This is a genomic window from Bacteroidales bacterium, from assembly GCA_031275285.1.
GTDB lineage: Bacteria > Bacteroidota > Bacteroidia > Bacteroidales > UBA4181 > JAIRLS01.
The window spans coordinates 1-42,639 of sequence record JAISOY010000181.1 but is presented as its reverse complement, the minus strand read 5'-3'; the positions used below and the strand labels follow the sequence as shown (position 1 = coordinate 42,639).

The following is a 42,639-nucleotide window of genomic DNA, read 5'->3' as shown; positions in this document are numbered from 1 at the left end:
GAGTTCTTCCGGCGTCCCGTAGCGTGTAGTGGCTGGTCGCTGAGGAGGCAAGCCTTGATTTTTGCTTCTTTTTATCAAGAAAAAGAAGGTTAAAAAATGATTCCATATATGTATGATATAATTTTGAATAATTACTTAACTTTAATATTGATCACCAAAATGAATAGAAAATATGTATTAATGACGGTATGCCTGTTTGTGGCATTGTTCGATGTTCTTGCATCTTCATCGGAAACACTGGTTTCCCCTAAAAAGGAAATATATGAATGGCGCATCTACACACTCACCGGAGACGGAACGAGTTTGGACGGGTTTTTTGAAAGCACTCTGATCCCGGCATATAACCGTCTGGGTGTTTCTGTCGGCGCATTTACCCTGTATAAAAAGGAAGATCAGGAGTTGCGGTATTTATTGTTGGTGTATCCTGATATGAAGACTTTTCAGAAAGTAAAACAGGATATCTGGAAGGATCAGGTTTTCAGAAAAGCAGCACAGCCTTTTTTTGATGCTACGGCGCCTCACCCACTTTACTCTAATTTTGAAACTTTTTTATGTGAAGCTTTTGACAGGATCCCTAAAATAAAAATGCCCGATAAGGACCGGACCTTATTTGAAATTCGTATATACCACAGTCCCAATGAGGAAGCCAATCAACGAAAGGTAAAAATGTTCAATAAAGATGAGATCGCCGTTTTCGATCAGGTGGGGATCAATTCTGTTTGTTACGGCGAAGTATTGGCCGGACCGCGTATGCCCGCACTGGTTTACCTTACCTGGTATAAGGATAAACCTACCAGGGATAAAGCATGGTCTGCATTTGGCTCGCATCCCGATTGGATCCGGATCAAAGATTTGCCGGAATACGCCCATACAGCTACCAATAATAAAAACCGGTTGTTATTGCCGATGCCGTATTCTCAGTTTTGAGGATTATTTTTGTTAAAAGCAAGACAGGTTTTAATCTAAATCATGAAACCGAATATTTTCTGAAGGATAAGAGATGAAAGTGATATTTAGATAAGTTGAAAAATAAGATCAATTATCATATTTATCCGAATAGCACGATTTATATTTTAATTATTTTTTTCGCGAATAAATATGTGTTACATCTTATTGTTATCTAATGGTAAAGCTACAGTATTTCTGATCAGAAAATAAATGCTATGCTTCGTAAAATTATTATTACATCCGGTACTTTAAATGGTTGTTATAGGAGAAATATTTGAAATATCTAAGAATAAAAAACTTTATTTGAGAATAAGCTAAATAGTTTATACATTTATTGTCAATGGAGATAATAATTTAATATCAGATAGTTCACAATTTCAAAAATAATAAATTACATTTGTAAATTAGTCGGTATGACTGAAGTATATGTAAAATATATTTGTTCGGTTTCTTAAGTTGAAAAAAGAAAAATCTTAAAAACATATAATTCTTCATTACGATAAAGTTAACCTATTGATAATTTGATGAAAAAGTCAATATCAACGTCTCAAAGAGTAGTTTTTAACACAGGAATTTTATATGCTAAAATGCTGATCACAGCAGGCGTTACTTTATATTCGACCCGTGTAATATTAAATGCTCTTGGAGCCTCTGATTATGGTATTTTTAATTTGATCGCAAGTGCAGTTGTGATGTTGTCTTTCTTAAATGTTGCAATGTCAACTGCGACACAAAGGTATCTTTCTTATCAACAAGGGACTAAAAATTTTTCGATGCAAAAGAAGATATTTTCTAATAGTTGGATACTTCATATCATTATTGGATTTATCATCATAATAATACTGCAGATAGCGGCACTTTTTTTATTTAATGGGTTTTTAAATATTCCGGAAGAGAGAATTTCGGCTGCTAAAGCGGTTTACCATTTTATGACTGCAACTGTTTTTTTTACCGTCTTATCTGTTCCATTTACAGCTTCATTAAATGCTCATGAAAATATGTTATGGATAGCGATTGTCAGTATTGTCGAAGCTGTCTTAAGACTAGTGATAGCACTATCTTTAATATGTTTTGTACAATATGAAAGGTTAATTTTCTTCGGATTATTTATGGCATGTATAAGTTTGATTTCTTTCTTATTATATGCATTTTATTGTTTAAAAAAATATGATGAGTGTGATATAAAAATACATCATATTGATCGAACCTTGATGAGAGAATTAGGCTCTTTTGCCGGATGGAATTTGGTTGGAACATTCTCCGGATTAGGACGAAATCAAGGATTTGCAATAGTTTTAAATCTGTTTTTAGGGACTATTGGTAATGCGGCATATGGAATTGCGCAACAAGTATCCGGACAATTGAATTTTTTTTCGGCAACAATGCTTAGGGCATTGAATCCTCAAATTATGAAGAGTGAGGGAGCCAATGATAGACAGAGAATGCTCAGACTTTCTATGATGGCAAGTAAGTTTGGATTCTTTCTCCTGGCAATATTAGCCATTCCGTGTATTTTTGAAATGTCGTCTGTTCTAGAATTATGGCTGGGAAATATCCCGGAATATACGGTTATTTTTTGTTCTTTTATGTTAATTTCGGTTATGACAGATCAATTGACCATAGGATTGACATCTGCTATACAGGCAACAGGTAAAATAAAATCGTATATGATTATTGTCGGTTCTATTAAACTGCTAATATTGCCGAGTGCTTATGTTTTGTTGCGATTGAATTATTCTATTATGACTGTATTGATCGTTTATGTTTCATTAGAGATACTTGCTGGAAGTTTTCGCTTACTCTCATTAAAAATGATAGCAGGATTATCATTAAAAGAGTATTTTAACAGAGTTTTTAAAAAAGAATTTCTCCCTGTTTGTTTATCTATCAGTTCTTGCTTATTAATTATATATTTATTTCAATTTAATCTTCGGTTTTTATTAACTTTTTCTGTCTCAATTATTGTTTTTATTGTAACTGCATATTTTACAGGCTTATGCGATGATGAGAAAATTATTGTAGAAAAATTGTTATTACCTATCCGGAAAAAAATTAGTTTTTTTAACAGATAAGTGGAAAAGAAAAATATAACAGATGTAATTGAAAATAATTTGTGTTTCGGTTGTGGAGCATGTGATACATCATGCCCTAGTAATGCTATAAAATTTACATACACCTCAATCGGACGACTACTTCCTGAAATTGATAATAAGGCGTGTAATTTATGCGGAATATGTTTTTCTGTATGTCCCGGCATAGATATTCAGAACATCATTGTTAAGAAAGAAATAAATCCGTTTTATGGTGAATATCTTGAAGCATATGTAGGAAAAACATTCAACGAAGAAATATACAACAATGCACAAAGTGGTGGAATGGCCACAGAGGTATTATCATATTTGTTTGATAACGAAAACATTGACGCGGCCATTGTATGTAAAATGGATTATGCTTTCGAACCTGCGGCTTTATATTTTATTGCCAGGTCAAAAGAAGAAATCCGGATGTGTCAGAAATCAATTTACACTCCTGTAAATTTAGTAAGTGCATTAAAGTTTACACAAAACTATAAAAGTATTGCTGTTATTGGAATTCCATGCCATATTCAAGGGATTATTTCATTACAAGGGAGGAATCCTAGGAAATATTCAAATATCTCATTTTTGCTTGGACTTATTTGTGATCAAAACTTATCAGAAAGTTTGAATGGATTCCTTCTGGGAATGGCCCCGATAAAAGATAAATGCAAGATAATATATAAAGATAAATTTTCTCCAGATTATAAAAACGCCAATGTAACGATCAGAACCATCAATGACATTAAATATGAAATAATTACTGCATCTGAAAGGCATTTTTTAAAATCTTACCTTGCTCCACCGCGTTGTCTTCTTTGTTTTGATAAAATGAATATTCATGCAGATATTGTATTTGGCGACCCTTGGGGTATTAAAGGTATTGACAAAGAAAAAGGAGAGTCTCTTGTAATTACCCGCACGAAAAAAGGTCAGGGACTTATTGACGATGTTATGTTGTCGGAAAGAGCGTTACTTAGAAAGGTATCCTATCAGGATGCAACAACCGGACAGGGAATAGAAAAAAGGGCACAAAGAACGAAAGGCGCAATAGAAGCTTATGAAACATTAGGATTTCTTACTCCTTCCTATACCGGGACATTGAATTTTTTTATTTCAGATAAACCTGCAATATATAATCAAAAAGAAATATGTGATTATTTATCTCTTGAAAAAAAACCACGTGAAGCAATTATTCGATATCTGAAAAAGAAGGTAAAGAAAAAAAAGTATAAATCAAGAGTAAAACAAATAATAAAAACAGTTTTATTGGTCAAATTGTGGCGGAAATAAAATAGTCATATGAAAATACAAATCGATGGAACAGGTACTGTAAATAAAGGAGCAGAGTTAATGCTTTACGCCATTTTGCAGGAAATAGAAAGAAAATATCCTGATGCAGAAGTATTGTATAATAGTATAGGAGAAAAAAGGTCTTATATTCAAACATCGTTAAATTTCAAGATACGTCCTTTTGTGGAAAAAGTGCTTCCTGTTTTGAATCGAATAAAGATACCTGGGATACTTTACCGGTTATCCATTCCTTGTAGTTTGGTTACTAACAAGTATCCGGTAAAAGGACTTGATGTCGTTCTTGATGCGGGAGGATTTCAATTCTCCGATCAATGGAAAAGATCTGATTTTGACTTACTTTTATGGGAAAGGTATTATCGTAAATTAAAAGAACAGGGGACAAAAATCATTTTGCTACCTCAGGCTTTCGGCCCTTTTGAAACCATCTACGGAAAAAAAATGGCAAAAATGATTTCCACATATGCGGATATTATATTCGCACGTGAAAAAATATCCTATAAGTATTTAATTAATACAGGAGTTGATAAAAATAAAACTAAATCATATCCTGATTTTACAGCATTGGTTGAAGGGATTTTTCCAAAACAATATGAATCTTTAAAAGGAGGTGTTTGTATTATTCCGAATAAAAGAATGATCGATAAAGGAATTATTTCTCAAAAAGATTACCTTTCTATAATCTGCTTAATGATAGGAATAATAAGAAACAACGGGAAAACGCCGTTTCTTTTGAATCATGAAGGTCAACAAGATACCCGATTATGTGAAGCTATAAACACACAATTGAAAATACCTTTAGCTATTGTTGATCAACTCACGGCATTAGAAGTGAAAGGAGTCATTTCTCAATCTTATTTGGTAATTTCTTCCCGGTTTCATGGGGTAGCAAGCGCATTAAACTCGGGAGTACCTTGTCTGGCTACAAGTTGGAGTCATAAATATGAAGAATTGTTTAAAGATTATCATCAATCCGACTGTATATTAGATTTAATTCATCCCGAAACTATGTTAAAAAAAGTAGAGAACTTTCTTTCGGAAAAAACACATAATGATGTTTCGGAAAAGTTAAAGGCAATAAAACCGATTATTTTAGAAAAAAATGAAAAGATGTGGAATGTTGTATGGGATTTTTGCTCTTTAAAATAAATCAAGATTTAGCGTAGGAAAAACCTATCAGTCATAATAAAAATGGAAAAATCGGTTTTAGCCATATTGTCGTCTGTCGCATTTTACGGAAAAGAAAGGTCAAACATAGAGGTTTACAACTTATTGAATGATGAGGATATTTCTTTATCAATTATCATCAATAAAAAAGCTGATGAGCAGTTAAAAAAATATACTTCTTCCTTTCGCACGTATCAATCGAATTTTCCAAAAAGAAATAGGTCTCGTTTCCGATTACTTGGATTCGCTCTGGATATGCTCATTTCTAATATATCCTTGTTAAGAATCCTTTTTAAAGTGAAACCTCATGTTTTACTGATGAATTCAGAAATAGATTTTTATAATTTATATCCGGTATTACTGTTTTTCAGGAGGAAGATACTATATCGTGTTGGTGACGTCCCAGCGGTTAATGGATTATCTTTTCGTAGATATAATGCTTTTGTATGGAAATATTACATTTGTAAACGTGTAAGCGTTTGTGTATGTATTTCAAATTATATCAAAAATCTAATGATAGAAAATGGAAGAATTAACCAACATGATGTTGTAATTTACAATTATCCGCCAGTCCGGTTAGAGAGTGGTCCGGATGAAACCTGGAAATATACAAATGAAAAAGCAACGATGAAATTTGCTTATTTAGGTCAGATTACACAATCGAAAGGGGTTGGTTTTTTAATTGAAGCAGCTTTGGAAATTTTTAAAATCAATGATGATTTATTGTTTTACATAGCCGGCAGTTTGGAATACGATAAAGAATTTTCACAAAAACTACAGGAAAGAATACCAGATCATTATGAAAACAGAATTATTTTTCTAAGAGAGATTACCAATATTTCATTGTTTTTTGAAAATATTGATGTATTGATTGTTCCGTCTCTTTATGAAGAGGCTCTTGGGAATGTTATAGTCGAGGCAAAACAATATGCCAAACCTTGTATTATATTTCCAACCGGCGGTATGCCGGAATTAATTACACACCAAAGGGATGGTTTTATTTGTGATTCTCGGACGATTGAATCTCTAATATCCGGGATGAAATACTATCTGGATAATCCGGGGATTCATATCCAGCATGGCTGTAATGCATTTAAGTCTATATCTTTATTAGGAATAGATTATAACCATTTTAAAAAAAAATGGAAAGAGGTATTCATGTAAATAATTATAATGGATAGCTTAACCCTTCTCATATTAATTGCAGGCGTCCCGGTGATTTATCCGGTAATAAAATTGCTGAAAAAGCGTGATTTGAATTGCTTCGATCTCATCCTTTTTTTTCATACCTTGTATTTTGTTTTAATCCCATTGATATCCGATGAAAGCGATTATGCCTACGACATTGTAGTTAATGACTCTGTTATTCAAACTGGAGCTTATCTTTTTTATATTTTATTTGCATTCGGCTTATTATTCGTAAATATTATATGGACAAACTCCAAAGTATCCAATCGCTTAAATTTGTTCAATATATCTTTATTTATTCGAGAGTGGAATAAACAATTGTTTTTCAATAAGAAGATATCCTATTTTTTCTTGATTATTTGTTTATTGTGCTGGGTAAATCTTTCCTATCGATTCATGGCTTCAGCAGATAATTATGCGATGACCAGAGAAAGTTTACGGGAAGAATTGATGGCAAATGCTTCAATTTTGACCATGTTTACAAATAGTTTTTTTAAAACAATATTATCTCCGGTTATTTTATTATTTATATCCTATTTATTCTTTAAAAAAAGGAAAAAAATTCCTATCTCTGCTATTGATGTGATAACATTATGCGGATTTATCATTTTGCTTTTTGTCGGTTCCCGTACTGTTATGTTAAACGCTTTCATTCTATCTGCTTTTTTCTACTATAGTTGTTACCGAGATAAAATAACAATAAAAAGATTATTGTCGTTCGGGACGGTTATTTTATTGATTATCATCCTGGTATTTCCGGCTGTAAATTTATATCGGTCATCCAGGATGAAGGTTCATGCCCAATATCAGGGAAATTTGTCTTTTCTTAATAGCATGAAAGAGGTATTTGGCCTGACAGCCAGTTCTTATTCCTTGGATATGGACGATAATAACATTAATGCTCGTTCAGTTAATGTTTTACAGGTATTCATCCTGTCTTTTGATAACGACTATATTGGTGACGGAGAACTTTCAAAAGCAGCTATTTCATTTTCTTTACCCAAAATTTTATTTCCAAATAAATCATATAAAGGTTCTCAAATTCTTATTGAAGAAGAATTAGGCGTATATACGGATATTGCGGATTCTTATTTATTGTTTGCTAAAATGGATTACGGATTTATCGGTTTTTTTGTATGTATATTGCTGTTTTTAATGCTGTTGAGTATATGGGATATATATATGAAAGGAACATTATTAATATTTAACGATATTTATTTAAAATCATACTTTATCGTAATGGCGATTAATTTATGCTATTATGTGGAAAAATCTGTAGATGAAATATTACCCCAATTGCTATATTCTATCTTATATTTATTATTATATTATGGGGCGATAAAATTATATAAAGCAATTATGTAGTATGTTTTCTGTTATATATCAAATAATATTCTTACTGAAGAAGAAATATGAGTGCATAGATTGCTGGTAATGCTGTTTGAATACATTGATTTTTAGGAAGAATGTTGGTATTTACTATGTCATTCTTTATGTAATGACAGATTAAAAAAGCAAAATGCATCACAATATTAAGATTTATGAAAGTTTGTTATATTTTTCGTCCGAAATTTAAAGGCGGTCATAGCATGGAAAATGTTTTTCACACTGTTGCTGAAGAAATAGAGAACCTTTCCCATACTACCGTATTATATACCTGCTCTGGGTCATGGATAAGTGATATTTTTAATATAAGAAATATAAATGCAGATATATACCATATAACGGGAGATATATACTACATATCCTTATTTCTTCCGCGAAAGAAAACAACCCTTACGTTTCATGATATCGGTTATTTTAAAAATAAAAAAAGATCTTTCAAAAACCTTATGCTTGCTCTTATTCTTTTTATTTTTCCTGCCTGGAAGATGAAGAAGATGACATGTGTGAGCCAATTAACTAAAATGGATTTGATAAATTATTTTAGAATAAATCCACGAAAAATTATAATAATCAATGATCCGTTAAGCTTAAAATTAACATATATACCCAAAGTATTTAACGAAATGAAACCGGTTATACTTCAAATCGGAACAGGTATTCATAAGAACCTGATCGGTTTGATTGAAGCTGCAAAGGATATTCATTGTCAGCTTATGATCGTCGGCGATCCCTCAAGAGAGTTGATCGAAAAAATGGATCGGTACGGAATGGAATATTCTATAGAAAATAATCTGACAAACGATCAGGTAATAGAAAAATACATCTTATGTGATATTTTATATTTTGCATCATGGTCAGAAGGATTCGGTATGCCTATTATAGAGGCACAGGCCGTAGGGCGCCCGGTTATTACCAGTAACATGGCACCGATGCCGGATGTCGCTGGAAAAGGAGCTTCCTTTGTGGATCCCAGGTCCCCGGAAGAGATTAAGATGGCGTTAATTCAGATAATAGAACAACCCGAATATCGGGAACAACTGATTAGCGAAGGGCTAAATAATGTTCACAAGTATAATCCATCTGAAATAGCCCGGGAGTATTTGGATTTTTATTGTAGTTTTTTATCTTAGCGAAATATATCCTTACTTTATGCTTGATAAGCAGATAATTTACGAAAAGTGCATGAGTTTGTATTGGAAGAAGTCACTAATGATGAATTACTCCTTCGTTGTTTTATTTGTAAGTATTTTTGAAATATGAAATTTGTTTTCTGGCAAAATATATTAAGTATTCATCAGTCGGCTTTTCTTCGTAATTTAGCGGAAAAATATCCGGTAACATTAGTTGTTGAGGAATCAATCGGTAAAGAACGAACACAAGAAGGATGGATAGATCCTAATTTTGGAAAAACAGATATTGTTGTTTCTCCTGATGAAGTCCACTTTCATCAAATGATAGAAAACCCTGAAGCTATTCATGTCTTTTCTGGAATAGATTCATTCGATTTGGCTTCCAGGGCTTTTAAAATAGCTGTAAGGCAGAAGAAACGATTAGGAGTAATTTTAGAACCATATGATTGGCTAGGTTGGAAGGGAAAACTGAGAGGGATAAAATATAGAATCCTTAAGATGCTTTATAACAACTCAATAGAGTTTCTATTGGCAATAGGTGAAAAAGGAAGGTGGTGTTATGAGCATACGGGATTCAGTCGACAAAAAATTTTCGACTGGGCTTATTTTACTGAAAAATTATCTTTTCCGATTCCTACTAGCCATAAAGTCCTACCTACAGTTATTTTTGTAGGTAGATTAGATGATAACAAAAACGTATTATCGCTTATATCGATATGTAGAAAATATGAAGAAAAGCTGAACAAGCTAGAAATTATTGGGAATGGACCATTGAAGGAACAAGTTATCGAAATGATACAAAATACAAAATTTGATTATTTGGGAACCTTAAGCAATGATAAAGTGCAACAAAAGATAAACGAAGCTGATTTATTAGTGTTACCCAGCAGATATAAAGATGGCTGGGGAGCTGTTGTCAATGAGGCACTAATGGCTGGAGTCCCAGCCATTGCAAGTGATTATTGCGGGTCTTCTATTTTATTAAATGGCTTTCGGGGGAAATGTTTTTCAGTAAGAAAAAATAATTTGGAAGAAATATTTGTAGGATTTCTGAAAAGTTTGCCTTATTGCATAGAGGAAAAATTAAAAATAAGAGAATGGGCTGAAAATAATATTTCAGGAGTATCAGCTGCAAATTATTTTGAATCTATCATGAGGCATATCTACTCCAGCGAAGAGAAGCCTATAGCTCCATGGCTAAAAAATTATACTGATTAATGAAAATTCTTCATACTATACCAGGATTAAGTGTAAACAGTGGCGGACCGACTACTTGTACCTATAATTTGGTAAATGGGTTAAGACAGATGAATGTTGATGTGGATGTTTTGACTTTTTTCTCAAAAAATCCGGGAAATAAAATAATTGCCGAAGATGCTTTTATTAAGGCATTACCTGATGATACATCTACATCATTCCTCTTTAGCCACAATTTTAAGGAATATCTTATAAACCATAATGAGTATGATTTGTATCATGCCAATGCACTATGGACTTATCCCAGTCATATTACATTACGGATGGCTGTAAAGAAGCATAAGGCATGCTTAATTGCGCCTCATGGAATGTTATTCCCTCAGGCATTACAAGTTTCAAAATGGAAGAAAAAAATAGCATCTATTTTGTTTCAACGAAAAGATTTGGAAATGGCAACATGCTTGCAGGCAACTTCAAGTAAAGAATTGGAACATTTCCGGACTTTCGGGTTAAAAAATCCGGTAGCAATCATACCTAATTCGATCAGGAATGTATCAGGAAGAGAAAAGTTTAATCAAAAAGAGACAAGTGTAACTCTTGGTTTTATGGGTCGATTCCATCCTATAAAAAATATAGAAGCATTGATAGAAGCATTTAAAAAAATAAACCCTAAAGATTGTAATTTAGTATTAATTGGTTCGGGAGATATTGATTATGAAAATAGTTTAAAAAAAATAGCAGGTGATGATTCAAGGATCCGATTTACAGGTTTTTTACAGGGTGATGATATGAAGAAGATACTGGGTTCATTATCATATTTAGTGTTACCCAGCCATTCGGAAAATTTTGGGATGGTGGTTCCGGAAGCTCTTTCATTAGGAATACCGGTTATTGCATCAAAAGGTACACCTTGGGAGGAATTGGATACATATCATTGTGGCTGGTGGGTGAGTAATGATATGAATACATTAGCTCAAACAATTGAGGTAGCCATAAATACTCCGGAAACGGAAAGGGTAAAAATGGGTGAAAACGGAAGAAAATTAGTAATAGAAAATTATTCCACAGAGGTGGTTGCAAAGAAGATGAAACAATTATATGAGTGGATTTTATATGGTGGCGAAAAACCTGATTTTGTATATTTGTAACAATGAAAGAGACAAAAGTTGATCTGTCACAGTATAAAAATGCGTTAAGCAGAAGGAATCAGATTACCCGGTTCTTTTGGACCATTATCTGGACCATTTTTGCGCGTCCTATACCACGTAGTTTATTAAGCGGATGGAAACGTTTTCTGCTTCGTTTATTTGGGGCTAAAATACATAAAACAGCAATAGTTTATTCTAATGTCAAAGTATATATGCCCTGGAACCTGGTAATGGAAGAATATAGTTGTTTGGCTCCTGAAGTGGATTGTTACAATCCGGCCAGGATAAAAATCGGAGCACATTCTACAGTATCCCAGAAAACATATTTATGTGCTGCATCCCATAATATTTCGAAATGTGATCATCCCCTGGTAACAGATGAAATTATTATTGAAGATCAGGTATGGATAGGAACAGCTGCTTATATCGGAATGGGTGTGATAATAAAACAGGGTGCAGTGGTTGGGGCGACAGCGTCGGTTTATAAGGATGTTGACCCGTGGACCATAGTCGGTGGAAATCCTGCAAAATTTATTAAAAAGCGAGAAATAAAGAGTTAATATGAGCTTGGATATTTCAGTCATCATTCTTACCTACAATGAAGAGATCCACATCCGTCGTTGTATTGAAAATGTGAAGCCCATTGTAAAACAGATTTTTGTGGTAGACTCATTTTCTACAGATCATACGGTTTCCATGGCTGAAGAACTGGGCGCAGGGGTTTTTCAAAATAAATGGCAAAATAACCACGCCAAACAGTTTAACTGGGCGTTGGATCATATACCTATACAAACAAAGTGGGTGATGCGTCTGGATGCAGATGAATACCTTACAGAGGAATTAAAAGAGGAATTAAAACGAAAATTACCAGGTTTGGATAGTGATGTTTCCGGAATCGTATTCCCTTTACGCCGCGTATTTATGGGACGACATCTAAGAAGAGCTGCTGGAAAAGTGTTGTTACTTAGAGTATTCAAACATCATATCGGCAGGTGTGAATCCCGTTGGATGGATGAACATATTCAGCTGAATTCAGGGAAGACCATAGTTTTTGAAAATGAATTTGCAGATGATAATTTAAATAACCTCACCTGGTGGACAGCTAAGCACAATCAGTATTCGATCCGTGAGGCAATAGATTTGTTGGATACAGAATTGGAATTGTTTGATCGGGATAATATAAATGAGGCTATTATGGGGGAACAGGCTTTAGCCAAACGAAAGAAAAAATTAAAATATGCCAAAGCTCCTTTATTTTGGCGTTCTTTTTCATATTTTTTATACCGATATTTCCTGAAATTAGGTTTTATTGAAGGCAAAGAAGGTTTTTTGTGGCATTTTTTGCAGGGATGGTGGTATAGAACCCTGGTAGATGCCAAAATTTTTGAGATAAAAAAAAATTGTGGTAAGGATAAAGAGAAGATCATAGATTATATAAAAACGAATTATGGAATCGACTGCCGGAATTTTTAGTGTGTTTTTTGAAAAAAATATTTTACCTTTGTTTCTGATAATCAATTATCCCCTGTCTTTACAGGCTATTAGGCTTTAATGAAAGTATCTATTATTACCGCTTCATACAATAATGTTGACACCATCCGGTCTACCATAGAATCGGTGTTGTCACAAACCTATCCGGATATCGAGTATATTGTGGTAGATGGAGGATCAGCAGACGGAACTGTAGATATTATTAAAGAATACCAGCATTTTATTGCGAAATGGATCAGTGAACCGGACGAAGGGATTTATTATGCCTTAAATAGAGGTCTGGATATGGCAACCGGTGACGTTATCGGGTTCCTGCATGCGGATGATGTATTATGTGATTACTCTACGGTCAGTAAAATTATAGACATTTTTGAAAAGAAGCAGGTGGATGCTGTCTATGGAGATCTGGTGTACGTAGCGCGTAATGATGTACATAATATTGTGCGGTTTTGGAAAAGTAATGATTTTACTCCTCAGTTATTGAAACAAGGGTGGATGCCTCCTCATCCTACACTTTTTGTTTTAAAAAAGATGTATGAAAAATATGGGAATTTCAATACGAATCTTCGCATAGCTGCAGATTATGATCTTATTTTGCGTTTTTTCAGTCAACCGGATTTTAAAAGTGAATATTTACCCCATATTATTGTACGAATGAGAATGGGTGGGATGAGTAACAAGAATATCGGAAATTTATTCCGTAAGAGTCAGGAAGATTATAAGTCTATGAAATTCAACAATATTGGTGGACTGCGGGCGTTGATCTGGAAAAATTTTTCAAAATTATCACAATTAAAACTTTTCCGGAAGATGAAATGGACCCACTAATCTGTACGGACAATGTTTTATTTTTTAAAGAACAATGACCGTTTACCGGAAAGATTCCCATAGGACGTTGCGGCCGATGATGTCCAATCCTGTTCGTAGGATGTTTAGGTCAACCCTTAAAACGATATTCCGGCTAATCAGCATCATGATCCCGGTTTCCTATTGTGTCGTATTATTGCAGCATTGGGGGATCCTCAATGATATAGCATATATGGCAGAACCTGTATGCCGGATATTCGGATTACGCGGAGAAACGGTTCTGGTTCTGATTACTTCGGCTTTAGGAAATATATATGCCGGAATTGCCGTTATACAATCCATTCCTTTTACAGCCAAGGAAATAACCATTATGGCATTAATGGTACTTCTGGCACATGACCTGATCATTGAGACGACAATACAGGTAAAAGCCGGATTATCCGCTTTCCGGATAATCTGCCTGAGGGTCGGAGGCGCTATTATTGGCGGTTTGCTTCTTAACCAGGTGCTTCCTGAAAGTGATACTATCATTATTCATGGAATAGAAGCTAATCATTTACCTTTTATAGACGTAATGCAGCATTGGCTGACAGGGACCCTGATGCTGACATTTAAGCTAATTTGTATCACTTTGGCATTAAATATATTACGGTATATCCTTGATGAGTATGGGATCATGAAGACTTTTTCCCGCTGGATCACTCCTCTGTTTTTTCCCATGGGATTGTCCCGTAATATGGCTTTTCCATGGACAATTGCCAATATTTCGGGTTTGACTGCAGGCATTTCAGCATTGCTTGAATACCGGAAAGATGATAAAATATCGGAAAGGGATGTTGGTTTATTCAATTACCATATCAGCTTTTCCCATTCATTGCTTGAAGATACTATTCTTTTTTTGGCTATTGGGGTTGGTATTGGTTGGATAACCTTACCCCGGATTATGATGGCAGTCGCTGTTGTCTGGATCGTAAAATTATTGGGGAATAAAGACAAACGATACCTTTCAGGCGATTCATTGATAATGATGTGAGTATAGCTACCGGTGTGGTCAGCATATAAATATGTAAGCGTTTTATTTCCTGTGGAATTATTTTCCATTGGAAAACTTGGCATGTTTATTGTACAAATACTCTTGTATCAAAATATGTTTAGATGGTGAAATATTTAAAAACAGCAAAGAATCTTTTTAAAAGCAAATGGTTGATTTTTTTAGGGATAATTTGCGGAGCAGTGGGTGGTTATATCTACTGGATGCAAATAGGGTGTTTTTCGGGTACCTGCCCTATTACAGCTTCTCCCTTGTACAGTACGATAGCGGGGGCTATAATAGGCGGGTTATTTTTTGATATGTTCACAAAAAAAGAAAGCAAATCAAAACAGTAAAGTATGAAGAAAGTATTGTTAATATTAATCATGACAGGGATGACATATTCAATGTGTACCAGCCAGACAAATAAACAGAATAATAAAAACTCAAAAACAAACAATAAAGTGAAAACAATAGAATTGACAAAAGCGGATTTTTTAAGCAAGGTGATGAATTATGAAGCCAATCCGACTGAGTGGAAATATTTAGGAGATAAGCCGGCGATCATTGATTTTTATGCATCGTGGTGTGGTCCATGTAAAACAATTGCGCCTGTATTGGAAGAACTGGCCGCTGAATATGACGGGCAGATCTATATCTATAAGATAGATACGGAAAAAGAGCGGGAATTGGCTGCGGCATTTGATGTCCGTAGTATTCCGACATTATTGTTCATTCCGATGGATGAACAACCACAGTTGGCACAGGGTGCTATGCCCAAATCCTCATTTAAGAATGTAATCGATGAAGTATTGTTAAAGAAGAAAAAGTAAGCACTCAGTGCTATTTATTGTTTTCTTAAATCTCATTGATCAAATTGATTACGATTATAAAATATGTTATTATTTTATAAGTATTACTTAATAACTTAATTGATAAATTGGAGATGTTGGATTTTTTGAAAGTCCAACATCTCCAATTTATTAACCTATGTCCTCAATAAAAACGATGGAAACTTTATGTAAAATCAGGGATATTTACCGTGCGATAGCAGAGTTTGAAAGACGGTTTGAAAAAAAATACCGTTTATGCCTCAATGAAGGAATGTTATTATGCAGTATATCAAAAGAAGTGATGTTGTCTTCGGGACAAATAGCCATGCTTTTGGAACTTACGGCATCAAATGCTTCCAAAGTCATTAAGTCGGTTGAAGAAAAAGGGTTGGTTGAACGTGTGATCGGGAAGGAGGACAAACGACAGATGTATTTTTCCCTTACACCCAAAGGAAAAGAATTACTTTCTTCCATAACATGTAACACTGTTAAGGTTCCTGACCTTCTACAGCCATTAATCAGGTAACTTTTAGCTTTTAAATAATAACATTTTTAATGAATGTAATTGACTTGATCAATGCAACTTATATGGATTATAAAAATATAATTACACAAATCGTTATTTTAGTCTGCCTATATTCAAAGTTTTGCGAATATTGAACCCCGCAGGGCTCAACGAAGTTAATTTTAAATTCAAATTCTATAATAAATATAAATAGTACTGAGTGCTTACTTATCAACAGTCATTTTTTCGCTCCCCGAAATGTACTAAATTAGCATCCTGAAAGAGTTTCTTCCAGGTTTTTTATTTATTCTAGTTATCAGTATCATGACTAATTTCACACACCTGCATGTACATACCCAGTACTCCACACTTGACGGAGCTTCACAAATCCCTGCTTTGGTAGATAAAGCCATAGCAAACGGGATGAAAGCCGTGGCCATTACCGATCACGGGAATATGTACGGTGTCAAGGAATTTTTTAATTACATCGGTAAAAAAAATAGTGGAGTTAATGGAGAAATAAAGAGCCTGAAAGCTGAAATCAGGAAATTATCGGAAGAAAATACACCGGATATTGAAGAAAAAATAACCGGTCTGAATGAACAGTTAAAAGAAGCTGAGAAAAAACTTTTCAAACCGATCATTGGTTGTGAGGTATATATGGCTCCAGGGAGCCGTTTTGAAAAAACAAAAACAGAGAAGCCGAGCAGATATCATCTGATATTGTTAGCCAAAAACAAGACCGGATACCATAATCTGGTAAAACTTGTTTCCCTGGGATTTATAGAGGGATTTTATGGAAAACCGCGAATCGACAGGGAAATCCTGGATAAGTACAGGGAAGGGCTGATAGTTACTTCTGCGTGTATTGCAGGTGAGATACCACGTCATATTGCCAACAGCGACATGGCTGCAGCGGAAGAATCTTTATTGTGGTTTAAAGAACGTTTTGGAAGTGATTTTTATCTGGAATTACAACGTCATAAAACCAACAAACCGGGGACAGCCCAGGATGTATATCCACGTCAGGAACAAATCAATCCGGTACTGGTAGAACTGGCTAATAAACACGGGTTAAAATACATTGCGACTAACGATGTTCATTTTGTCAATGAGGATGAAGCCGAAGCACATGACCGGTTATTATGTATCAGCACGGCAGCGGACGTAAACGAAGTGAACCGGCTCCGGTATACCCAACAGGAATGGTTCAAGACCCGGGAAGAAATGAGCGCAGTTTTTCCCGATTTTCCGGAAGCATTGGAAAATACCATTGAAATCACGGACAAAGTAGAGTTCTATGATATCAATAATGCGCCCATCATGCCTGATTTTCCTTTGCCGGAAGGATTTTCCGATGCCGATGAATATCTGAAACATCTGACATATGAGGGTGCAAAAAAACGATATGCAACCATCGATGATAAAGTAAAGGAACGGATCGATTTTGAGCTGGAAACCATTAAAAATATGGGTTATCCGGGATACTTCCTGATTGTTCAGGATTTTATTGCTGCGGCAAGGGAAATGGGCGTTTCAGTGGGTCCTGGCCGTGGTTCGGCAGCAGGTTCGGCAGTTGCATACTGTTTGCGGATAACTGATATCGATCCGATCAAATATGATCTGCTGTTCGAGCGTTTCCTGAATCCCGACCGTATTTCTATGCCTGATATTGATATTGATTTTGATGATGATGGCCGTGGTCAAGTGCTTCAATGGGTGACTGAAAAATATGGCAGGGAAAGAGTCGCACATATTGTTACTTTTGGGACGATGGCAGCTAAATCAGCCATTAAGGATGTAGCCCGGGTACAAAATGTTCCTTTAAGTGAAGCAGAGCGGTTGAGTAAATTGATTGATGAAATTCCCAGGGACCAGAAAGTAAATATCAAGAATGCAGTGAATTATGTGCCTGCAATGAAGGAAGCGCTTAACTCTGATGATCCGCTTATCGCCGATACCATCAAGTATGCGCGAATGCTGGAAGGAACAGTGCGTCAGACAGGTGTACATGCTTGTGGAGTGGTTATCGGGCGGGACGACCTGACTAATTATGTACCCATCAGTACGACATTTGACAAGGAAACCAATTCCGAGATCCTGGTCACCCAGTATGAAGGTTCCCTGATAGAAGATGTAGGAATGATGAAGATGGATTTTCTCGGATTGAAAACCTTGTCCATCATTAAGGAAGCATTATCCAATATCAAGCAGACGCGAGGAGAAGACCTGGATATTGACGCGATATCACTGGAGGATAAAGCTACTTATGAGTTATACTGCAACGGTGATACAACCGGAACATTCCAATTCGAATCTGACGGAATGAAAAAATACCTCCGGGAATTAAAGCCTTCAAAATTTGAAGACCTGATCGCTATGAATGCTTTATACCGACCGGGTCCGATGGATTATATACCTGATTTTATTGCCCGGAAACACGGGAAAAAGAAAATAGAGTACGATATTCCTATCATGGAAGAACGCCTGAGGGATACCTATGGTATTACCGTGTACCAGGAACAGGTGATGCTTTTAAGCCGGGATCTTGCAGACTTTACCCGTGGACAAAGTGATGAACTACGTAAAGCCATGGGCAAAAAGATCATTGCTAAAATGAATGAGCTGAAAGATAAGTTCATAGAAGGATGCAGGAAAAACGGACATGATGAGAAAGTGGTAGAAAAAATCTGGACCGACTGGGAAAGCTTTGCTTCTTATGCATTTAATAAATCCCATGCAACCTGTTATTCTTGGGTAGCTTACCAGACAGCCTATCTAAAAGCGAATTATCCTTCGGAATATATGGCTGCCGTTTTGAGCCGGAATATTTCTAACATTACGGAAATCACCAAATTCATGGATGAATGCCGGTACATGGATATTGAAGTACTTGGACCGGATGTTAATGAAAGTAACCTGACTTTTACGGTGAACAAACAAGGAAACATCCGTTTTGGTTTAGGCGCTATAAAAGGGGTGGGGACAAATGCCGTGGCCAGTATCATGGAAGAACGGGTGAAAAATGGTCCGTTTAAAGATATTTTTGACTTTGTAGAACGTGTGAACTTAAGTGCTTGTAATAAGAAAAACATCGAAGCGTTATCCCAGGCAGGAGCTTTTGATAATTTTCCGGGAATTAAGCGGGAACATTTTTTTACTGAAAATATAAACGGGGAAACTTTCACGGAAATATTGCTGCGTTTCGGAAACAAAATGCAGGCAGACAAAATGATGACACAAAATTCCCTTTTTGGCGGAAATGAGGCGATTGCTATTACTCGTCCCGAAATGCCACAGGCAGAAGAATGGAGTATTCTTGAAAAGCTGAACCGGGAAAAAGACCTGATAGGTATGTACCTTTCGGCACATCCGTTGGATACTTTCCGATTGGAAATGGAACACCTGACCAATACACGGCTGGAAGATTTCCAGAATATTGGCAGAATGGACGGAAAAGAATTTTCTATTGCGGGTTTGGTCACTTCAGCACGCAATGCCATCAGTAAGAATGGCAGGCCATGGGGATCTTTTGTTTTGGAAGATTTTACAGGATCCTATGAATTCCGGTTTTTTGGAAAAGATTATGAAAATTTCAGGAATTACATCTGTGAAGGATTTCCTTTGTTTATCAGGGGAAGCGTCCAGATGAATTTCCGTAATGAGTTGGAACCGAAGATAAAAACCATTACCATGCTCAACAATGTCAAAGAAGACATGTTGAAAAGCATATCACTCACTCTTCCCTTACAATTGATTACAGAAGAATGGATGGATGAATTGAATAACCAGATGGATGCACATAAAGGGAATACCCTGGTTAAATTTAAGATTATTGATGCCGAAGAAAATCAAATTGTAGATATGTTTTCCCGCAAGCAAAAGATCAGTTTGGATAATGATTTTATAGAATATTTAAGGAGCCGGGATCTGGGATTCAGATTGAATTGAGGATTTTTTTTACTTTCCCGTTACCTCTTCTTCTAAGGGTAGCCCGATAATGACGGAAAAATCCTCCGGTGAAGTTTCTTCAATCCTGATGTTTCCTTTGTTATTCCTGATCAAAGAATGACAGAACAGCCATCCGAAACTAATGAATTTGCCTACTTCGGAAAGATCGGAAGTATAATCTTTTTCATAAAACAGTTGCAGGTATATATTTCGTAGAGGCATATGTCCGTGAAAAAATATCCGTATTTGTCCTTCAGATTCATTTTTATATCCGGAAATTTGTACTGTTGAATATTTGTCAGATAATTTTATAGTGTTTTGTAAAATGGTTTTCAATAAAGATTTGATCATTTCTTCATCTGCATACACATACAGATTATGTTTCAGCACATTGGTCAGTTGTATACTTTTTTCCCCGGCACTGAATTTTTGCTGATGAATACTATCATTCACCAATGCCATAAGGTCAATATATTGCGGTTTTGCCTGCCGTTTTTGTGATTGATGCTTTGACCATTGCAACAGATTTTCAAGTAACAGAGAAACATCGCCAACCCTATCGGTTAATTCCAATGTTGCTTTTTTGAATATTTCTTCATCGACATCTAAATCGATTAAGTTCCCCAGTTTTTCTTTTAATTGATTTATTGGATTTTGCAAATCATTCGATATGGTTTCGAATAATTGGGTTTTAGCATGATCCGATTGTTTTAACCGTTCAAATTCTTTTTCTAATTTCAGGATTTCTCCGGTTATATTTTGGCAATTTTCATTCATCTTTTCTTTACGCTGTAAAACTGATTGGCGTTCTGTCAATAATCCTTCGTTTTTAAGCTTATTTCTTTTCAGGTTTCGTTTTATCCAGATCAGGTAAATACCTCCAGATAGAATGAACAGTACCAATAACACTATAACTAAGTTGATTTTTGCTAATTGGGACTGCTGGGATTTTTGGATTTTTTCAGAGCTGGAAATTTGCAGGTCCATCCTGCCGGATTCATAATTAAAAACATGATGTAGATTTTTTTGATACCTTTCCAAAGATACTTTTGAAGTCTCCAGTTGATTAATTACTTTTTGTGTCTGGAAAGCCCGTTCAAAATTGTTGGATAAAGTATCAACGGCGATGGATAATTTCAGTGTATGCTGATAAAATTTTTCGGTATATATTTCCGATTTTGCCTCGGAAAGAATTTGTCTGATCTGTTCGCGGGCTTTGGTATATTCCTTTTTCTGGATATAGTATCTGACAAGGTTATTTTGTGCATGTATGGTTATTTTTTTCTGTCCATGTTCAAATCCCCATTTAAGCATTTCTTTACTTGATTCTAAAAAGCCGTCATAGTTCCCTTTCTCGAATTCTGCATCTGCTTTTGCAGATAAAGCCATTCCTAATCCGTAATTACCGTTGCTACGTGATTCCTTGACAGCAATTAACGCATATTCTTCAGCCAGATCATATTTTTTTTGTGCAAAGTAAGAGATCGATAAATTATAAAGGGAGGTGATTTCTTTTTGTTTGTTATTGGTCTCAATGGCACCCTGTAATGTCTTTTTCGAATAATATAATTGCATTTCTGTGTTGCCCATGTAAAAATATGCTCCGGCCAATTGATTACATACGGAAACAATACCATCTGTTATCTTTAATTTTTGATATAAACGATGTGCTTCATCAAGATATATCAATGCATTGTCAGGAAATATTTCTATCCAGAATGTTCCCATAGCCAGGTTTCCCATGGCTAATTGGAGCGAATCCCGGCTTTGTTGGGCTTCGTTATACAACATCGTTGTGTAATAAAACATACTATCCGTGTCAACCCACCTATAAGCTTCTGCCAGACGGAATATTACCTGTGCCCGGGCAGTATCATTTTCCGGATGTTGTATCAGCTTTTTTTGTAATTCCTCTATAGAATTATTACGTGCGTGACAATTCACTGCAGAAATAACACATAGGAGAAATATGCTGTATATATATATTATTATTATTTTTTTGTTTTCCATCGAAAGGATCTACAAATTAGGTGATCTATTATTCTAAATTATAGATACGATAAGTTTAAAAAATGTTTACAAGAAATCAATAAATATTTGATAAATATATAAAATTTATTGATCAACAATAAAAATTCATATGTCTTTCATAATTGCTCCAGATGAGAAATAACTCTTTGAGATGACCGGTTGATTTTTTATCATCCGGGACAAAACCTGTAAAAATTGCTATAGCGACTTTGTCTCGACCTAACATGAGAAAACGGTCATTTATCCTGCTTTCTGGTTAGATATTTATATTGGCTTCTGAATCTTGAAATCAACAATATAGCAGCAATGGATAATCCGAAAATGAATCCGATCCATAATCCGCTGGCACCCCATCCGAAAACAAAGGCACAAAGGTATCCTACGGGAAGATTGATCACAATATAGGAGAAAAAGGCAATCACCATTATCTTCTTTACATCCTGAATACCGCGTAATATACCGATAGATATCGACTGTAATCCGTCGGAAAACTGAAAGGCAGCTACAAAGATCAGGAGATGTGCAGCTCCCCGGATTACTTCCGGATCATCGGTAAAAATGCCTGCGATCTGTTCCCGGAAAGTAATAAACATAAATGCGGTAAAGGTATTCCAAAGCAGGGCCATATGATAGGAAGCATTTGCAGCTTTTTTAAGTTCCCGGTAATCACCACGTCCATATTCATGGCTGATACGGATGGTCGCTGCTGCTCCGAGGCCGATGACGATCATGAAAGCGAAATTGGATATGGTCAATGCTATTTGATTAGATGCTATTTCAATGGTTCCTATCCATCCCATCATAATAGTAGTAAGCGCAAATGCAGCACCTTCCATAAACATCTGCAGGGAAATAGGAAACCCGACAGAAAGAAGGGTCCTGATACGATCCCAGCTAAAGTACTCCCGTTTAAAATTCCGGAAATACTCATTCAGTTTCGGTTTACAGATGAAATATACCAGCGCAAAGACAGGCATGCATATACGGGAGATCAATGTGGCCAATCCGGCGCCTGCTGCTTCCATCCGTGGAAATCCCCAGTTACCGTAGATCAATAACCAGTTAAAAAGAATATTGATCAGGTTGGATGCGATAATAATGACCATATTGATGGTGGTATTTCCTACACCTTCAAGAAATTGTTTGAAGGCTCCGAAAATCATATACGGGATAATTGACCAGACAAGGTAAGTATAATAAGGAATAGCCATTTCGACCACCTCAAGTGGTTGTCCGAGGTAAAACATCGACGGGATAAGCCCGTATTGAAGAATAAATGCAAGAATACCGATTACCGTAAAAAGCAATAACGAATTCTGGAAATAAGAGGTTACTACCGTATATCTTCCCTGTGCGTGTTGCTGTCCGGCCAGGGGAGTAAGGGCCATCGTGATTCCTGTTACAAAAATAAAAACCATGAAAAATACTGTTCCCCCAAATGCTACAGCAGCTAAAGGTAATGCACCTAGTTTACCTACCATGGCGTTGTCAAAAAGCTGTACCGACACGACACCCACCTGTGACAACATTACCGGAGCGGCTAGTCGCAGGGTTTTAATGTACTGGGATTTATAGTTTTGTATCTGGATCATTCCGGTTACTTTATGAAAGGGCGCAAAGGTAGAAAAATTACACTCATAAAAAATATAAAATAATGTACTTGAAAAATAATGTGAATTTTTACACAAAAGTAATTATTGTAGGGTCTATACTTCTCCAAAAATACTCTGTCGGTTTCTTAAATTATAAAATCCATTTGAAATAATAGCTACTCCAGTTTTGATTAGTAAACGTTCATAGTTTTATGAACGTTTTTTGAAAATTCGTAATTATACGAATTACTTTTTTCTTAAAAAGATGGTGTCAATCTGTAAGATTGTTAACTTTGTGCATCGGATATTCCAACCCTTGCATCATGAAACAATCAATAGCACATTTACCCAAGCGTAAACAGGATGATCTTCTTTTCCTGGTAAAATCCGTATTGGAATTGATTCCTGAGACCCAGATGATCATTTTATACGGGAGCTATGCGACAGGCAAATATGTAGAACGTGATGAACGTATAGAATCCGGCAGGCGTATTTCCTATATGAGTGATTATGATATTCTGATTGTTACACATGGGATCAAAGATAAGATTGCCGGGCAAAAACTGGACGTTGTGGAGCAGAATTATTATACTGATCCTGATTTACAGACGCCGGTACAATTTATCAATGATGATATCAAGAAGTTGAATAAAGACTTGTCTGAAGGAAGGTATTTCTACACACAGATCAAAAAGGAAGGGATACTATTATATAACAACGGTAGATTTAAACTCGCCCGCAGGCGGAAACTTCGTTATGATGAAATAAAAAAACAGGCGGAAGAATATTTTGTCGATAAATACCGGAGCGCGGAAGAGTTTTTGGAAATAGCAGATTTTACTTACTCCAAAGGTTGGTATAAAAAAACGGCTTTTAACTTACATCAGACTTGTGAAAACTTGTTTTATGCCGTTCGTCTGGTTTTTACTTTGGAGAACAGTAAGCAGCATAATTTATCCAAATTACTGGCTTCAGTAAAAAGCTACTCCAATGAGTTTGTCCAAGTATTTCCGCGCCAGACAGCTGAAGAAAAACGACTTTTTGATTTGATCAAATCGGCATATGTCGAGGCACGATATATTCCTGAATTTCAAGCAACAAAAAAAGACATCGAGGCTTTGATACCGACGATAGACCGTTTTTTTGAACTGGTAAAACGGCTATGTGAAGAACGGATCAGGGAGTATGCAGAAAAGGCCTGAATATTTTTCCATATTTATTTTTTGAGGAGGGTAGGGTATTTTTATTGATTGGTGTCTCATGGATACAATAACCCTTATTATTCACCAAAAAAGAATGGAATCATGAAAAAATGTAATTTATTCGTAATTATGGTCATCTTTCTGATGGCGTGTTCCGAAAAACAGGAATTGATGAACACCCCGGAAGAACTTTATCCGGTTACATTTTCAACGAACTTGGACTTTACTGCTGAAGATCAACCTTTGATCAAAAGCAATGCTTTGTCCGATACTGTATATCCTTCCAGGGATTCAGTCCATTACCAGTACTTTGTGTATACTTCTTCCGGAATACCTGTAAAGCAAAAGAAAGGATACGGAAAAGAGATCAAAGATATGCTTCCTTCCGGATTGTACCAGATTGCTATAATCGGTTCGCCCGATTCAGATCTGAACAATGGAAGGTATGATGTCGTAGCCAGGAATTTCTCTACAGATACGGTTATTTATCCCAAAGCATTTTATCAAGCTTTTAATTTATCTGTCCGGCCCTCAAATGATACAGATACGGTTAAAAATGTCTTGTTGGAAAGAATGTGGGGAGAGATCGATGTAGAGATATTGGACAGGGCGACCTGTTATATCCCTTCTTCGGTTCAATCTATCGGCATAAAGACAGATGGTGTTTCTCCAACATTTTTTATGGGAAGCAAGGAAGGGCATTTCTTCAGTTTTGTCAATACCCTCACTTCCAAAACAGTTTCGGATTTCCGTCGGGAAACTGCATTCAATAGCCTTACTTCGTATCCTACCCAGGATAACCGGGTAAAGGTACATCTGGTCATAACCTATAATGACGGAACACCAACGAAATCAATTCTGTTGACATCCGTTCCTGTAAAAAAAGACGTAAGGACAACAATAAAGGGGAATCTGGGGAATGCATTGCAGGAAGATCAGGATATAAACCTTTTTCTGCAGGAAAAATGGGTCAATGAAGTAGTCACATTCTAAAAAAAGTGTTCATGAGGCTGTCCCAAAAGTTATTTTTAGATCGGAACGGCGAAGCCCTCACACAAGTAATTACAAATTCTGCTTATTTTACAAGGACTAGCGTTCGGCTTAATTTGTAATTAACTTCGTTGAGAATGCTGCGCTAAGTTGACTTCTTCGAGCTAAAGGTTAAGCCGTTGTTTTGGACTTTTTGGACAGCCTCATAGAAAAACATCCGGATGAAGAGATGAATATTTGCTGGATCGGAAAAAATAGATATATTGTGTTGAAATAAAAAGAATAGATACATCATGGAGACGCCTTATGAGTTATTGATCAGTTATTGCCGGAAACAAACATCGCAGGAGGAGAATCAGTATATTGAACAATGGCTTTCGGAAGATGATAACCTCGCATTGTTTCTGGATTTGAGGAAGGAATGGCGCTATATTGATGATCCTTCCATGGTCGTTCCCGACAAATCGCTTGTTTGGTGGGGGATTCAAGCAAAAACGGGTCTCCGGAAAAAAAGGAAAGTCAGAAAATTGAAATATTCGGGGATCATTGCCACAGCATCCATTGCAGTCATTTTGGCCATATCCACTGTTTTATATTATATGGGGACATCCCGCGAAATCGTCGAACCGGAACAATATACAACCTTTAGTACCAGGTCAAAAGAAAAATCTGAAATAAAACTGGCTGACGGAACGCAGGTATGGCTCAATGTGAATTCCCATTTAACTTTCAGTAATCAGTATAATACGAAAAACAGGGAAGTTACGGTAAGTGGTGAGTTATTTTTTGATGTGATGAAGTCTGACAAGAAATTTATTATCCATGCGGGAAAAGTAAAGATAGAAGTGATGGGAACTTCTTTTAATTTGAAAACATCCGGAATCAACGACCAGGTCGAAATTTCATTAAAAACGGGTAAAATAGCTGTTTTTGGTATTGATACCGGTCGTCAGCTTTTTGTGATGGATTCATCCCAATATGCTTCTGTCAATAAAACAGATCTGGCCTATTCTCTACACGAACAGGACACTTCTATTTCCAATATCTGGACCGAGGAAAATCTAGCCATGTATAATGAACCGTTAGTCCATATCATAGAGAAGTTGGAAAAGTGGTATGGAATTGAGATCACTTGTACCGGATTAGAAATGGATAAGCGATATACATTTTATATACAAGGTGAATCATTACTTGATTTTCTGGATCTTTTCTCAACCATCACTCCCATAGATTACTCCATTGATGGAAAGAAAGTGAATATTGAAGCAAAGAAATAGCAGTCAATATGAAGAGAATCCTGATTTTATTATTAAGCCTCTTTATAATGTTATCCTTAGAAGCGCAGATACACATAAAATATAGCGGTTCCTTAAAAGGCTTGCTGGTATTGTTGCAGGATAAATACGGTTATCGGTTTATGTACAGCAATGATGATGTCGATGACCGGCAGGAATTATCTATTGACGTAAAGGATTCGGATATCGGATCCGTCATGGAAAATATTTCCGGATCAGTACATGTTTCCTTTGAAATCAAAAATAAACAAGTGGTATTAAAACATACTGAGCGCAAGACCCAGGAAAATGATGATGATCAGGAAAAAAAGACATCCGAAAAACCGATATCCAAACCAATCCGTCCGGAATTCACACCTATCCAGAAGGTGGTGGAAGCGGATACCGGAAAAAAACAGAGACCTGTGGACGACTCGATCAAACAGGAGGTAGTCTCGGATACTATTCCTGCGAAATTTGAATTAACTAGAGAGCCGGTTCAGGAACCAGCTGAGATAACGGATCTCTCAGCTGATCCTGTTCCGGAAAAACCCCCGAAAAAGCCCCCGGTAAAACCACAACCGGCAAAAAAAAATAAGGAATATGGATTTGCATTACATACCAATCTCCTTTACGATCTGGCCCTTACTCCTAATATAGGGGTTGAATATTATCCGAATAAACGGATAGGTTTTGTTGTTAATGCATTATGGTCTCATATTGATTGGGATGATGGAAAAAAAACATACCGTTCCTGGGCAGTGCTTCCTGAAGTCAGGTTTCATTGGTTGAAAAATAAACGCTTGTATACAGGAGCTGTTTTTCAGCTGGGAAAGTTAAATCTGAAATTGGGAAAAACAGGGCGTCAGGGTAATATGGCAGGCGGTGGGATCATATTCGGATACCTTATAGGTTTGGGTAAACGTATCAGCCTTGACACGGGATTGGCTTTCGGGTATACCCGGTTTGAACATGATACTTATCAATACATTGAAGGAACAAACGTGAAAGAAGATACTAAAACAAAACATTTTTTTGGACCTGTCAAAGTAAATGCTGCTCTTGTCTGGAAAATAAGATAACTATTGGTTTAACACTTTAATGATGGACAATTATATAGGCGAAAATAATTTTCAGGATATATATGAAGCATACTTCCGGCCAATATGCCGGTTTCTGAATTTATATACCAAAAATGAGAGTGTCATTGAGGATGTTGTCCAGGATGTTTTTTGTAACCTTTGGACAAACAGGGATTTTTTGCAGATAAAACATGTGAGATCATATTTGTACACTTCTGCACGGAATAAGATGCTTAATTATATACGCGATGAAAAATTACATTCCTCCATTTTGGCCACTTATATGCTGGAAGAGAAACAGCTTCAGGAGGCGTATGAATGTGTGGATAAAGAAATATTTACCCAAAAGTTGGAAAAAGCCATTGATGAACTACCAGTGAAGTGTAAGAATGTATTCCTATTAAGCAGGTATGACAAGCTAACATATAAAGAAATTGCTCAAAAAGAAAGAATCTCTGAGAAAATGGTAGAAAAGCATATATCCGTCGCCTTAAAGAAAATCAAAGGTATGATCAAAGGCAAACAATTTATCTTATTATGAAAAGGTCCGGATAAATAGGAATGAATAGCTTAACGACCTATTCGAGATAAGTATAACCATATAATCCTGAACGGTAGTTGGATAAAAATTCTTTTCCTTCTTCGGCGGAAATTAATCCTGCTTTTACGGATCCGGACACCCAGCCTTCGACAGTCCGAACTAGTTTTTTCGGGTTATACTGCGCATATTCCAATACTTCGGCTACGGTTTCTCCGTCAATCAGTTTATCAATTTCATATCCCTCCGCTGTCATAGAGATGTGCACAGCATTGGTGTCACCGAATAAATTATGCAGGTCTCCCAGGATTTCCTGGTAAGCGCCTACCAGGAATACGCCGATATAATAAGAATCCTTATTTTTTAATGTATGTACAGGCAAGTGATACGAAAAATTACGGGTAGATATAAAGTTATCAATTTTTCCATCCGAATCACAGGTGATGTCTTGCAATGTGGCATATCTGTCCGGCTTTTCATCCAGCCGATGTACAGGCATGATGGGGAATATCTGGTCAATAGCCCAGGAGTCGGGTAATGATTGGAACAATGAAAAATTGCAAAAATATTTGTCAGACAGGGATTTGGATAATTGCCTGAGTTCTTCCGGCGCATGCTTGGCTGAACTGGCAATATTATATGCTTCGCGGGCTATAGACCAATACAAACGTTCTATCTGTGCACGTGTTTTCAGGTCGATCAGCCCCAGGCTGAACAAATCAAGTGCTTCCTCCCTGATCTGTTGTGCATCATGCCAGGATTCCAATATACGGGGTTGATTCAAGGTATCCCAGATGGAATAAATATCCCTGACCAGTTCATGATCTTCTTCCGTCACGGTATCATCATCATCCCATGAAGGCAATGTTGTGGTTTCCAACACCTCAAATATAAGGATAGAATGATGGGCGGTGAGTGATCTTCCTGACTCAGTAATAATGTTAGGATGTGGGATCTCATTTTTATTGCTCACATCCACAATCGTCGAAATAGAGTCATTTACATATTCCTGTATGCTGTAATTGATACTACTTCCGCTAATTGCAGACCGGGTCCCGTCATAATCTACTCCCAACCCTCCGCCGATATCCACAAAATCGACGTTGAATCCCATGAAACGGAGTTGCACATAAAATTGTGCGGCTTCGCGTAAGGCATTCTTGATCCGTCGGATTTTGGTCACCTGGCTTCCAATATGAAAATGAACCAGGCGAAGACAATCTTTTAAGTCTTTCTTTTCAAGTATATCCAGTGCTTCAAGTAGCTCACTGGAATTTAATCCGAATTTACTGACATCTCCTCCTGATTCCTCCCATTTGCCGCTTCCGATACTTGCCAGTTTAATACGGATCCCAATATTGGGCTTTACCTTAAGGCGCCTGGCAATAGAAACAACCAATTTTAGTTCATTCAGTTTTTCAACGACAATGAAAATTCGTTTGCCCATCTTTTGGGCCAATAAAGCCAATTCTATATAATCTTCATCCTTATAACCATTACAGATGATCATGGAATCAGTATCGGTATTGATCGCTAAAACAGCATGAAGTTCCGGTTTTGAACCGGCTTCCAGCCCGATATTAAATTTCTTCCCATGACTGACGATCTCTTCAACTACCGGACGCATCTGATTAACTTTGATCGGATATATGATGAAATTCTGTGCCTGATAGCCGTACTCTTCCGAAGCCTGTTTAAAACTTTTGAATATTTTTTCAATGCGGTTGTCCAGGATATCCGGGAATCTTATTAATACTGGTGTTGAAACATCCCGGAGCTGTAGCTCATCGATCACTTCTTTCAAATCAACACTTGCCCCTCCTGCTTTGGGAGTTACTACCACATTTCCTTTTTCGTTGACAGAGAAATAGCTTAATCCCCATCCTCCGATATTATAAAGCTCCACCGAATCATCGGTCCTCCATTTTCTCATTTCCGGCTTTAATGATTTTGAAATTGATACTAAAAAACAGACCTATAAAGGTTGCGAAAATACAGAATGTTATGTATAAAACATCAAATAAGGGATAATTTTTTGTTTATCAGTGATAAAATATACATTGCCCCCTTGAGGTATATGACGGAAAAAGTGATGCAGCAGATACAATTAAACAATTACTTTCTGTGACTTTATTTCTTTTTCAAAGAAAATAGAAGCATAACGATCGAAAATCTCAGATGAATCCGTGGTCTGAAAAATCCGGTTCCCGTTTTTTCCAAGTTGGCTATCCATTTCAGGATGACGGTACAAATAGTCAGCAAGGCTTTTTGCGACTATATCTCCTTGTGGTAATACCTGAATATGGGATGGAGTATATTGCCTTATTTTATCGATCAACAATGGATAGTGTGTACAGGCGAGCATAATGACATCAATTTCCTGGCTTTGCTGCAATAACCGGTCAATATATTGTTTCACGAAATAATCAGCTCCGGGACTCTGGTGTTCATTACTTTCCACCAAAGGTACCCACATAGGGCAGGCTTCCTGGAAAACACGAATAAGTGGGTCTAATTTATTGATTTCTATAGGATAAGAAAGAGATTGCACTGTGCCGACAGTTCCAAGTATGCCTACATGACCGGTCCGGGTATACTTATTGATGGCTTCGGCGCTTGGCCTGATAACTCCCAATACCCGTTTTTCCGCACCCATCAGTGGCAGGTCACGTTGTTGTATGCTACGCAAGGCTTTAGCTGATGCTGTGTTACACGCCAGGATGATCAACTGACAGCCCTGATCGAACAAATGTTTTACACATTCAAGCGTATAACGGTAAACTGTCTCAAATGAACGTGTCCCGTATGGCGTCTTGGCGTTATCTCCTAAATAGCAATAATCATACTGTGGCAGTTGCCGTACAAATTCTTTAAGTACGGTAAGTCCTCCATATCCTGAATCAAAAACTCCAATCATTTTACATCAGTTATGACATCTAAAAATAAAGCGGTACAATTATCTTGCACCGCTTTATTTTAAAGTATTTAGAAAACTACTTGTTTTCTTCGTTTTTTGCTTCGATGCTCAATGTTGCATGCGGAACAGCCCGGAGCCTTTCTTTTGGTATCAATAGTCCGGTTTCCCGGCAGATACCATAAGTTTTGTTTTCTATACGGGCCAATGCTGCCTGCAAATGTTGGATAAATTTCAACTGACGTTGTGCCAAACGGCCTGCTTCTTCTTTTGATAAAGTCGCGGCGCCTTCTTCTAATACTTTGAAAGTTGGAGATGTATCTTCGGTGTCGTTACCATTACTGTTGGTAATGGTACCTTTCAACAAATCATAATCTTTCTTAGCCTTGTCTAGCTTTTCCAAAATAAGCTCCCTGAATTCTTCCAATTCAGCATCCGAATATCTTGTCTTTTCACTCATGGCTTTAAATTTTTCGCCGAAATTAGGCTTTATTATTAAATTTACAAAACAAATACTACTTTATAATAGTACGATACCTTCATACAAAAACAATGCCGTTGATTCTTCTTCGCATAAACAATATAAAAAACAAATGGTTCATTTTATTTTTATTCTTAAAGCTGATAACTTTGCAGGCATAACTTTTTATACTAAATAAAATGAACCGGTCTCTGAAAAACATACCTAACCCATTATTGAATGATTTACTGAATGAAGCGATTAATTTTACGGAGATTCAGGAAGAGCATATTTCTGAAGCTGTAACAGTCAAAATTTCCGAAGTCCGGGGATTACTCGAACAAATATATCAGGTTGAATCGGTTCGTCGGAATTTCAACAATACCATCGTTGTTTTTGACCGTATACAGAATGCGTTGCAGCAAGTTGCTTCCATGATCTATCTCTTGGCATATGTACATCCCGACGGACAAATCCGGAAGAGTTGTCATCTTGCAGTGGATACACTGAATCAATTTAGCAACCAGATCAATTTGGATGAGCAATTGTATCAGTCTTTTAAAGAATACTCTGAAAGCAAGGAAGCGGAGCAACTCTCCGGAGCTGCAAAAAAGTATCTGGATGACAGGATGGATTTTTACCGGCGCAACGGATTTGCTCTGTCTGGCGATGAACGTAAAAATATAAAAGAATTACTGGACAAAATAGCAAAACTTAGCCTGGAGTTTTCTACCAATGTCAATGAATATGAAGATGCTTTGATTGTCACAGAAGAACAGGTAAAAGGGTTGCCTGATGATTACAAAGAAGCGCGCCGGCAAGACGACGGAACTTATAAAATTACATTGGATACACCTTCGTATGTTCCGTTTATGCGTTACTCGGAATCTGAGACGGCACGTAAGCAGTTGATGGTGAAGTACCTTAACCGGGCACCACAAAATGAGCCTGTTTTAAAATCTATTCTCTCAAAACGCAGGCAAATGGCAGGTTTATTGGGCTATACCAATTATGCCGAATGGCAGATAGAAGAAAATATGGCACATAGCACATCTGTTGTTTTTAATTTTGAAAATGACCTTAGGGATAAGGTAAGGATAAAAGCGCAGAAAGACCTTGATGAATTGCTGGAAGTAAAATACAAGCAGCAACCAGATGTTGCATTAATAAATTATTGGGAAAGTAGTTTTTATACCAACCAATTGATGAATACCAGATACGGGATTGACCATGAAGAATTGAAACAATATTTTTCCGTTGATCATGTATTAGACGGATTATTTGAAATTGCATCAAAATTATATGGAGTAGATTTTGAAAAGGTACCTGAGGCTCCGGTTTGGGATCCTTCAGTAAACATGTACCGTATGCTGGTAGACGGAAAACATGCCGGATACGTTTATTTTGATTTATTTCCGCGAACAGGGAAATATACCCATGCTGCATGTTTTACCATACAATCCGGCCATCAGGCAGATCAAGGATATCAATATACTTCATCAGCCCTGGTATGTAATTTTCCACCGCCGGCTGCGGATAAACCGTCGCTGTTGCTCCATCATGATGTGGTAACATTATTCCATGAGTTCGGACACTTGATGCATGCGATGTTGGCACATGCCGACCTGGCCGGTCAGTCGGGGATCTCTAATGTACGGGACTTTGTGGAGGTGCCTTCGCAAATGTTTGAAAACTGGGCATGGAACTATACGGCGTTACAATTATTTGCCCGCCACTACCAAACCGGTGAAATATTACCCCGGAGATTATTTGATCGTATGATAGCTGCCCGTAATGTCGGGTCGGGAATACAAACACAGCAACAAATTTTTTACGGCATGCTGGATATGACTTATCATACATTTTTTGATCCTGATAAACATGATTTGACAGGAATATTCAGGCAATTACAAGAAGATATTACCCTTTTTAAGTATGTGGAAGGAACACATATGTACAATAGTTTTGATCATTTGACAGGATATGCAGCAGGCTATTATGGATACTTATGGGCAAAAGTATATGCAGAAGATATTTTTGCCGAATTTGAAAAAAACGGCGTTTTTGATGAAGCAACCGGCCGTCGTTTCCGGGATTGTATTTTGATAAAAGGTGCGACAGAAAACGAACTGGAAATGGTAAAAGAATTTTTACAGAGGGAGCCCGATCAAAAAGCATTTTTAAAGTCGTTAGGCGTCTGATGTTTAATTAAATCTTGACGGATTTTAAGTAGAAATAGCCTTTCAATGATTCAGGGAAGGTTGTTATTAGGACAAAAAAAAGGGAGCTTATAGCTCCCAGACTTTAATAACTTTAAGTCTTATTGTACTTTAGCTTTCAATTCAGCACCAGGAGAAAATTTAACTACTTTTTTAGCAGCAATTTTGATTTCTTTCCCGGTTTGAGGATTACGGCCTGTTCTTGCGCTTCTTTTAGCTACAGAAAAAGAACCAAATCCAACTAAGGCTACTCTATCTCCTTTTTTAAGAGCGTTACCTGTTACTTTCATAAAAGCATCTAATGCTTTCTTTGAATCAGCTTTTGTAAGTTTAGCCTCGCTTGCAATTGCGTCGATCAATTCGGCTTTGTTCATGATAATAAAAATTAGGGTTAGAAAATAATATATATTAAAAATTTATCAAAAATAACATATTCTATACAATGCAACAAACTTTTTATCAAAAAAATAATACTTCTTGTCAGGATTTTACTACTTTTTTACGCTATTGAAACAATCATTTATTATAAACAGATAAAATAAACTTTATGTTCAAAACAAATTTTGCCTGCCGCTTATTTACCCTATGTATACGGCATCATAGGTATAAGGTTTCATTTTTATTTTAAAAATTTTCAATTTTTCCCCCTTAAAATGGGTTATCCGGAAAATTTTCATGAATTCAGCGATCATTTAGAATCGAATATTATTGCATAAATAGTTGAAATTCAGAAGTATGAATAAGAATCAATTATTGGTTATTTATTCAAATAAACTCTCATCCCTGATAAGCAATAAAATAGAAGATTGGGAAACAATGATGTACTTTTCATTATTGAATTCTATTTCATAAGCGCTATTTTGTAAATAAACCGCAAGATCTCCTTCATGTGGCTGAAGGGGAACATATTTGACTTCTTCGGTTTTATTTTTCCACGGTTCGTCGATTTCGGCAATAGCCGGAATCGGATAACCTGGACCCACTTTTACAACATATCCGCTTTGTATACGTTCATTTTCCTGAACACCAGGTGGGAGCAATAATCCGCCTTTTGTCTTTTCCAATGGTGATTTGGGTTTGATCAATACGCGGTCTCCTACGACGATAAATTTTGTTAAATCGGTATTGTCTAACTGTAACGACATCTTTCCTATAATTTATGGGTTATGATATTAACTCTCCTAATAATGTAGCAGGGGTACAACCTGTGATCCGGACTTGGACATAGTCTCCGGGGTGGTAATTTCCTTTAGGAAATACGACTACCATATTTTGGGTATTTCGTCCGGATAACTGATCCGGGGATTTTTTAGAAATACTTTCAGACAGTACTTCATAAGTTTTTCCTATACAACATTGTTTACTTTCTGCAGATAGTTCCCCTTGCAGATTGATGATTTCCTGTAATCTTCTTGATTTAATATCTTCAGGAACATCATCATCCATCTTTTTTGCTGCCAGGGTATTGGGACGGACAGAATACTTAAACATAAAGGCATAATCGAAATGAACCTGTTTCATTAATGATAATGTATCCTGATGGTCTGCTTCAGTTTCGGTGCAAAAACCGGCGATAATATCTGTGGAGATGCTGCATTCAGGCATGATACGTTTAATGGCTTCAATGCGGTCCAGGTACCATTCCCTAGTATATCTCCTGCGCATTAACTCAAGTATCCTTGTGCTTCCCGACTGGGCAGGCAGATGGATACTTTTACATATATTATGATGTGATGCCATTACATGTAAAACTTCATCAGTCATGTCTTTAGGATGGGAAGTAGAAAACCGGACACGTAAATCCGGCGAAACAGCTGCAACCGAAGTTAAAAGCTGTGCAAAAGAGATGTTTTTACCTGTTTCTCCCCAACGGTATGAATCCACATTTTGTCCCAGCAATGTAACTTCTTTATATCCCAGTTCGACTAATTCCCGCACTTCCCGTAGAATGGTATCCTGACTCCTGCTTCGCTCAATCCCGCGAGTATATGGGACAATACAGAATGCGCACCGGTTATTACACCCCCGCATGATTGATACAAAGGATGAGACACGATTTTTATCCATTCGTACCGGGCTGATATCGGAATATGTTTCTTCACGTGAAAGCAAAACATTAATGGCCTTCAGGCCTGTACCTGCGCTACGGACCAGATTGGGCAGATCACGGTATGCATCCGGACCTACAACGAGGTCTACTGATTTTTCTTCTTCCAGTAGCTGGTGTTTTAAACGTTCGGCCATGCATCCAATTACTCCGATCAATAGTTCCGGACGTTTTTTCTTTTCTAAACGAAAAACATCCAAACGACCACGGACACGTTGTTCTGCATTTTCACGAACAGAACAGGTATTGATTAAAATTAAATCGGCATCCGCGATATCCTGTGTAACCCGGTATCCTTCACCGGCAAGAATAGATGCTACTACTTCGCTGTCATTAACATTCATCTGACAACCATATGTTTCGATATATACCTTCAAAAGATGACTCGATGAATCTCTTATATGAAGATTGTTCACATCCACCTGAAGATCTTCTTTCTTTTTCATCCCTTAACTATCTGATAAGTCGCTGTTTTTGACACTTGAAGGCCTGATATCTTTGATATGCAGTTGAATAGTGGTTTTCCCTTTGAACGTATTTTCTTCAACAGTATAACAAATATCAAAAGGTATACCCGACCGGACAGTATTATAATGTTCGGCCATTTGAAAGCCAATAGCAGGAAAGCAAATATCAGACATATCTTTTTGTAACACATCAAGTCTTAGATGTTCTCCACATTTCCCGACAATTTTTCCATTCCCAAGATCTGATATATTGCGCGTAAGAAAAACCGGGGTCATATTTTTGGGACCAAACGGTTTGAATTGTTTAAGGATACGGATAAATTTCGGGGTAATATCCGTAAGGTTAATTTCCGCATCTATATCTACATTCGGGACTAATTGGTTGTCTGTAATGGTTGAGGCTACTATTTCCTCAAAGCGGCGGCTGAACTCCGGGACATTTTCAATTTTAAGGGTTATTCCTGCTGCATACATGTGTCCGCCAAAGTTTTCCAGTAGATCGCTACAGGCATCAATGGCCGAATACAGGTCAAAACCATCTACCGAACGTGCCGATCCGGTGGCAAAATCATTGGATTTTGTGAGAATAACCGTTGGCCGGTAATAGGTTTCTATCAGACGGGAAGCGACTATGCCCACCACTCCTTTATGCCAGGAAGGATTATACAATACGGTTGATTTCCGGTACTCCTGCTCAGGGTCAATAGATAACATCCTGAGTGCCTGACGGGTAATATCTGAATCGACATTTCTTCTGTCATCGTTGAATTTGTCTATTTCATTTCCGAATTCCCGCGCTGCTTTCTCATCATCCGATATCAGCAACTGTACCGCACTATTTCCCGATTCCATTCTTCCGGCAGCATTGATCCGCGGTCCGATTTTGAAAACAATATCGTCCACCTGTCTTGGAGAACCGTCCAATCCGGAGATTTTAACGATTGATTTCAGCCCCAATGTCGGATTTTCATTCAGTTTCTGGATACCTAAGGCAGCTAAAACACGATTCTCCCCGTCCATAGGAACAATATCGGATGCAATGCTGACAGCCACCAGGTCAATGTATTCGTAAACTTCCTCTACAGGTATTTTATTTACCTGGGCGTAAGCCTGCAACATTTTAAATCCGACTCCACATCCGGACAATTCTTTGTATGGATATTCACATCCGGCACGTTTAGGATTGAGAATAGCAAAAGCTGATGGTAAGACCGAATCAGGATAGTGGTGGTCGCATATGATAAAATCAATCCCCTTATTGCTGGCATAGTTAATTTTATCTACAGCTTTAATCCCACAATCCAGGCTAATGATTAATTTACACCTGTTAGTATCTGCAGTGTCGATACCCTGATAAGATATTCCATACCCTTCGTTATAACGATCTGGGATGTAATAGTCAACATAGGGATATTGTTTTTTGAGGAATGAGTATACCATGGCTACCGAAGTGGTTCCATCCACATCATAATCCCCGTATACCATGATTCGTTCCCTATTGCGTATAGCATGATTGATCCGGTCCACTGCACGTTGCATATCCTTCATCAGGAAAGGCGAATGCAACTGATCATAGGATGGCCTGAAAAAAGCTTTGGCATTTTCATAATCTGTAATGCCTCTTTGTGCCAAAAGAATCGCCAATGTGTGATCAATGCCCAAAACATCTACAAGATGTTGTACAACAGATTCATCAGGTATTGTCTTTATAATCCAGTTCTTGCTATACATGCTACAAAAGTACAAAAACTATCTGTTTATTCCTTAATGCAGATGGGTAATCCTAAATATACTGTTTTGCCGGACATTGTTTCACAACATTTGTTTTGGTTTTCCGGCAATAAAATCCTTCAGGTAAAATGGTTCGAAGTAGGCAACATCCTCAAAATCCTTTGTCAGATATGCATTTAATGCGTCAGGGATTAAATATTCGGAAGAATGATGGAAGTTATCAACAAATTGTGCATGATGGTGTTCTATGATATCGGAACATTTGGCAGCACCATTCCCGAAAAAATAAATCTTTTGTCCATTGAGCCAATTTTCAAATGATTGACCGGTAATTATTTCAGCTGAGATTTCTTTCACCATGTTTCCTTTTATATCAAATAATGCCGTATAAACTTCCATCCGGCGAGCATCGATCATGGGACAGAGCAAAGCATTTTCTTCAATTTCGGGACATTGGTGTAATAATCCATGACACATAGCATGTAAGGTAGAAACAGCTATAAGCGGAATGTCACCACCATAACATAATCCTTTGGCAACAGATAAACCTATCCGTAGTCCCGTATAAGATCCCGGTCCTGAACTAAAAGAAACAGCAGCAAGCTGATGCGCATGCATTGCTTGCTGTGCTAGTAACTCTTCAATAAAAGATGTCAATACAGTAGCATGGTTGCGACCCTCGGAATTTTCCTTTACAGCAACACATTGCTTCCCACGTGACAATGCTACAGAACATAGTTCTGTTGATGTTTCAATGTGGAGAATAAAAGGATGCATACAATATATATAATGTGCAAAGATAACATGGAATGTTTAATCCGGATTCTTTTCACATTATATTTATCAATCTCAGATTATTTTGAGATTATTTCTTTAAGCATCTCATTTAAATCCTTAGTCAATGAATCGATTTTCTGGTAAGTGATTTTTGGAGTCACATTCCTTCCTATTTCAGCGACCTTATTTACTACATTATTTGTACTTGTGAATTCATTACTGGGCTCATCGCTGAACCAATATGAAACAGGTTTTCCCAGTACAGCGGATATTCGCTCCAATATTTCTACTTTCATGGATTTATTCCGGATCATTTGATGTAATCCCTGTTCCGTAATATCAATTTTATAACACAAATCCCTGATAGACATTTTTTTCCGTTCTAATTCGGTTTTTATTCGACTATAGTCCATAATTGTTAATGTTTATTTATTACAAGCATAAATCATTGTTTCGTGTGTGAACAAACGTTTAATTTCAATACTAAAGTTAATTATTTTTTTTGAACCACAGGTACCTCAGTAATTTTTTTTTGAGTACAATTTTTAAAATCCTCGATTATTCTTGTATGAGAAAAAATATACATTGAAAAAAAATTATTTCGCGCCTTGTTTTTTTGTAAATAATCAAAGCAAACAGGGGTAAACGATTAAATAAATATTTAGGTTTTACTGGGCTGAAAAAAAACAGGAATGTTTTTGGGTATTTATTTGATTTTTGAGAATTACAATACTACTTTTGTGCTTTCTTAAAAAAACAACAATTCTGTGGTTTATGTCAAAAGTCATTAAAATCCGGAAAGGTCTGAATATTAGACTAAAAGGAAAAGCAGAAAAGATACTCGTAAAGGCTGACGCTTCCGAAAAATATGCAGTAAAACCCGTTGACTTTCCGGGATTGATCCCCAAAATGATCGTTAAAGAAGGCGAAACAGTAAAAGCAGGGACGCCTTTATTTATGGATAAAAATTGCCCTGAGGTTTTATTTGTTTCTCCTGTCAGTGGAACGGTTGAAGCGGTGGTACGTGGTGAGAAGAGGCGTATTCTTGAGGTAATCGTAAAAAGTGATGGAAAAGGAGAGTCCGAAGATTTTTCAAAAACCAAGCCTTCAGAGCTGAAAAAGGAGTCCATTACGGAGTATTTGCTACAGAGTGGTGTCTGGCCTTTCATCAGGCAGCGTCCTTATGCTATTGTCGCCAATCCACAGGATACCCCTAAAGCGATATTTATTTCTTGCTTTGATACAGCCCCGCTTGGTCCTGATTATGACTACATTTTTCAGAATATGGAACCCGACTTCCAGGCCGGGATAGATGCATTAGCCAGGTTGACTTCCGGAAAGGTACATCTCAGCGTTCACTCGGACTTCCCTCCGGCAGCTACATTTACCAAGGCTAAAAATGTGGAACTACATGAATTTTCAGGGCCGCATCCATCAAGTAATGTAGGGGTCCAGATACATCATATAGATCCTGTCAATAAAGGCGAAGCGGTTTGGTACGTGAATCCGCAGGATGTATTAGTCATTGGCAGGTTGATGAACAAAGCAGTATATGATATATCCAAAACCATTGTGTTGAGCGGATCGGAAGTAAAGACACCACGTTACTACAAGGTGATCGGCGGATGCAGCATGACCACTTTTGCCGACAATATTAAAGATGGAAATGTCCGTTATATCAGTGGAAATGTGTTGACAGGAACCAAAGTGACATCCGAAGGATATCTCGGGTTTTATGATAGCCAGGTGACCGTGATTCCTGAAGGTGACCATTATGAACTGCTCGGGTGGGCCATGCCCGGATTTAAAAAATATAGTGCCGGACGCACTTATTTCTCATGGTTGACCCCCAATAAAGAATATGATTTGGATACGAACCTTAATGGCGGTCATCGTTCATTGGTAGTAACCGGACAATATGAAAAAGTATTTCCTATGGATATCTATCCGGAGCATCTGGTGAAGGCGATCCTTGCAGAAGATGTCGAAAAAATGGAACAGTTGGGGATATATGAAGTGGCAGAAGAGGATTTTGCCTTGTGCGAATTCGTGTGTACTTCCAAAACAGATGTTCAATCGATCATTCGCAACGGAATAGAACTGATGATTCAGGAGATGAGCTGATCATCTTGACGGACGATATTTTTTTGATAAGGAAACAATACATAGTTATATATATAATAAACCAATATGAATCCGTTAAGGAAATTTTTAGACAAAATAAAACCGAATTTCGAAAAGGGTGGAAAGTTTGAGAAACTTCATTCTACTTTTGACGCATTCGAAACATTTTTGTTTGTACCCAATACTACCACTAAAAAGGGGACCCATATCCGTGACGCCGTGGATCTAAAACGTACCATGTCAATGGTGATTATTGCATTGGTTCCGGTTATATTGTTTGGAATGTGGAATGTCGGATACCAGAACTCGGAAGCATTCGGTATTTCCAGGACATTGATGCAAAACTTCTGGTTTGGGTTTCTTAAAGTGTTCCCCATTATTGTCGTTTCTTATGTTGTTGGTTTGGGAATTGAATTTGGGGTTGCCCAGGCCCGCGGGCATGAAGTAAATGAAGGGTTTCTGGTATCAGGTATCCTGATACCTTTGGTAATGCCGGTAGGTATCCCATTATGGATGGTAGCATTAGCCACAGCATTTTCCGTAATTTTTGCCAAAGAAATATTCGGAGGAACAGGGATGAATATCTGGAATCCTGCGTTAGTAGCGCGTGCTTTCCTATTTTTCGCCTATCCTTCCGAAATGTCGGGCGATAAGGTCTGGGTGTCAGGAATCAAGGATGCGGGGGCAAAACTGGCGGACTCTTTCAGTGGAGCGACTCCTTTGGCTGAAGCAGCACTGGCTACCGGCGAGGAAGCAAAAAATATGACTGTCGGTTCCTTGGTAGATAAAATGCCTTCGATCTCTGACATGTTTATCGGTTATATTCCCGGTTCTGTGGGTGAAACATCTACTTTAGCCATTTTGATTGGAGCTGCGATCCTCTTATTAGCGGGTATAGCCAGTTTTCGCATTATGATCTCCGTATTTGCCGGAGGTGCCGTAATGGGTTTGTTGTTCAACCTTT

General features: G+C 37.1%; 36 protein-coding genes. 25 read left to right on the top strand and 11 right to left on the bottom strand.

Annotation, left to right across the window (positions count from 1 at the left end):
* Window positions 1-159 precede the first annotated feature (159 nt).
* The 17 genes from LBQ60_18010 to dnaE all read left to right on the top strand — a co-directional run bounded on the left by LBQ60_18010 (window position 160) and on the right by dnaE (window position 20,167).
* Complete coding sequence (locus LBQ60_18010; GenBank protein ID MDR2039821.1) at window positions 160-927, top strand: NIPSNAP family protein; 768 nt, start codon at window positions 160-162, stop codon at window positions 925-927.
* A gap of 545 nt (window positions 928-1,472) precedes the next feature.
* On the top strand, window positions 1,473-3,020 hold the full coding sequence (locus LBQ60_18005; GenBank protein MDR2039820.1) for a hypothetical protein: 1,548 nt from the start codon (window positions 1,473-1,475) through the stop codon (window positions 3,018-3,020).
* Entirely contained in the window at window positions 3,021-4,316 is a 1,296-nt protein-coding gene (locus LBQ60_18000; protein MDR2039819.1) for a Coenzyme F420 hydrogenase/dehydrogenase, beta subunit C-terminal domain, read from the top strand.
* A gap of 9 nt (window positions 4,317-4,325) precedes the next feature.
* The gene (locus LBQ60_17995; GenBank protein MDR2039818.1) at window positions 4,326-5,483 is read left to right on the top strand and encodes a polysaccharide pyruvyl transferase family protein; all 1,158 of its coding nucleotides are present in this window, start codon (window positions 4,326-4,328) and stop codon (window positions 5,481-5,483) included.
* 42 nt (window positions 5,484-5,525) lie between these two features.
* On the top strand, window positions 5,526-6,665 hold the full coding sequence (locus LBQ60_17990) for a glycosyltransferase (GenBank protein MDR2039817.1): 1,140 nt from the start codon (window positions 5,526-5,528) through the stop codon (window positions 6,663-6,665).
* A 147-nt stretch (window positions 6,666-6,812) separates the two neighbouring features.
* Window positions 6,813-8,054, top strand: a complete 1,242-nt coding sequence (locus LBQ60_17985; protein ID MDR2039816.1) for an oligosaccharide repeat unit polymerase — start codon at window positions 6,813-6,815, stop codon at window positions 8,052-8,054.
* Between the two features lie 542 nt (window positions 8,055-8,596).
* Window positions 8,597-9,205 carry a glycosyltransferase gene (locus LBQ60_17980; protein MDR2039815.1) on the top strand — a complete coding sequence of 203 codons (609 nt, stop codon included), beginning with the start codon at window positions 8,597-8,599 and terminating at the stop codon, window positions 9,203-9,205.
* A gap of 126 nt (window positions 9,206-9,331) precedes the next feature.
* Window positions 9,332-10,423, top strand: coding sequence for a glycosyltransferase family 4 protein (locus LBQ60_17975; GenBank protein MDR2039814.1), 1,092 nt, complete (start codon window positions 9,332-9,334; stop codon window positions 10,421-10,423).
* Window positions 10,423-11,550, top strand: a complete 1,128-nt coding sequence (locus tag LBQ60_17970; protein ID MDR2039813.1) for a glycosyltransferase — start codon at window positions 10,423-10,425, stop codon at window positions 11,548-11,550. The genes LBQ60_17975 and LBQ60_17970 overlap by 1 nt, the downstream gene beginning before the upstream one ends.
* 2 nt (window positions 11,551-11,552) lie before the next feature.
* The gene (locus tag LBQ60_17965) at window positions 11,553-12,110 is read left to right on the top strand and encodes a putative colanic acid biosynthesis acetyltransferase (GenBank protein ID MDR2039812.1); all 558 of its coding nucleotides are present in this window, start codon (window positions 11,553-11,555) and stop codon (window positions 12,108-12,110) included.
* 1 nt (window position 12,111) lies between these two features.
* Entirely contained in the window at window positions 12,112-13,023 is a 912-nt protein-coding gene (locus LBQ60_17960) for a glycosyltransferase family 2 protein (GenBank protein ID MDR2039811.1), read from the top strand.
* 78 nt (window positions 13,024-13,101) lie between these two features.
* On the top strand, window positions 13,102-13,869 hold the full coding sequence (locus tag LBQ60_17955) for a glycosyltransferase (protein MDR2039810.1): 768 nt from the start codon (window positions 13,102-13,104) through the stop codon (window positions 13,867-13,869).
* A 100-nt stretch (window positions 13,870-13,969) separates the two neighbouring features.
* The gene (locus LBQ60_17950; GenBank protein MDR2039809.1) at window positions 13,970-14,881 is read left to right on the top strand and encodes a hypothetical protein; all 912 of its coding nucleotides are present in this window, start codon (window positions 13,970-13,972) and stop codon (window positions 14,879-14,881) included.
* Window positions 14,882-15,003: 122 nt separating this feature from the next.
* A complete protein-coding gene (locus LBQ60_17945) occupies window positions 15,004-15,234 on the top strand; it encodes a hypothetical protein (GenBank protein MDR2039808.1) in 231 nt (76 codons plus the stop codon).
* Window positions 15,235-15,237: 3 nt separating this feature from the next.
* Window positions 15,238-15,711: a thioredoxin gene (trxA, locus tag LBQ60_17940; protein ID MDR2039807.1), complete on the top strand. Its 474-nt coding sequence runs from the start codon at window positions 15,238-15,240 to the stop codon at window positions 15,709-15,711.
* Window positions 15,712-15,886: 175 nt separating this feature from the next.
* Window positions 15,887-16,237 carry a winged helix DNA-binding protein gene (locus tag LBQ60_17935; protein MDR2039806.1) on the top strand — a complete coding sequence of 117 codons (351 nt, stop codon included), beginning with the start codon at window positions 15,887-15,889 and terminating at the stop codon, window positions 16,235-16,237.
* Between the two features lie 303 nt (window positions 16,238-16,540).
* Window positions 16,541-20,167: a DNA polymerase III subunit alpha gene (gene dnaE, locus LBQ60_17930; protein MDR2039805.1), complete on the top strand. Its 3,627-nt coding sequence runs from the start codon at window positions 16,541-16,543 to the stop codon at window positions 20,165-20,167.
* Window positions 20,168-20,176: 9 nt separating this feature from the next.
* On the opposite strand, the gene LBQ60_17925 is transcribed toward dnaE, so the two are convergent.
* Entirely contained in the window at window positions 20,177-22,111 is a 1,935-nt protein-coding gene (locus LBQ60_17925) for a hypothetical protein (protein MDR2039804.1), read from the bottom strand.
* Between the two features lie 323 nt (window positions 22,112-22,434).
* A complete protein-coding gene (locus LBQ60_17920; protein ID MDR2039803.1) occupies window positions 22,435-23,790 on the bottom strand; it encodes an MATE family efflux transporter in 1,356 nt (451 codons plus the stop codon).
* Between the two features lie 323 nt (window positions 23,791-24,113).
* Here LBQ60_17920 and LBQ60_17915 point away from each other — a divergent pair, with 323 nt between their 5' ends.
* The 5 genes from LBQ60_17915 (at window position 24,114) to LBQ60_17895 (ending at window position 28,879) form a co-directional block, all read left to right on the top strand.
* The gene (locus tag LBQ60_17915) at window positions 24,114-24,992 is read left to right on the top strand and encodes a HEPN domain-containing protein (protein ID MDR2039802.1); all 879 of its coding nucleotides are present in this window, start codon (window positions 24,114-24,116) and stop codon (window positions 24,990-24,992) included.
* A gap of 102 nt (window positions 24,993-25,094) precedes the next feature.
* Window positions 25,095-25,985, top strand: a complete 891-nt coding sequence (locus LBQ60_17910; protein ID MDR2039801.1) for a hypothetical protein — start codon at window positions 25,095-25,097, stop codon at window positions 25,983-25,985.
* Between the two features lie 290 nt (window positions 25,986-26,275).
* Window positions 26,276-27,259 (top strand): FecR family protein, encoded by a 984-nt coding sequence (locus LBQ60_17905; GenBank protein MDR2039800.1) that lies wholly within the window; start codon window positions 26,276-26,278, stop codon window positions 27,257-27,259.
* A 47-nt stretch (window positions 27,260-27,306) separates the two neighbouring features.
* Window positions 27,307-28,338, top strand: coding sequence for a DUF3575 domain-containing protein (locus LBQ60_17900; protein MDR2039799.1), 1,032 nt, complete (start codon window positions 27,307-27,309; stop codon window positions 28,336-28,338).
* A gap of 22 nt (window positions 28,339-28,360) precedes the next feature.
* Complete coding sequence (locus LBQ60_17895; GenBank protein MDR2039798.1) at window positions 28,361-28,879, top strand: RNA polymerase sigma-70 factor; 519 nt, start codon at window positions 28,361-28,363, stop codon at window positions 28,877-28,879.
* 37 nt (window positions 28,880-28,916) lie between these two features.
* Here LBQ60_17895 and speA read toward each other — a convergent pair whose 3' ends face one another.
* The 3 genes from speA to LBQ60_17880 all read right to left on the bottom strand — a co-directional run bounded on the left by speA (window position 28,917) and on the right by LBQ60_17880 (window position 32,250).
* Window positions 28,917-30,809: a biosynthetic arginine decarboxylase gene (gene speA, locus LBQ60_17890; protein ID MDR2039797.1), complete on the bottom strand. Its 1,893-nt coding sequence runs from the start codon at window positions 30,807-30,809 to the stop codon at window positions 28,917-28,919.
* A gap of 174 nt (window positions 30,810-30,983) precedes the next feature.
* On the bottom strand, window positions 30,984-31,793 hold the full coding sequence (gene murI, locus LBQ60_17885) for a glutamate racemase (protein ID MDR2039796.1): 810 nt from the start codon (window positions 31,791-31,793) through the stop codon (window positions 30,984-30,986).
* Between the two features lie 76 nt (window positions 31,794-31,869).
* The gene (locus tag LBQ60_17880; GenBank protein ID MDR2039795.1) at window positions 31,870-32,250 is read right to left on the bottom strand and encodes a TraR/DksA C4-type zinc finger protein; all 381 of its coding nucleotides are present in this window, start codon (window positions 32,248-32,250) and stop codon (window positions 31,870-31,872) included.
* A 200-nt stretch (window positions 32,251-32,450) separates the two neighbouring features.
* Between LBQ60_17880 and LBQ60_17875 the strand changes: the two genes are divergently transcribed.
* Window positions 32,451-34,451, top strand: a complete 2,001-nt coding sequence (locus tag LBQ60_17875; GenBank protein ID MDR2039794.1) for a Zn-dependent oligopeptidase — start codon at window positions 32,451-32,453, stop codon at window positions 34,449-34,451.
* 119 nt (window positions 34,452-34,570) lie between these two features.
* Here LBQ60_17875 and LBQ60_17870 read toward each other — a convergent pair whose 3' ends face one another.
* From LBQ60_17870 to LBQ60_17845, 6 genes are all read right to left on the bottom strand, one after another.
* On the bottom strand, window positions 34,571-34,843 hold the full coding sequence (locus tag LBQ60_17870) for an HU family DNA-binding protein (protein MDR2039793.1): 273 nt from the start codon (window positions 34,841-34,843) through the stop codon (window positions 34,571-34,573).
* 387 nt (window positions 34,844-35,230) lie between these two features.
* Complete coding sequence (locus LBQ60_17865) at window positions 35,231-35,614, bottom strand: co-chaperone GroES family protein (GenBank protein ID MDR2039792.1); 384 nt, start codon at window positions 35,612-35,614, stop codon at window positions 35,231-35,233.
* A 19-nt stretch (window positions 35,615-35,633) separates the two neighbouring features.
* The gene (gene miaB / locus LBQ60_17860; GenBank protein ID MDR2039791.1) at window positions 35,634-37,022 is read right to left on the bottom strand and encodes a tRNA (N6-isopentenyl adenosine(37)-C2)-methylthiotransferase MiaB; all 1,389 of its coding nucleotides are present in this window, start codon (window positions 37,020-37,022) and stop codon (window positions 35,634-35,636) included.
* A gap of 3 nt (window positions 37,023-37,025) precedes the next feature.
* Window positions 37,026-38,774, bottom strand: coding sequence for a single-stranded-DNA-specific exonuclease RecJ (recJ, locus tag LBQ60_17855; protein ID MDR2039790.1), 1,749 nt, complete (start codon window positions 38,772-38,774; stop codon window positions 37,026-37,028).
* An 81-nt stretch (window positions 38,775-38,855) separates the two neighbouring features.
* Window positions 38,856-39,551, bottom strand: coding sequence for a tRNA (adenosine(37)-N6)-threonylcarbamoyltransferase complex dimerization subunit type 1 TsaB (gene tsaB / locus LBQ60_17850; GenBank protein ID MDR2039789.1), 696 nt, complete (start codon window positions 39,549-39,551; stop codon window positions 38,856-38,858).
* Between the two features lie 77 nt (window positions 39,552-39,628).
* Window positions 39,629-39,964, bottom strand: a complete 336-nt coding sequence (locus LBQ60_17845) for a helix-turn-helix transcriptional regulator (protein MDR2039788.1) — start codon at window positions 39,962-39,964, stop codon at window positions 39,629-39,631.
* A gap of 361 nt (window positions 39,965-40,325) precedes the next feature.
* Between LBQ60_17845 and LBQ60_17840 the strand changes: the two genes are divergently transcribed.
* Window positions 40,326-41,675: a Na(+)-translocating NADH-quinone reductase subunit A gene (locus LBQ60_17840; GenBank protein ID MDR2039787.1), complete on the top strand. Its 1,350-nt coding sequence runs from the start codon at window positions 40,326-40,328 to the stop codon at window positions 41,673-41,675.
* 66 nt (window positions 41,676-41,741) lie between these two features.
* The coding region (locus LBQ60_17835) for an RnfABCDGE type electron transport complex subunit D (protein ID MDR2039786.1) at window positions 41,742-42,639 on the top strand (898 nt) is incomplete at its 3' end.

Excerpts from the sequence above, each read along its gene's own strand:
- LBQ60_17960 (MDR2039811.1), top strand. The coding sequence starts at position 12,112 with ATGAGCTTGGATATTTCAGTCATCATTCTTACCTACAATGAAGAGATC.
- LBQ60_17995 (MDR2039818.1), top strand. The coding sequence starts at position 4,326 with ATGAAAATACAAATCGATGGAACAGGTACTGTAAATAAAGGAGCAGAG.
- LBQ60_17950 (MDR2039809.1), top strand. The coding sequence starts at position 13,970 with ATGTTTAGGTCAACCCTTAAAACGATATTCCGGCTAATCAGCATCATG.
- LBQ60_17920 (MDR2039803.1), bottom strand. The coding sequence starts at position 23,790 with ATGATCCAGATACAAAACTATAAATCCCAGTACATTAAAACCCTGCGA.
- LBQ60_17970 (MDR2039813.1), top strand. The coding sequence starts at position 10,423 with ATGAAAATTCTTCATACTATACCAGGATTAAGTGTAAACAGTGGCGGA.
- LBQ60_17840 (MDR2039787.1), top strand. The coding sequence starts at position 40,326 with ATGTCAAAAGTCATTAAAATCCGGAAAGGTCTGAATATTAGACTAAAA.
- miaB (MDR2039791.1), bottom strand. The coding sequence starts at position 37,022 with ATGAAAAAGAAAGAAGATCTTCAGGTGGATGTGAACAATCTTCATATA.
- LBQ60_17915 (MDR2039802.1), top strand. The coding sequence starts at position 24,114 with ATGAAACAATCAATAGCACATTTACCCAAGCGTAAACAGGATGATCTT.
- LBQ60_17895 (MDR2039798.1), top strand. The coding sequence starts at position 28,361 with ATGGACAATTATATAGGCGAAAATAATTTTCAGGATATATATGAAGCA.
- LBQ60_17870 (MDR2039793.1), bottom strand. The coding sequence starts at position 34,843 with ATGAACAAAGCCGAATTGATCGACGCAATTGCAAGCGAGGCTAAACTT.
- trxA (MDR2039807.1), top strand. The coding sequence starts at position 15,238 with ATGAAGAAAGTATTGTTAATATTAATCATGACAGGGATGACATATTCA.
- LBQ60_17910 (MDR2039801.1), top strand. The coding sequence starts at position 25,095 with ATGAAAAAATGTAATTTATTCGTAATTATGGTCATCTTTCTGATGGCG.
- dnaE (MDR2039805.1), top strand. The coding sequence starts at position 16,541 with ATGACTAATTTCACACACCTGCATGTACATACCCAGTACTCCACACTT.
- LBQ60_17845 (MDR2039788.1), bottom strand. The coding sequence starts at position 39,964 with ATGGACTATAGTCGAATAAAAACCGAATTAGAACGGAAAAAAATGTCT.
- LBQ60_18010 (MDR2039821.1), top strand. The coding sequence starts at position 160 with ATGAATAGAAAATATGTATTAATGACGGTATGCCTGTTTGTGGCATTG.
- LBQ60_17900 (MDR2039799.1), top strand. The coding sequence starts at position 27,307 with ATGTTATCCTTAGAAGCGCAGATACACATAAAATATAGCGGTTCCTTA.
- recJ (MDR2039790.1), bottom strand. The coding sequence starts at position 38,774 with ATGTATAGCAAGAACTGGATTATAAAGACAATACCTGATGAATCTGTT.
- speA (MDR2039797.1), bottom strand. The coding sequence starts at position 30,809 with ATGAGAAAATGGAGGACCGATGATTCGGTGGAGCTTTATAATATCGGA.
- LBQ60_17880 (MDR2039795.1), bottom strand. The coding sequence starts at position 32,250 with ATGAGTGAAAAGACAAGATATTCGGATGCTGAATTGGAAGAATTCAGG.
- LBQ60_17935 (MDR2039806.1), top strand. The coding sequence starts at position 15,887 with ATGGAAACTTTATGTAAAATCAGGGATATTTACCGTGCGATAGCAGAG.
- LBQ60_17980 (MDR2039815.1), top strand. The coding sequence starts at position 8,597 with ATGGATTTGATAAATTATTTTAGAATAAATCCACGAAAAATTATAATA.
- LBQ60_18005 (MDR2039820.1), top strand. The coding sequence starts at position 1,473 with ATGAAAAAGTCAATATCAACGTCTCAAAGAGTAGTTTTTAACACAGGA.
- LBQ60_17905 (MDR2039800.1), top strand. The coding sequence starts at position 26,276 with ATGGAGACGCCTTATGAGTTATTGATCAGTTATTGCCGGAAACAAACA.
- LBQ60_17965 (MDR2039812.1), top strand. The coding sequence starts at position 11,553 with ATGAAAGAGACAAAAGTTGATCTGTCACAGTATAAAAATGCGTTAAGC.
- LBQ60_17955 (MDR2039810.1), top strand. The coding sequence starts at position 13,102 with ATGAAAGTATCTATTATTACCGCTTCATACAATAATGTTGACACCATC.
- LBQ60_17865 (MDR2039792.1), bottom strand. The coding sequence starts at position 35,614 with ATGTCGTTACAGTTAGACAATACCGATTTAACAAAATTTATCGTCGTA.
- LBQ60_17975 (MDR2039814.1), top strand. The coding sequence starts at position 9,332 with ATGAAATTTGTTTTCTGGCAAAATATATTAAGTATTCATCAGTCGGCT.
- LBQ60_17875 (MDR2039794.1), top strand. The coding sequence starts at position 32,451 with ATGAACCGGTCTCTGAAAAACATACCTAACCCATTATTGAATGATTTA.
- LBQ60_17990 (MDR2039817.1), top strand. The coding sequence starts at position 5,526 with ATGGAAAAATCGGTTTTAGCCATATTGTCGTCTGTCGCATTTTACGGA.
- tsaB (MDR2039789.1), bottom strand. The coding sequence starts at position 39,551 with ATGCATCCTTTTATTCTCCACATTGAAACATCAACAGAACTATGTTCT.
- murI (MDR2039796.1), bottom strand. The coding sequence starts at position 31,793 with ATGATTGGAGTTTTTGATTCAGGATATGGAGGACTTACCGTACTTAAA.
- LBQ60_17945 (MDR2039808.1), top strand. The coding sequence starts at position 15,004 with ATGGTGAAATATTTAAAAACAGCAAAGAATCTTTTTAAAAGCAAATGG.